General features: G+C 60.8%; 51 protein-coding genes and 4 tRNA genes (1 of these 55 only partly in view). 12 read left to right on the top strand and 43 right to left on the bottom strand.

Annotated elements, in window-relative coordinates; genetic code table 11:
- The 3 genes from I2H19_RS03225 to serS form a co-directional block, all read right to left on the bottom strand.
- A tRNA-Arg gene (locus I2H19_RS03225) sits at window positions 1–36 on the bottom strand (it extends 41 nt beyond the left edge of the window).
- 78 nt (window positions 37–114) lie between these two features.
- Window positions 115–492 (bottom strand): hypothetical protein, encoded by a 378-nt coding sequence (locus I2H19_RS03220; RefSeq protein ID WP_195621213.1) that lies wholly within the window; start codon window positions 490–492, stop codon window positions 115–117.
- Between the two features lie 174 nt (window positions 493–666).
- Complete coding sequence (serS, locus tag I2H19_RS03215) at window positions 667–1950, bottom strand: serine--tRNA ligase (protein WP_040359108.1); 1284 nt, start codon at window positions 1948–1950, stop codon at window positions 667–669.
- A 111-nt stretch (window positions 1951–2061) separates the two neighbouring features.
- On the opposite strand from serS, the gene I2H19_RS03210 reads away from it, so the two are divergent.
- A complete protein-coding gene (locus I2H19_RS03210) occupies window positions 2062–2235 on the top strand; it encodes a DUF6724 family protein (protein ID WP_195621211.1) in 174 nt (57 codons plus the stop codon).
- Window positions 2236–2392: 157 nt separating this feature from the next.
- Here the strand turns inward: I2H19_RS03210 and proC are convergent, their stop codons facing one another.
- From proC to I2H19_RS03075, 27 genes are all read right to left on the bottom strand, one after another.
- On the bottom strand, window positions 2393–3163 hold the full coding sequence (proC, locus tag I2H19_RS03205; RefSeq protein ID WP_195621210.1) for a pyrroline-5-carboxylate reductase: 771 nt from the start codon (window positions 3161–3163) through the stop codon (window positions 2393–2395).
- 73 nt (window positions 3164–3236) lie between these two features.
- Entirely contained in the window at window positions 3237–3707 is a 471-nt protein-coding gene (gene rlmH / locus I2H19_RS03200; RefSeq protein WP_035136824.1) for a 23S rRNA (pseudouridine(1915)-N(3))-methyltransferase RlmH, read from the bottom strand.
- Window positions 3708–3713: 6 nt separating this feature from the next.
- Complete coding sequence (locus I2H19_RS03195; RefSeq protein ID WP_195621209.1) at window positions 3714–4652, bottom strand: SPFH domain-containing protein; 939 nt, start codon at window positions 4650–4652, stop codon at window positions 3714–3716.
- Window positions 4653–4940: 288 nt separating this feature from the next.
- Window positions 4941–5027, bottom strand: a tRNA-Leu gene (locus I2H19_RS03190).
- Window positions 5028–5070: 43 nt separating this feature from the next.
- The gene (locus I2H19_RS03185) at window positions 5071–5988 is read right to left on the bottom strand and encodes a TatD family hydrolase (RefSeq protein WP_195621208.1); all 918 of its coding nucleotides are present in this window, start codon (window positions 5986–5988) and stop codon (window positions 5071–5073) included.
- A complete protein-coding gene (rsmA, locus tag I2H19_RS03180) occupies window positions 5978–6838 on the bottom strand; it encodes a 16S rRNA (adenine(1518)-N(6)/adenine(1519)-N(6))-dimethyltransferase RsmA (RefSeq protein ID WP_195621207.1) in 861 nt (286 codons plus the stop codon). Before rsmA ends, I2H19_RS03185 begins: the two co-directional genes overlap by 11 nt.
- Before the next feature lie 110 nt (window positions 6839–6948).
- Window positions 6949–8550 carry a methionine--tRNA ligase gene (gene metG / locus I2H19_RS03175; protein ID WP_195621204.1) on the bottom strand — a complete coding sequence of 534 codons (1602 nt, stop codon included), beginning with the start codon at window positions 8548–8550 and terminating at the stop codon, window positions 6949–6951.
- A 69-nt stretch (window positions 8551–8619) separates the two neighbouring features.
- Complete coding sequence (gene rsmI / locus I2H19_RS03170; RefSeq protein ID WP_195621202.1) at window positions 8620–9498, bottom strand: 16S rRNA (cytidine(1402)-2'-O)-methyltransferase; 879 nt, start codon at window positions 9496–9498, stop codon at window positions 8620–8622.
- Window positions 9499–9504: 6 nt separating this feature from the next.
- Window positions 9505–10566, bottom strand: coding sequence for a glycoside hydrolase family 5 protein (locus I2H19_RS03165; RefSeq protein WP_161115712.1), 1062 nt, complete (start codon window positions 10564–10566; stop codon window positions 9505–9507).
- Between the two features lie 415 nt (window positions 10567–10981).
- Window positions 10982–11054, bottom strand: a tRNA-Phe gene (locus I2H19_RS03160).
- A gap of 123 nt (window positions 11055–11177) precedes the next feature.
- Window positions 11178–11462, bottom strand: a complete 285-nt coding sequence (locus I2H19_RS03155) for an ATP-binding protein (protein ID WP_035137167.1) — start codon at window positions 11460–11462, stop codon at window positions 11178–11180.
- Window positions 11462–11728 carry a hypothetical protein gene (locus I2H19_RS03150; protein WP_035136816.1) on the bottom strand — a complete coding sequence of 89 codons (267 nt, stop codon included), beginning with the start codon at window positions 11726–11728 and terminating at the stop codon, window positions 11462–11464. Before I2H19_RS03150 ends, I2H19_RS03155 begins: the two co-directional genes overlap by 1 nt.
- A gap of 59 nt (window positions 11729–11787) precedes the next feature.
- Complete coding sequence (locus I2H19_RS03145; RefSeq protein ID WP_271745484.1) at window positions 11788–12147, bottom strand: DUF192 domain-containing protein; 360 nt, start codon at window positions 12145–12147, stop codon at window positions 11788–11790.
- Window positions 12144–12620 carry a TadE/TadG family type IV pilus assembly protein gene (locus I2H19_RS03140; RefSeq protein WP_195363289.1) on the bottom strand — a complete coding sequence of 159 codons (477 nt, stop codon included), beginning with the start codon at window positions 12618–12620 and terminating at the stop codon, window positions 12144–12146. Before I2H19_RS03140 ends, I2H19_RS03145 begins: the two co-directional genes overlap by 4 nt.
- The gene (locus I2H19_RS03135) at window positions 12620–14680 is read right to left on the bottom strand and encodes a hypothetical protein (protein WP_195621256.1); all 2061 of its coding nucleotides are present in this window, start codon (window positions 14678–14680) and stop codon (window positions 12620–12622) included. Before I2H19_RS03135 ends, I2H19_RS03140 begins: the two co-directional genes overlap by 1 nt.
- A gap of 64 nt (window positions 14681–14744) precedes the next feature.
- Window positions 14745–15275, bottom strand: a complete 531-nt coding sequence (locus I2H19_RS03130) for a TadE/TadG family type IV pilus assembly protein (protein ID WP_267489793.1) — start codon at window positions 15273–15275, stop codon at window positions 14745–14747.
- A complete protein-coding gene (locus I2H19_RS03125) occupies window positions 15217–15435 on the bottom strand; it encodes a hypothetical protein (RefSeq protein WP_195621201.1) in 219 nt (72 codons plus the stop codon). Before I2H19_RS03125 ends, I2H19_RS03130 begins: the two co-directional genes overlap by 59 nt.
- Window position 15436: 1 nt before the next feature.
- On the bottom strand, window positions 15437–16000 hold the full coding sequence (locus tag I2H19_RS03120) for a hypothetical protein (RefSeq protein ID WP_195621200.1): 564 nt from the start codon (window positions 15998–16000) through the stop codon (window positions 15437–15439).
- Complete coding sequence (locus I2H19_RS03115) at window positions 15964–16197, bottom strand: Flp family type IVb pilin (protein WP_118288839.1); 234 nt, start codon at window positions 16195–16197, stop codon at window positions 15964–15966. The genes I2H19_RS03120 and I2H19_RS03115 overlap by 37 nt, the downstream gene beginning before the upstream one ends.
- 10 nt (window positions 16198–16207) lie before the next feature.
- Entirely contained in the window at window positions 16208–16849 is a 642-nt protein-coding gene (locus I2H19_RS03110) for a type II secretion system F family protein (RefSeq protein ID WP_195621199.1), read from the bottom strand.
- A complete protein-coding gene (locus tag I2H19_RS03105) occupies window positions 16846–17772 on the bottom strand; it encodes a type II secretion system F family protein (RefSeq protein ID WP_195621198.1) in 927 nt (308 codons plus the stop codon). The genes I2H19_RS03110 and I2H19_RS03105 overlap by 4 nt, the downstream gene beginning before the upstream one ends.
- The gene (locus I2H19_RS03100) at window positions 17745–19073 is read right to left on the bottom strand and encodes a CpaF family protein (RefSeq protein ID WP_195621196.1); all 1329 of its coding nucleotides are present in this window, start codon (window positions 19071–19073) and stop codon (window positions 17745–17747) included. The genes I2H19_RS03105 and I2H19_RS03100 overlap by 28 nt, the downstream gene beginning before the upstream one ends.
- On the bottom strand, window positions 19070–20719 hold the full coding sequence (locus tag I2H19_RS03095) for a nucleotide-binding protein (RefSeq protein WP_195621194.1): 1650 nt from the start codon (window positions 20717–20719) through the stop codon (window positions 19070–19072). The genes I2H19_RS03100 and I2H19_RS03095 overlap by 4 nt, the downstream gene beginning before the upstream one ends.
- Complete coding sequence (gene cpaB, locus I2H19_RS03090) at window positions 20719–21378, bottom strand: Flp pilus assembly protein CpaB (protein WP_271745477.1); 660 nt, start codon at window positions 21376–21378, stop codon at window positions 20719–20721. Before cpaB ends, I2H19_RS03095 begins: the two co-directional genes overlap by 1 nt.
- Before the next feature lie 252 nt (window positions 21379–21630).
- Complete coding sequence (gene rsgA / locus I2H19_RS03085) at window positions 21631–22584, bottom strand: ribosome small subunit-dependent GTPase A (protein ID WP_195621251.1); 954 nt, start codon at window positions 22582–22584, stop codon at window positions 21631–21633.
- Window positions 22585–22856: 272 nt separating this feature from the next.
- A complete protein-coding gene (locus I2H19_RS03080) occupies window positions 22857–23108 on the bottom strand; it encodes a helix-turn-helix domain-containing protein (protein ID WP_118266160.1) in 252 nt (83 codons plus the stop codon).
- 11 nt (window positions 23109–23119) lie between these two features.
- Window positions 23120–23608: a hypothetical protein gene (locus I2H19_RS03075; protein WP_195621190.1), complete on the bottom strand. Its 489-nt coding sequence runs from the start codon at window positions 23606–23608 to the stop codon at window positions 23120–23122.
- Between the two features lie 161 nt (window positions 23609–23769).
- On the opposite strand from I2H19_RS03075, the gene I2H19_RS03070 reads away from it, so the two are divergent.
- Window positions 23770–24204 (top strand): hypothetical protein, encoded by a 435-nt coding sequence (locus I2H19_RS03070; protein WP_195621189.1) that lies wholly within the window; start codon window positions 23770–23772, stop codon window positions 24202–24204.
- 17 nt (window positions 24205–24221) lie between these two features.
- Window positions 24222–24719, top strand: coding sequence for a hypothetical protein (locus tag I2H19_RS03065; protein WP_195621188.1), 498 nt, complete (start codon window positions 24222–24224; stop codon window positions 24717–24719).
- A 595-nt stretch (window positions 24720–25314) separates the two neighbouring features.
- Here the strand turns inward: I2H19_RS03065 and I2H19_RS03060 are convergent.
- Complete coding sequence (locus tag I2H19_RS03060; protein ID WP_195621187.1) at window positions 25315–27996, bottom strand: cation-translocating P-type ATPase; 2682 nt, start codon at window positions 27994–27996, stop codon at window positions 25315–25317.
- 442 nt (window positions 27997–28438) lie between these two features.
- On the opposite strand from I2H19_RS03060, the gene pyk reads away from it, so the two are divergent.
- Entirely contained in the window at window positions 28439–29899 is a 1461-nt protein-coding gene (gene pyk, locus I2H19_RS03050; RefSeq protein ID WP_195621173.1) for a pyruvate kinase, read from the top strand.
- A 423-nt stretch (window positions 29900–30322) separates the two neighbouring features.
- A complete protein-coding gene (locus tag I2H19_RS03045; RefSeq protein ID WP_195621171.1) occupies window positions 30323–31396 on the top strand; it encodes a PDDEXK family nuclease in 1074 nt (357 codons plus the stop codon).
- Here the strand turns inward: I2H19_RS03045 and I2H19_RS03040 are convergent.
- From I2H19_RS03040 to pheS, 6 genes are all read right to left on the bottom strand, one after another.
- Window positions 31393–32241, bottom strand: coding sequence for a hypothetical protein (locus I2H19_RS03040; protein WP_229089752.1), 849 nt, complete (start codon window positions 32239–32241; stop codon window positions 31393–31395). The two genes, I2H19_RS03045 and I2H19_RS03040, sit on opposite strands and share 4 nt — an antisense overlap.
- 80 nt (window positions 32242–32321) lie before the next feature.
- Window positions 32322–33089: an energy-coupling factor ABC transporter ATP-binding protein gene (locus I2H19_RS03035; protein WP_195621169.1), complete on the bottom strand. Its 768-nt coding sequence runs from the start codon at window positions 33087–33089 to the stop codon at window positions 32322–32324.
- Window positions 33090–33133: 44 nt separating this feature from the next.
- Entirely contained in the window at window positions 33134–33970 is an 837-nt protein-coding gene (locus I2H19_RS03030; protein ID WP_195621168.1) for an energy-coupling factor transporter transmembrane component T family protein, read from the bottom strand.
- A complete protein-coding gene (gene cbiM / locus I2H19_RS03025; protein ID WP_195621167.1) occupies window positions 33948–35033 on the bottom strand; it encodes a cobalt transporter CbiM in 1086 nt (361 codons plus the stop codon). Before cbiM ends, I2H19_RS03030 begins: the two co-directional genes overlap by 23 nt.
- 246 nt (window positions 35034–35279) lie before the next feature.
- On the bottom strand, window positions 35280–37733 hold the full coding sequence (gene pheT / locus I2H19_RS03020) for a phenylalanine--tRNA ligase subunit beta (RefSeq protein ID WP_195621166.1): 2454 nt from the start codon (window positions 37731–37733) through the stop codon (window positions 35280–35282).
- A 63-nt stretch (window positions 37734–37796) separates the two neighbouring features.
- The gene (gene pheS, locus I2H19_RS03015; RefSeq protein WP_117770495.1) at window positions 37797–38873 is read right to left on the bottom strand and encodes a phenylalanine--tRNA ligase subunit alpha; all 1077 of its coding nucleotides are present in this window, start codon (window positions 38871–38873) and stop codon (window positions 37797–37799) included.
- Between the two features lie 505 nt (window positions 38874–39378).
- Between pheS and I2H19_RS03010 the strand changes: the two genes are divergently transcribed.
- Window positions 39379–40953 (top strand): carboxypeptidase M32, encoded by a 1575-nt coding sequence (locus I2H19_RS03010; protein WP_195621165.1) that lies wholly within the window; start codon window positions 39379–39381, stop codon window positions 40951–40953.
- A 205-nt stretch (window positions 40954–41158) separates the two neighbouring features.
- On the opposite strand, the gene glmM is transcribed toward I2H19_RS03010, so the two are convergent.
- The 3 genes from glmM to I2H19_RS02995 form a co-directional block, all read right to left on the bottom strand.
- The gene (gene glmM, locus I2H19_RS03005; protein ID WP_195621164.1) at window positions 41159–42490 is read right to left on the bottom strand and encodes a phosphoglucosamine mutase; all 1332 of its coding nucleotides are present in this window, start codon (window positions 42488–42490) and stop codon (window positions 41159–41161) included.
- 83 nt (window positions 42491–42573) lie between these two features.
- Entirely contained in the window at window positions 42574–44886 is a 2313-nt protein-coding gene (locus I2H19_RS03000) for a DUF4012 domain-containing protein (protein WP_195621155.1), read from the bottom strand.
- Between the two features lie 149 nt (window positions 44887–45035).
- Entirely contained in the window at window positions 45036–46058 is a 1023-nt protein-coding gene (locus tag I2H19_RS02995; RefSeq protein WP_195621154.1) for a DMT family transporter, read from the bottom strand.
- A gap of 289 nt (window positions 46059–46347) precedes the next feature.
- Between I2H19_RS02995 and I2H19_RS02990 the strand changes: the two genes are divergently transcribed.
- Together I2H19_RS02990 and I2H19_RS02985 are read left to right on the top strand one after the other, a co-directional pair.
- Window positions 46348–46422: transfer RNA gene (locus I2H19_RS02990), tRNA-Val, on the top strand.
- Window positions 46423–46648: 226 nt separating this feature from the next.
- On the top strand, window positions 46649–47335 hold the full coding sequence (locus I2H19_RS02985; RefSeq protein WP_195621153.1) for a DUF5710 domain-containing protein: 687 nt from the start codon (window positions 46649–46651) through the stop codon (window positions 47333–47335).
- A gap of 445 nt (window positions 47336–47780) precedes the next feature.
- Here I2H19_RS02985 and I2H19_RS02980 read toward each other — a convergent pair whose 3' ends face one another.
- Window positions 47781–48863 (bottom strand): HNH endonuclease, encoded by a 1083-nt coding sequence (locus I2H19_RS02980; protein WP_195621152.1) that lies wholly within the window; start codon window positions 48861–48863, stop codon window positions 47781–47783.
- A gap of 215 nt (window positions 48864–49078) precedes the next feature.
- On the opposite strand from I2H19_RS02980, the gene I2H19_RS02975 reads away from it, so the two are divergent.
- Complete coding sequence (locus tag I2H19_RS02975; RefSeq protein ID WP_195621151.1) at window positions 49079–49570, top strand: hypothetical protein; 492 nt, start codon at window positions 49079–49081, stop codon at window positions 49568–49570.
- A 100-nt stretch (window positions 49571–49670) separates the two neighbouring features.
- On the opposite strand, the gene I2H19_RS02970 is transcribed toward I2H19_RS02975, so the two are convergent.
- Complete coding sequence (locus I2H19_RS02970) at window positions 49671–51137, bottom strand: ATP-binding protein (RefSeq protein ID WP_195621149.1); 1467 nt, start codon at window positions 51135–51137, stop codon at window positions 49671–49673.
- 569 nt (window positions 51138–51706) lie between these two features.
- Between I2H19_RS02970 and I2H19_RS02965 the strand changes: the two genes are divergently transcribed.
- Together I2H19_RS02965 and I2H19_RS02960 are read left to right on the top strand one after the other, a co-directional pair.
- The gene (locus tag I2H19_RS02965) at window positions 51707–54751 is read left to right on the top strand and encodes an insulinase family protein (RefSeq protein ID WP_195621147.1); all 3045 of its coding nucleotides are present in this window, start codon (window positions 51707–51709) and stop codon (window positions 54749–54751) included.
- Window positions 54752–54820: 69 nt separating this feature from the next.
- Window positions 54821–55417, top strand: coding sequence for a 5-formyltetrahydrofolate cyclo-ligase (locus tag I2H19_RS02960; protein WP_195621145.1), 597 nt, complete (start codon window positions 54821–54823; stop codon window positions 55415–55417).
- A 23-nt stretch (window positions 55418–55440) separates the two neighbouring features.
- On the opposite strand, the gene metA is transcribed toward I2H19_RS02960, so the two are convergent.
- Complete coding sequence (gene metA / locus I2H19_RS02955) at window positions 55441–56367, bottom strand: homoserine O-acetyltransferase MetA (protein ID WP_195621143.1); 927 nt, start codon at window positions 56365–56367, stop codon at window positions 55441–55443.
- Between the two features lie 210 nt (window positions 56368–56577).
- Here metA and I2H19_RS02950 point away from each other — a divergent pair, with 210 nt between their 5' ends.
- Window positions 56578–57555: an L-lactate dehydrogenase gene (locus I2H19_RS02950; RefSeq protein WP_117563734.1), complete on the top strand. Its 978-nt coding sequence runs from the start codon at window positions 56578–56580 to the stop codon at window positions 57553–57555.
- Window positions 57556–57671: the final 116 nt, after the last annotated feature.

Below are 57671 nucleotides of genomic sequence, written 5' to 3'. Positions count from 1 at the left end.
GTAGTCAGACCCTCTATCCAGCTGAGGTAACGCCGCAGCGCAAGACATATAAAACCACTTTAGTTCATTAGAGTCAAGCACAATCTCAAACTTTTTTCTCCAGGCAGATATTTGTCACGCTGCGCCGCGGGCACCAACGCTTCCCGTACGATCGATTGGCTTTTCAATCACATCGAACCCGGCGCCAAGCTCCCCCAAGAGCGACCGCACCCGCTGGGCACAATCGTAGTCGGCAAACGAGATGCTCAACATTCGAGCCACCTGGTTAGAAGTTCCAACGCCATAGAAGTGCTCAAGGGCAACAAGCCCCTCATACGCTACAAACGTCTCGACCACATGCGGCGACTCCTCATAGCACCATTGAGTCAATGGTCCCTCGCTCGTCTGCCGAACCACCAGGCCACCCATACCAGACGGCTCGCACGTTACCAGCAGGTACTCACCGCCTTCATCGCTCTCGAACATAACTACCCGCTCATCGAACAACTCCATTGCATCCCCTTTCTCTCGCTCTTATCTAGCAAAAGCATAGCAGGTAGATAGCTGTATACAGAACGTTTGTTCGTGTATTTTCTATTGAGCTGTCCGCACGACATGGTATGGGCCTGCGCACAAAATAGGGCGCCCCAGACAGGAGCGCCCCATCAAATCGCTTATGTAGCTTGCCTACGCGACCGGCTCGATCTTCTCGAGGCCGCCCATGTAGGGACGCAGAACCTCGGGGATCGTGATGGTGCCGTCGGCGTTCTGGTAGTTCTCCAGAATGGCGGCCATCGTGCGGCCAGCCGGCAGACCGGAGCCGTTGAGGGTATGCAGGTAGCGCGAACCCTTGAAGTTCTCGGGGTCGCGATACTTGATATTGGCGCGGCGAGCCTGGAAGTCGCCGCAGTTGGAGCAGGAGCTGATCTCCTTGTAGGCGTTGTAGCTCGGCAGCCAAACCTCGACGTCGTAGGTCTGACGGGCAGAGAAGCCCAGATCGCCGGTGCACAGGCTAATCACGCGATACGGAAGGCCCAGCTGCTGCAGCAGGTACTCGGCCTCGGCGGTCATGCTCTCGAGCTCCTCGTCGGACTCCTCCGGCTTGGCGAACTTGACCATCTCGACCTTGTCGAACTCGTGCTGGCGGATGATGCCGCGGGTGTCGCGACCAGCGGAACCGGCTTCCTCACGGAAGCAAGGAGTGAAGGCGGTGTAGCGGCGCGGCAGGGTGTCGGCGTCCAGAACCTCACCGGCATGCAGGTTGGTGAGCACGACCTCGGCGGTGGGGATCAGGAAGTTGTCGCCCGAGACGTGATAGGCGTCGTCCTCGAACTTGGGGAGCTGACCCGTGCCAAACATGGTCTGACGCTTGACGACGATGGGCGGCCACCACTCCTTAAAGCCACGGCTGGTGTGCGTGTCCAGGAAGAAGTTGATGAGGGCGCGCTCCAGGCGAGCGCCGGCGCCACCGAGAACGGTGAAGCGGCTGCCGGAGAGCTTGTTGCCGCGCTCGAAATCGAGGATGTCGAGGTCGGTACCCAGATCCCAGTGCGGCTTAAAGTCGAAGTCGAACTCGCGCGGGGTGCCCCAGCGGCGACGCTCGATGTTCTCGTCCTCGTCCTTGCCGTACGGCGTGGCCTCGCAAGGGATGTTGGGCAGGTGAGCCATAAAGTCGTACTGCTCCTGCTCGAGAGCAGTGCGGCGCTCGGCCAGACCGTCAATCTTCTCGTTGACGGCGCGCACGGCCTCCTTGGCGGCCTCGGCCTCGTCCTTCTTGCCCTCCTTCATCAGGGCGCCGATCTTCTTGGACTCGGCGTTGCGCGTGGCCTGGAGCTCCTCGACCTCGGTGATGACGGCACGACGCTCGTCGTCGAGCTCAAAGAACTTCTCGCGATCCCAAGATGTCTGGCGGTTAGCCATGGCGACATCGATGGCATCGGGGTTCTCGCGAACAAACTTGATATCAAGCATTAGATCCTCCGGCGATATACATTCCATTTAGGTTGCAACCTTGTACATGTATGGGCAAGTATATACTTATGAGCGTTTACGACCCAACTCAACTACGCAAGAAGGCACCCAATGGACGCAGTTTTTTCCTTTTTGTTTGGCACCCGCACCGGTTTTGCCATCCTTTTCGCCGGCGGCATCCTGCTGTTTGCGATTCTTGCCTTTGTAATGGAGAAGCGCACCCATAAGATGTATGTCGACCGCGGCCCCAAGTCCGAGGACGAAGAAAACAGCTTCTGGGACTAACTCGCCAAAAAGGGACAGGTTTATTTTGGTCGGTTTTATCTGGGCAAACGCAAACGCCCCGCAACTGGAATTGAACCAGTTGCGGGGCGCTTTTCGCTAAAAGGAAAAAACAGCAGGAAAAACCTGCCAAAATAAACCTGTCCCTAAATAGCAGGTTTTACTGGAGGGTTGCGTCGATTGCCTTGACCAGGGCGCTGCGCATGCCGGCGTCCTCGAGCGCGACGACGCCCTTGATGGTGGCACCGCCGGGCGAGCACACGGCATCCTTCATCGCTGCGGGATGCTGACCGGTTGCGAGCTGCAGCTTTGCCGTACCCAGCACCATCTGGCTCACAATGCGATAGGCATCGGCGCGCGGGATACCGTGCTTGACGGCCGCATCACCCAGGGCCTCGATAGCCATGGCGACAAATGCCGGGGCGCAACCGCCCACGGTGCCGCCCACAAACAGCAGACTCGAATCGAGCTCGACCACCGTGCCGAGCTTTCCGAGCAGGCCGAGTACCGTGTCGCGCTGTTCATCGCTAAGCGTAGAAGCCTTCTCGCAGGCAATGACGCCCTCGCCCACCGATACCGGCGTGTTGGGTACCGTAGAGATGTGAGCGATGCCCGGCAGGACCTGCTCCCACTTGGCGCTATCCCAGGTCCAAGCGACTGAAAGTACGACCTTGTCGGCAAGCACGTCCTTCAGCGGAGCGAAAACCTTCTCGATCATGTACGGCTTGACAGCAGCAACCACGATATCGGATGCGGCGACAACCTCTGCCGCATCATGGCAGGCGGCCATCCCACGCGCCTCGCAGCGCTCAACCAGCGCGTCGTAGCGACCCGCACAGGCGCACATATCGCTCGCAGCTACACCGGCAGCGATCCAGCCATCAGCCATCGCGCTCGCCATATTGCCAAAGCCGACAAATCCAATCTTCATATCACATAGTCCTTTCAGACACATTCTTCAAAACGAAAGGTATTGTCCCACGCCATTGTTTCGTATTGCCAACCTATTTGTGATACGGCTCGCCACGACTGATCTTGCAGGCACGGTAAATCTGCTCTAGCAGCACCACACGCGCCAGGTTATGCGGCAAGGTAATGCGTCCAAAGCTGAGCATCTCGTCGGCGCGGGCGCGCACCTCATCACTCACGCCGTCCGAACCGCCGATTACAAAGGCAATGTCGCTACTGCCTCGCAGCATAAGATCGTCGAGCCTCGCCGAGAGCTCCTCACTCGAACGCTCCTTGCCCTCAATGGCCAGCAAGATCACATGCGCTCGAGACGGCAAGGCAGCAAGAATCGCCGCCCCCTCCTTGTCACGCGCAGCATCCACGCCGCCCGCCTTAGCCGGGTCGATATCGGCCACCTCGCGGATATCAACCTTGGCATAGGCACCCAGGCGCTTGGTGTACTCAGCGCACGCGTCCTTCCAAAAGCGCTCCTTGAGCTTACCAACACAAACGACGGTGTATTTCACGCGCGCCTACTCCTTCGAATCGTTTTGAACTTTGCCGGCGGCCAGCATCTGCTCGAACATCGAGGCCGACTGCGAAAAGTCGCTCGGCAGCACGACCGTCGAGTTTTTGCCCGTACGTGCGAACTCCGTCATCATCTCGGACCACTGCGTAAACATAAACAGCTGGTTGGCCTCGTCGTTACCGACGCCCGTCTCCTGGATAATCTCGAGCGAATCCTTGATGCCCAGCGCGATGGCCTTGCGCTGGTTGGCGATGCCTTCGCCTGCCTTTTCCATCGCCTCGGCCTCGGCGGTCGCCTCGGTGACGCGCTTGATGCGGTCGGCCTCGGCGAGCTCCTGCGCGGCAGCGCGCTTGCGCTGGGCGGCGTTGATGTCGTTCATGGAGTTCTCAACCTCGGTCGGCAGTGCGATTTTGGTGATGAGCGTCGACACGAGGGTGAAGCCGTAGGCGGCCATCTGCTCGGAAACGGTAGCGTTGACATCCTTGGCGATGTCATCCTTCTTGGCAAAGACCTCATCGAGTGTGTAGACGGGGATGGAGGAGCGCAGAGCATCGGTGATGAAGTCGCGCATCTGGTCGACGGGCTCCTGCAGCATGTAGTAGCTCTTGTAGATGCCCGAATCTGCCGGGCCGGCGCCCATGTCGTAGCTCACGTGGTACTGAGCGGAGACCTCAAGACCGATGGTCACGTTATCCTGGGTCTTAACGTCGATGCCAAAACCGTTTTTCATGGTGCGCAGGCTCACCGTGGCAGCCTTGCGGTCGATTACGGGCACCTTCAGGTGGAAACCCGCGTTGACGATACGGTTGAACTTGCCCAGGCGCTCGATAATCACGGCATGTTGCTGCTCGACGACATAGCAGGCGTTGGGAAGCAGCAGCAACAGAATGATGATGGGGATCAAAAGACTGGTAAGGGCGGCGATGATACCGGAAAACAGCATGGTTTCTCCTCTGATAGGCACACGTTGGCATTAGGATACCCGTCCGAGGCAACCGCGCATAACAAAAAAGCTCCCATTGCTGGGAGCTCTTTCATTTAATGGTGCGGGCGAAAGGACGTCCGCGCATCCGCTTCGCGGATCCGCACCGGCTTCGGCCGCCTGCCGGCGTCCTCGCCAGCTCGCTAAAAACGCTCCGCGTTTTCTTTACGCTCGCTCCTTCGCAGGTTCAAGTCCCTGCGATGGGCCCATAACAAAAAAGCTCCCATTGCTGGGAGCTCTTTCATTTAATGGTGCGGGCGAAAGGACTTGAACCTTCATGGGGTTGCCCCCATACGGACCTGAACCGTACGCGTCTGCCAATTCCGCCACGCCCGCGTGCAGGAATTAGAATAACGGAGCGCCACCGCGAACGCAAGGACTATTTTTGAAAAAGTTTGCAGGCATTTTCCCAAGCGGCTTGCGCGATTGCTTCGGCATCCTCGCCGGTGCGGTCGACACGGTCGTTGGCCAGCGAGTTTGCCGTAATAGAAATCATCGCGGGCTCGCACTCAAGACCGCGGATCGGTTCCGGCGCCATATAAGGGCAATCCGTCTCGAACAAAATTCGATCGAGCGGGGTTGCCGCGAATGCCTCGCGCACGTCGTCGTTGCGCTTAAAGGTCGCCGCGCCGCCATAGGCAATGTAGCAACCCAAGTCCACGAAGCGCTCCATCGTGGCGCGGTCCTCACCAAAGCAATGCAACACACAGCCCGCCTGAGGCACGCCCACCTCGCGCAGCACGTTGTACGCATCCATGTGCGAGGTACGTTCGCGGTCCGTGTCCTCGTGACGCAAATGCAGCTCCACCGGCACGTTGCGATGCACCGCGACCTCGAGTTGGCGCGCCATGCAGTCAATCTGCACGCCGTGGGGCGCCGGCGCGACATCGTCGTCGTAATCCATGTGGTAGTCCAGGCCGATCTCACCGATACCGACGCATAAGGGGTCATCAAGTGCGGCCACAATCTGGGCATGAATATCCTCGGTATAGTCCGGCGCACCGTACGGATGCACGCCGGCAAGATACTCGATCTGCGGAATATCCTGCATTGGCAAAATCTCGCGCGTCAGCCAGTCGCTATAGTCCGCCACGCTGCGCTTGTCGGCAATGGGATCGAAGACCGTCACCAACAGGTCAATGCCCGCGGCCTTGGCACGCACGAGCGTCTGGGGCACCTCCTTGCCCCAAAATGAAAGCAGGTGCGCATGTGTATCGGCAAGTGGCGCCAGCGGTATCGGGCAAGCAACCGTTTTCTTTTTCTTGGTAAACGTCACGCGTTCGGCATTAGGCGTCATGGGAAAGCTCCTGGGCCAGACGGACAAAGTCGGTGACGTCAAGCGTCTCGGCGCGCGTGGTGGGTGCGATACCGCAAGCCTCAAAGGCAGCATCGAGTACGTCCTTGGCAAAACCGTTGGCACCCATGGAATTGCGGATGGTTTTGCGGCGCTGGGCAAATGCAGCATCGATCACACGGGCCACAAACTCGCGATCGAGGCCCTCGGGCACCACGCCGTCGACACGATCGATACGCACGACGGCCGAGTCCACATGCGGCGCTGGCATAAAGCAGCGCGGCGGCACCTCAAAGCGACCCGTCACCTGCGCATACAGGCCGAGCTTTGCCGTGTAGCCACCATAGGTCTTGTTGCCGGGAGTCGCGGCAATACGGTCGGCGACTTCTTTTTGCACCATAACCACGGCGCGTTTGAGCGCGGGCATCGTCTGGAAGAACTGCAGAATGATCGTCGCCGCAACGTTATAGGGCAGATTCGCGACAAACACCGTAGGCTCGCCACCGGCAGCCTGCTCAATCTGCTCCGGCGTCACCTTGAGCGCATCGCCCATGATAAAGCGGAAGTTGGCATAGTCGGCAGCGTGGGCATCGAGCACCGGCTCGAGCTCGGGATCAGCCTCGATCGACGTGACGCACGCAGCCTCCTGCAGCAGGGCCAGCGTCAGCGTGCCGCAACCCGGGCCGACCTCGAGCACGCGCTCATCGCCTGCAAGCTCAGCGAGTTCGCAAATGCGCTCAATCACATGGTTGTCGATCAAGAAGTTCTGGCCCAGGCGATGCTTGGTCGCAAGGCCAAACTCTTCCAGCAGCTCCCTGGTTGCCGTGGGGCTTGCCAAAGGCGAAGTTGTCATGGTTGCCTCCTTAACATGGTGGCTGCATCGTAAAGCAAAAGGGCATGGACCGTTGCGGCCATGCCCTTACCGTGAAATAGCAAATTGCCGATATGGCACTCGCGCGATCTTTACGCCAGGCGCGGGAACAGCGGATCGCCCTTCTCGACGGGCTGACCACCAGCGAGCAGGCCCCAAGCACAGATACCCTTAAGGTCGTCGCTCGTGGCCTCGTCCTCGCAGGACAGGCGGCGCAGGGCCTCGGCAGAAGTCTGAGGCATGAGCGGCATCAGCAGGTGGGCGGCAATGCGGATAGCCTCGAGCAGGTTGTAGATCACAAATGCCAGCTCGTCAGCCTTGGTCTCGTCCTTGGCAAGCGCCCAGGGCTCGGAATCCTCGATGTAGTGGTTGGCGGCGTGGATGAGCTCCATGACCTCATCCTTGGCTCCACCGTAATCGAGCACGTCCATCTTGGCCATGTAGCGCTCGACCAGGCCGTCGGCGATCTTTGCCAGCGGGTTGTCGAACGCATCGAACGATGCGGGCTTGGCGGGCGCGCAACCGTCAAAATACTTGCCGCTCATGTTGAGCGAACGCGAGATGAGGTTGCCCCAGCTGTTGGCCAGGTCGGCGTTGTAGACCTGCTCCATGCGGTCGAAGCTGATGGCACCGTCGGTGCCGGGGACGACGTCGGTCATAAAGTAGTAGCGATAGCCCTCGACGCCCAGCATGTCGATAACGTCCTGCGGAGCGATGGCGTTGCCGCGGCTCTTGGACATCTTCTCGGCCTTGCCGGTCTCGGCATTGCGCACGGTCAGGAAGCCGTGGGCAAAGACGTGCTCGGGCAGGGCCTCGCCGATGGCCATGAGCATGGCGGGCCAAATGACGCAGTGGAAGCGGATGATGTCCTTACCCACGATGTGGAACTGCGCGGGCCAGCGATAGGCCAGCTCGGCACGCGCCTCGTCGGTGTCGACACCGTAGCCGACGGCCGTCATATAGTTGAGCAGCGCATCGAACCACACGTAGGTCACGTGACCCTCGTCAAACGGGACCTGAATGCCCCAGTCAAAGCTCGTACGGCTCACGGAAAGGTCGTTAAGGCCGCCCTCGACAAAGCTGCGAACCTCGTTCATGCGGAACGCAGGCTCGACAAAGTCGGGATGCTCGTCATAGAGCTTAAGCAGCTTGTCCTGGAAGGCGGAAAGCTTAAAGAAGTAGGACTCCTCCTGCACGCGCTCAAGCGGACGGTGGCAGTCGGGGCACAGGTGCTGGCCGACGCTGCCGTACTCCTCGTCGCCCTTCTGGACCTGCGTATCGGTGAAGTAGGTCTCGTCAGGCACGCAATACCAGCCGTCGTAGCTACCCTTATACAGGTAGCCGGACTCCTTCATGCGCTCCCACAGGTACTGCACGGCATGATGCTGGCGCGGCTCGGTGGTGCGAATGAAATCATCATTGGAAATCTCGAGCTTGCTCCAAAGCTCCTTGAAGTGCGGAGCCTGGCTATCGGTCCACTCCTGCGGCGTCATGTTGTGCTTGGCTGCGGCCTCGGCGACCTTCTCGCCGTGCTCGTCCATGCCGGTCAGGAATTTGACGTTATAGCCGGCGGAACGGCGATAGCGAGCCTGAACGTCGGCGATGATGGTGGAATAAGCCGTGCCCAGGTGCGGATCGGCGTTGACGTAGTAGATGGGCGTCGTGATAAAGAACGAAGGCTTGCTTTGATCCATGGGGTTTGTCCTCCAGAAAAACGTTGCATACAGAGGATGATTCTAGCGCAAGGGCTGGATATCCTCCATCTATTGCATATCGAGCACCATGGCATAGACATCGCGCTTGCGGCGCGAATACTTCTGAGACAGGCGCTTGGCCACCGCAGAGGCGGGCTCCCCCTCCTCGAGCGCGGCGCGGATATCCGCGCGCAGGGCCTCGTCGGGATCCGCTGCCGCGGCGCCAACCGGCACGATACCGGCCTCCTCACCCTCGCTCGGCGGCGCGATGACCAGCGCAATCTCGCCCTTTACCTCGCCGCGAGCACGCAGCTCCTCGGCAAGCTGGGCAGCGGGCCCGCGCAAGACCTCCTCGTGCAGCTTGGTGAGTTCGCGGCAGACGGCAACCTCACGTTGGGGAAAGACCTCCGCCACGGCCTCGAGCGTCGCCACAATGCGATGTGGAGACTCGTAGAAGATGAGCGCGCCGGGCACCACGGCAAGGCGCTGCAAACGGCGCGCGCGGTCGCCGTGCTTTCGACCCAAAAAGCCCTCGAAGAAAAAATGCTCGCAGGGAATGCCGGACGAAACGAGCGCCGTGACGCAAGCAGAGGGCCCGGGAATAACTTCGACGGGCACATCGGCCTCACGCGCCGCCTCGACCAGCGCCTGGCCGGGATCGGACACGCTCGGCATGCCGGCGTCCGAGGCAAAGGCGAGGGTCTCCCCCGCCAGCAGACGGTCGACCAGGCCGGCGGCGCGGCTGGCGATCACATTCTCGTCGCAACGGACAAGCGGCTTGGAAATGCCCAGGTGCATCAGCAGCTTTGACGTCACACGCGTGTCTTCGCAGCAGATGACATCGGCAGCGGCAAAGGCCTCGCCAACGCGCGGGGACAGGTCGCCCAGGTTGCCGATGGGCGTGCCGACCACATAGAGTTTGCCCGTATGGGCGCTGTTCTGCGTCATATCAACCTATTCAATCATGCCGCGCTCGAGCGTACCGAGCGCCGCGCGGGCGTCCCATGCTGCAATGCGCTTCTCGGTCTTCCACGTTTGGAAGAACCAACCGGCAGCCGGTGCAAACGAAGCCAGCTGATTGGCGATAAACACGCGCTCGTAGGCATTGCGGCCCTCGGGCGTAACCGACGAGTTGGCAAAGATCGCCGCGCCCGACCATTCGCCCACCAGCACGGGGAACCCAGTCGAAATCGCTTCTTTGAGCTCGCGCTTGTTGCGCGAAATCGCCGTCGTCAGCCCGCGGGGGCTCGTGATATCGAGCGCATACTCGTCACGGTAATGGTACAGGTGAAGGTCCATGTAGACGTTCTTGTACTTAGCGCCGCGCATAAAATGCTTCCACTCGCTGGGATGCCCCGAAGACGAGAAGACGACGATCTTATCCTCGGGCATATACGAACGGACGAGCTCGTAGGCATCGCGGTAGAAATTGCGCAGGTAGTGAGCAGGAATGCCATCCGTCATGGTGAAGAGGCTCTTGCGGACGCTCATCTGCGGCGTGTCCAGCAGCTCAATGCCCAGCAGGCTCTCGGCCTCGCCGTAGCGATCGGCCAGGCGCTCGAGCACGTCGAGCGCGACATGACGGCCGTTGGTGGACGAATGCCACTCGGCGACAGCCTCCGGCGTGGCGGGCGAATCGTTGGAATCGCCCTGGCCACCGGGCACAGTTGCCAGATCAAGCAGCACGCGGATGTCGTACTTGGCAGCCCACTCAATTGCACGGTCGATGTAGTCGACAACCGAGATGTAGGACGCATCGGACTCCTGCGAACCAAAGGCATACCAGGGCACCGGCAGACGCACGGCATTGAGACCGATCTGCGCCATGCGGCGAAAATCGTCCTCGCTCACAAACGTCTCGTAATGACGGCGCATGCGCTCGTTATAGGCGGCGGTGCCCATGGCCTCCTGCAGCTCGGCCGCGTTGGATGCACCGGTCGCCGCGTATAGCGACGGGGTCACCCAAGGCTCGGGAATAAACCAGCCAGAGAGATTAACGCCGAGTATCCTCTCCATCACTGCCCCCTTCGGATCGTGCAGGTCGAACCTGCATCGTATTGCATAGGAAAAGTATCGTTTTGAGTATACCCGCGCGTGCGGACAGACGACCGAACGGTCTGTAAAGTGGCGCAAAAGCGGAAGGAATGTCTGGGCGGGCCCGAGATGGCGCGCCGAGATTTGCACGCACGTCGGAAGTACGCGCCGGAAAGCGCATCCCGTTCTGAGCGCGGGATCTGGGACGCAGTTTCCGCCAAAGACCGCAAAAGGAAAGCACATCCCATTCTGACGCCGGATTCCGGGTCGCGCTTTCCCAAGCGGCCTCAAAGCGGAAAACGCATCCCACTCTGAAGCCAAATTCCGAGACGCAATTTCCGCAGAGCCCTCGATAAAAGAAAAGGACCCCTTTGCAGAGGTCCTAGTCAATTCAAGGTGGCGGGGAAGGGAATCGAACCCCTGACACGAGGATTTTCAGTCCTCTGCTCTACCAACTGAGCTACCCAGCCATTTGAGGTGTGCCTTGTTTCAAGGCTTGATTAGTATAACCAAGGACGCGTTCCGGTCAACCGAGAATTTTAAAAAAGTTTTTGGGCACAGCCTCGGTTCTATAAATCGGCACGTCAGAGGCATCAGCCGGCAGCAAGAAGTTTTTCACTCAGAGCCGCACGGGCAAACTCACTTGGCGTCATCCCCTCGGCAGCCGCCCGTCGACGAATGGCCTCCTTCATTCCCAGAGGAATCTTGACCGACAGCGTTGCCGTCCCCTCACCTGAGAGCGGGGGCCGTCCATGCACGATTCCACCAACGGTGTGTTCGCCATCCGGAAACTCTCCGCGCTCGTACGACTCGCACCACGCGTCAATCATTTCATCCGTTACAACCTGACCATTAGCGGCCGTATACGTCTTGCCCATCATCGACCCCTCTGCCGAGCTCGCTCAATCTCTTGCCAGAATTTCTTCTGAACCGGAGACAGGGCATGAATAATGAGCCATCCACGAATTAGTTCGACCGCAACAAGTTCCACACTTCGACCATCTGGAAGCCATCCAATGGCAAGCCATCTCGGCGGCTCGTCCTCCGACTCGCGGCGAATGCACTCAGTAACCGCGAACCAGGCACCTAGTACCTGCTTTTCCGTCAGGTGCTTTTTAGCGTTGGGATGGATCTCAACATCCATGCATCTTCTCCTCCATCTTACCCAATTTCGTATGACGAAAGTCCGCTGTCGCCAATCTCTTACGCCGGCACTTGTTGGAGGGCGGGAGGTGTAGCGAGGATTGAAGGGCGTTCCAATACCGCCCAGGCGCCGGGGCAGGAGCACATACACCAGGGACATACGTTTTCGTAGCGCGCGAGGATATTGCCGCGTGCATCGATGAAGGCGATGTCGATGGGATAGGCCATAAAACACGTATGGACCGAAGAGCAGCGTGGAAACGCCATGACGAGCGGCAGGCCGTTGGCGGCAACCGGACGCCGTCCCAGCATGCCGCGCAGGCGCACGGCAAACGACTCCGCCACCACAAACTCGGCCGGCGTCCAACCCAGCCTGTTGAGTGCCCGCGCGTAAGCGATGTAGGACGAGACCGCGGTCACATGACCACCCCCGGACGCCACGGATCGACCGTCACCGCGCGCTCGTGCGACAACGTTGTCGGCGCCCCCAGCGGAACGCCAGCGATGCTGAGAGAAGTCGGCCACGGCTCATAGTGCATGGTGCAGGTGTAGGTCCTAAACGTACCGGATAGGGAGAGCAGGCCACCATCCGATGCCTCCGCGCCTTGCTCGCTCGACACTTCGATCTGCAAGTCATAGCCTTCCATGGCATTCAGAATTTGAGTCTGAACCGTCGCCGAGGCATCGGCAGAGCTCTCGTCACCCTCCCCGCCCGGCGCCACAGCGTGCGCCAGCACGATGTCGGGCACCACGCGGTCGAAGCGCGCGACAGCGCTGGCAAAGATCATGACGTTGTACACGATGAGTGCCAGCACCAGCAAAACGGGCGTAACCACTGCCATCTCAACCGTCGCTTGGGCGCGCTCCTCGCGCAGACGCATGCGGATACTCATTACGACCCACCGCCCAGAGCGCCAACCAGCGTGGCGACATCGACGGTGAGCGGGATGGAGCCACCGCCGGGCAGAGGAATCTCCGCAAGTGTGAACACCGTACCGCTAATGGTGCGTTCGACTTGATATTCCAACGCCTCGCAAAGCGCCTTGGGATCGGTCACGCCCAACGGAATACTTCGCAGTTTGTCTTGCGTTTGAGAGAGACCCGCAATGTCAGACCCCGGACTCTTAATGACGTTGGCGGAATCGGTCAGCACCGGCTTTCGCAGGCGCAAGTCGCACGGTTCCAAACCTAGCGCCGCCACGGACGCCGAAACGGTATCGCCGAGCCACGATGCAATGGAGCCCAACGCACCGCCGCCCCCTCCTAGGTCTTTAATCATCTCGTCCATAAGTTCGTCGGCCGAACCTTGGATGTCTCCGTATCCCACGAGTAGCCGTCCCCAAACATCCATGACGCCGTCGAGCACGCCGGCAACGCCGCCCGAGCGTTCCTTCAATGTCGAGAAAAATCGCGAAAGCACGTTGTTTTGCGCCGTCGCCTCATCGGGGGCCAGCACCGCGGCAGAGATAGCACCGCGATCGCCAAGCCTGACTGCCGCGTTAAACGAGGAGTTAAGTTGATCGGGGCTGGTAATGTCACCCGAAACTGCAAAGGCGACCACGCCGTTACGGCCAGGTGGGGCGATACGCGGGCGCTCGCCGGAAAGCGCTTTAATGGCCTGGTCAAACGCATTGCCCGCACGGTCGGCCTCATCCTCGGTCTGACGCTCAAGTTCGAGTTCTTTGTTGCGGCATTCGACGTAGTCTTCCAGAGCCTCTTTGAATCGATCAAAGTGGTACTCAAAGCCGTTTTCGATAGAAGTCGAAGGAGCCGCAACGGCACCGAGCGACGAAACACCAAAATGGCATCTATTGCATTTGTCCTGCCCGTCATAAGCAGCAACCGAGGCCAGCCCGCATGGCGCCCCCTTCTTATAGTTGGGGCAACTCGTTCCGTAATGCAGATACGTCTTGCCATCGATGGCACTGGTTGGCCACACCGTATCGGTATAGAGTTCCGTCGCTCGCACCTCGTCAGTGTTGCGCGGCAACAGCGGGATATAGGAAGCGACTTCATCTCCGTCCTCGGTTACATATGCACGATTGACCTCTGTACTCGCATAGGTGTAAAACGCCTTGCGCGCCGCCGACTCCGCCTTCGTCTCGACGCTTGAACCATGCGGTTTTTCGTCTGCCAGGCGTTGACGGTAGTAGGTCTTCGCGCGGTCGAGCGCCACCTGTGGCTCCCACGAAATGCTCGAGGCATAATGCGGGTTCTGCTCACCCGAGAGCTTTGCCAAACTCCTCGCACGTTCCCACATGCATGAACAGCTACCGACCGAAGCCGGAACCGATCCACCACAATCCGCCAGCCAAGCGCGCTCTTTAGCCTTCGCCGTGTCCTCAGAAGCCTTCCGCAGCTCCTCGGCCGCACGCTCTAAATCATCTGATGTGTCTTTAATGGTATCGGTCGAGATCTCTGACCCTTTGAGCGCAGCGAAGTCCGATTCGGATGTCCTGGGCACGGCAAGCGCCGTACCGGTATAGGCCACACTATCGGTATCCTGCGCCGACACCGCCTGCGTGGCACGCGCGGCGATCAGATATGGCAGAGCCGTCTCGATTTTCTGTAAGCCTTCCGATGCGCTTTTGGCAAACTTGTTGCGCGTTTTAATGATCTCAATCCCGGTGTCGACCATATTGCCGGCAACTGGTTCGGCACCTGGGATGAGGATGGCGACCAGGCCCGTCCCGATTGTGGCAAACCCCGCCAGCCCCAGACTCAAGATGCTCGCATCAACCACCGTGGCAGCCGTGTGATAGGACGACACTACGTTGGCACCCGCCAGCGCGCCGCTATCGGCCGCCACCTGGGTATCCCCGGCACGCGACATGCTCCATATCGCCGCGGTCGACGAAAACAACAACGTGAGCACCACTAGGATGACCACGGCAGAAGAAAGCGTGGTGTAGGCACCGTCTTCGATAAACAGATCGACACCGGCGCGGCCCATAAAGCCGCCTCGTTTGCGATGGCAGCTCGGACGGCGCGTCAAAACGCATCTAGACCAGAAACGCTTAATCCCATGCAGCAATCCACGAATCATAATCTCCCTCCAGCCATTCGGGACGCGATTGATACGAGACATCGACCTTGAGCTCAACGTAGCCGCCCTCGGCGGTACCACCCATAGCCTGCGCAAACGCACCGATCACAGGCAACGGCTTGACCTCGCCGGAAACGGACACGGACGAGACGCCACCCGCACCGGCCCGGCCAAGCTCGATATCCCACGACAACGGCCCGCCGGCATGAAAGATCGAAACGTTGGGCACTGCGGCAAGCCGGCGGCGGGTGAACTCCTTAAGATCGTCGTCCTCCGCCGTCGTCGTGGTCATGAGCCGCGCGGTCTCGGCGGCGGCAGACTCCATGACCGCGCGCGTATAAAGCAGGCACACCGGTTGCAGTGCGAGAAGGATGAGCGTCAGAAACGTCGGCAGCAAAAAAGCGGCCTCGACCGTAGACTGCGCCCGGTCCTCGCGCGCGGCATCAATACAACGCGATGTCCTTAGCGGCCGCAGCGGCGTCGATAACCGACGTCGAGGCAACGCTATGGGATGCCGCCCGCTCAACCAGCGCCGCCAAGCGCCCATCGGTGCCGGCACGCCAAAGTCCCGCGATCGCCAGCACGATCGATAACAGCGCCACCGTGACAATGGCGTATTCGACCGTCGCCTGGGCAGATTCCTCACGCAGGACATCATGCATTTCACGATCCCTCCTTTGAGCTCATTGTTTGCGGGGCCAGACGCACGGCGCGCAGACGACACGAAGCATCGCCAGCATCCGCGGCAACCGTCACCATATCGACCCAGCCGCGCCCATCGCGCACGATGGCGCCCCATACGTTGCCCTTAATATCGAGATAGCCGCTCAGGGCGAGCTGGGCCGTTGGCACCTCGCGGTAGGCGCGTAACATATCCGCCGCTGCCTCGGTCATCGGTCGGTCCTCGGACCATGCAAGCCGGACCGCAATCGCGTTGTCCTCAGGCGAATCCGTCGCAGTGCCAGACCGCTTGTCGAGCGTCCGCAGAAAGGTTTGCGCCGTGACAGCGACATCCGAATCGTCCGCATCTCGCATCTCATCTTTTTGGGACGCCACCGCCGAATCTGAGCCCGAATCGAAGGCGGCCCCAGGACGCTGCTGCCGCGCGGCGTTAAGCCCCCAAAGCACCGCCGCTATCGCCACGGTCAGGCAAGCAAACACCAGCAGCACCCCGATGGGGCGCTCGCCCTCTACAGGCTGTTGATGCCCTCGCTGATAGCGTTCCATAGATCTTGGACCTTGCCTTTAAATGCAACGATGGCAATAATCGCGATCACCACAAGCACGCCCACCAAAATGGCGTACTCGGTGGTACCCTGCGCGCTCTCCTCCCGCAACAGCTCCTTGGCATGCTGGCGAGCGCGGATCGCCCGGCAAAAAGCCCAGTTCCAAGCCTTGTCAGCAACTTCGACCATCGTGTTCATGTATTCCTCCCTACATCATCCCGCCTGCTCCCAGCAGCGGGCCCAATATGGACAGAAGCAACGCCGGCAAGATGAGCGTGCCGGTGGGAATCAGCAGCTTGACGGGCGCACGCTCAATCTCGCGCTCGACCGCGGCGCGATGAGCCGCACGGATCTCGCGACTTTGAGCGGCCAGTGTCTCGGCAAGTGGGGCACCCAGGGCGAGCGCCTGCCCCACCGTGATGGCAAAGGTCTCGAGCGCTCGCACGTCCAGGTCGCGCGCGGCGGCCAATAACTCGTCCTCACGCGTGCCCACGCCCACCTGCCACGCCATGCAGGCCCGCTCAAGGCGAAGAGCCAACACTGACCGGCGGTTGGCGCAGAAAATCTCAAGCGCCGCATCAAACGAAAGGCCGGCCGAAAGACCCAAGCGCACAACATCGATCATCTCGGACACTTCGCCGAGCGACACTCGCGCCGGGCCGCCCGCTCCAACCGCGCCCTTCATTCGCGCGGTCAGAGCATCGACCACCGAGCGACCCGCGGCAGCGACCAGCACCGCCTCGCGCTTGCAGGCCTCTGCGATCTTGCGTGCATCCGCCCGATCCAAACCCGTCGCGACAAATACACTCAGAGCGCACAGGCAAGCCGCAACTGCAACCGGGGCGCTCATAGCTCCACCCGCATAATGCGCCGGATAACCACCAGGGCAACGGCGTTGAGGGCAAGACCCAGCACCACAGTGCCCGCGCCGGCAGGCGTCGCAAGACCGCGACGAAAATCTGCCGAAAGCAGCGCCAACACCGCGCACATGCCCGTCGGCATCGCCGCGACCATATGCGCAGACATGCGGGCCTGCGACGTCTTAACATCTAGGCGGCGCTTGAGCTCAATGCGCTCCCCCACCATGCTCGACGCCTCGGACAGTAAGTCGGCAAGCGGAGCGCCGGTACGCTGAGACACCTTAAGCGCCAAAGTCACAAGCGAAAGACCGGGGGCGTCGATGCGCACGAGCAGGTCATCGAGCGCGTCGGTCGCCGAGATGCCGCAATCGATCGCCGCCGCCACCCGCAAAAACTCGGTATGCACCGGCTCTTGCGCATGAGCGCCCACAAAGCGCATGCCCTGGGCCAGCGAATGTCCCGAGGCAAGCGACATGGAAAGTGCGGTAAACGCCTCGGGCATGGCCTCTTCTGTATCGTGTTGCTCGCGCCGGCTCTCAAAGCCATCCCGAGCGGCGCCAACGGCAATCGGAGCAACAAGTCCCAAGGCAAATCCGAGGGGCGATAACGACACCATCGTTAGTAAAACGCAGCAGACACCGCTCGATAGCAGCAGAAACGCCAAACGCCCCGAAGCATCTTCAATCACGAGGCCAAAGCGATGCGCCGGAGCCAGCGATGCCCACGAACGGGCGATCTTTTTCAGCAGATCGTTTTCCACCAGCTCACGCGGCAGCTTCTCTGCCACCGTCTCGAGCGCCTGACGCGCCAGCTCCGCCGGCGGCACCTGCGGCACACGAGGTTCCGCCCCGCACGCCGTCGCAACAGAAAACCCTGCCAAACCCCCTACGACGAGGGGCACAGCGACCTCCATTCGTCCACCTCCTCTTGTGTGAGCGTCCCCGACCGCAGGCCTTCTGCGATAAACGGCGGCTCGCGGTCAAGCGTCCAGGTGCGCTCGGCGGCATCGAAAGTCACATAGCGCTCGAGTTCTACGCCGCCCGACGCGGCGCGACGCACCCCCGAATACGAGGAGACGAAACGCCTGCCATCGGCGTGGCGCTCGGACATCACGATGCCGTCGAGCGCCATGGCAATCTGCTCCTCGATGAGCTCGCTCGGCAGATCGATGCCATAACGTGCAAGCAACGTCAGACGCACCACGGTCTCCTGTTCTGAACCCGCATGAAGTGTGGTGAGCGACCCATCGTGGCCCGTGTTCATGGCCTGCAACATGTCGCAGCACTCGGCACCGCGCACCTCGCCCACCACGATGCGGTCGGGGCGCATGCGCAGGGCATTGGTCACCAGGTCGCGGATCGTCACCGCGCCCTCGCCCTCAATTGAAGCCTCGCGCGCCTCTAGGCGCACCACGTGCGGATGATGCGCAAACTTGAGCTCGGCAGAGTCCTCGATCGTCACGATGCGCTCGCCGGTGGAAATCTCGCATGACAACGCGTTGAGCAGGGTGGTCTTACCAGATCCCGTGCCTCCCGCAACCGCCAGGTCCTGTCGCAGCGACACCGCGCACGACAGCAGCTGCGCATACCAAAGCGGCAGCGACCCCAGCCCCACAAGCTCGTCCAGCGAGCAGATACGGTCCGAGAACTTTCGGATGGTGAGAATCGGTCCGTCAATCGCCACAGGCGGAATCACCGCGTTGACGCGATAGCCCGTTTTGAGGCGGGCGTTGACGATGGGGCTGCGCTCGTCGATACGGCGGCCAAGTGGCGAGATGATGCGGTCGATAAGCACACGGATCTGTTCATCATCCTCAAACGCATGCTCGATGGGGTGCAAGACGCCGCCGCGTTCAAAGAAAGCCGAGCGGCAGCCGTTGATCATGATCTCGGTAACGGTGTCGTCCTCGATGAGCGGCTGCAACGGCCCCAGGCCCACCACGTCATCCAAAATCTCGTCGATGATGGTCTCGCGCTCGGTCGTCGCGAGATCGGTCGGTTCCTCAACATTGAGCGCCGCCTCCACCGCGGGACGCAATTCCGAGCGGGCAAGTGCCGGGTCGATATAGGCGCTGATACGCGCCACTTCGTCGTAACCCATGCGGTCCATCACGGCGCGCTTGGTGCGTCGTTTCACCGCGCGGCGACGCCCCGCATCTACAGGCGCTGCCCCCGCTGCAGCGCCGGCAGCCTTAATCCTCGTTTGCAGGCTCATCGCTGATCACCCTCGCGCGACCAGGGAAGGCGGATACGCGGGCGTTCGGTGCGCGTTGCACGGTCGGCGACCATATCGCTCCAAGGGCCGACGGTGCACCCCAGTTCCACGAGCATCTCGCGCGTGGCCTCGCGCACGCTGGTCGCAAAAGCGCTGGTCTGCCCCACTGCCTCATCAGCGCGCCCAAACGCCATGAGCGCGGCGAGATCCTGCCCGCCATCGGCGATACGAATCTTGGAGCTCAACGCACAGGCAATCTCAAAGCGCATGGCGACGTCCTCGTCTGCCCCGCGCGCACCGAACCGGTTGAACACGGCGCTCATGCGCGTGCGCGGCACACCTACTCGACTTGCCAGTTCAATGACGCGCGACGCCGATGTCGCGGACGACACCGCAGCATCGCCAACGACCAGGCAACGGTCGCTCGCCGCCACCGCAGCCGCCACGGCGTCGCCCCAAAAGACCGAGGTATCGATAAAGACCACGTCGGATTCGCGACGCAAAACATCAAGCAGTAGCTCCACCGGACGTGCCATGAGCTCGGCTTGCTCGGGCGCCGCAACGGGACCCCAGAGCGTAACGCCTGGCGCCACGCGCATCGATGTGGCTACGATATCCGGCTCGGTGAGCGCGCCCGCCGCCGCCGGCTCGATAAGTGCCGCCATATCGCGCGGAGCATCGACGCCTAACAAGTCGTAAAGGTTTCCAAACATCAGGTCCAGGTCGAGCACGGCGGCACGCAAGCCCAACAGCGACGATGTGTGTGCCATGGTGGCAACGATCGTCGACTTGCCGCAACCGCCCGAACCCGAAATGGCGCAGATGACCGGAGCTCGATGCTGCGGAGCGGCAGCGTCTGCCGGCGGCATCGGAGGCGGCGGGGCGGGCGTCGGCGACAGCGTCCCCGTCTCCCCCGCCGCAACCATACGCTGCGTCCAAGCCGGCATGGCAGCTTGTTCGGTCTGCGAGGCAGGCTCGTTCTGTGCAATCTGCTCATGCTGCATCAGCGACAACTCGCCGCACCCGGCAAAGCCCTCAACTTCGTCGAGTTCATCCGCCAGATTCACGCCGTGCACGTATCCCATATCTACAGCCGGGGAGTCGCCAGCATGCTGCGCCGGCTCTCCAGCGTCATCGTATACAAGGGGGTTCCGGGGGCGCCGACCATGCTCGGCTTCCGCTTTTCCATAATCATCAACACGCGGGCCTCTTGTAGCGCGAGGCGCCCCGGGTTCCCTATCAACAAAAGCATCGGGCTCAATCGTCATGCACCGATCGGAATCAACCGCTCCCTCGCCCGCGCGCCCGTTGCCGCATATACTGTGCGCAGCGATGACCTCGGTCGCCCCTGCGCGAAACAGCCCCTCGATATCCGATGGATCGAGTGCTTCTATCAACACGACCACGCGACTCACGCGGCCTTCGGCCGTCAGGCGCGCAACAGTCTTGCGCACATCTTCGGTATCAAACAGAGACGCCGCGATGATGGCAGCCCCGCGGCGCGACGGAAACGCCCGCGCCATGGAAACCAGCCCGTCCAGGTCACCCACGCGAAGCACCTGTGCACCCGTATCACGGCCCTCGACTTCCCGCTGCAACAGCCCGTAATCGCCGCACGCGCAGCACGCAAGCCAGATCGCCTTCATCACTCGTCGCCTCCGCTCTTTTTGCCGCGCGCCGTGGAGGGAATCGTCAAGCTGACCGTTCCCTTGCCCGATGCCCCCAGCAGTTCCTTGACGTCTTCGGGGTCAGCCGCCAGCGTCACCCATTCGATCTTGTCCTCGCGCGTGGCACCGGAATCTTCACTGGTATCGATCACGTACGCGCCGCACAACCGATCGGTTACGCCGTCTTTTTGCACATACACATCCACGTAGCTGCCCACGCCCGTAGCACCGCCGACCGAGTGCTCGGCATCGACCGCCACCGAAACGGCGACCTTGCCCTTAGGCACCTCGAGCTTGTGACTCTCGGCCTTGGTGTAGACATTGCAGATCACGGCGTTTTTGGGAATACGCGAAGTCGTCACGTCGCCGCGTACCTGGCGCAGCTCGGTCACCGCGTCACGTGGCAGCAGGCTCGTCAGCCATTCCTGGGTTATGACATTAGTCTCATCGAGGGTCTCGCCCACATCGATATCGCGCGCCGCGACGCATACCTCGACGCGATCGCCACCGTACTTGGCCAAGGTCTCAGCCTGGACCTGTTCGGCTTGCGAGCGGATCGACGAGCCGTAAACCATGCAGAGCAGAGCAGCGAGCACGCCCGCGACCAGACTGATGGCGATGCGCTTGCTCTTGTTCACGGCCGCTCCTCTCATGGCAGTGCCGGGCGAATGCCCGTACCACCATTGTCTGAGCGGTCAGAGTGCAAAGCGGCGCAATCGCGATCTTGGTTTTCGATGTCAAACCAATCGCTGACCAAAAGCTGACCAGCCCGTCAATCTCGTGGCAAGGTTTTGGTCAGCACGTCAGCAAACTGCATGTTTCGAGACTTTTCCGCAGCAAAAAAGCCGTCTCCCGAACAGTTGGGAGACGGCTGTCATAGGAAAAATCAATTACAGATGGACATCGGGATCGAGCATTTGAGCGCTCACGCGCATGGATGACGCCAGGTTTTGGAACGTTTCCAGACGCAGGCTGTCAATCTGCCCGGCGTCCTCGGCCTCGCGAACGGCGCAACCCGGCTCATGGGTATGTGTACAATCGCCAAACCGGCACGCGCGCGATGCCTCGACAATCTCGGGGAAGGCGCGCGCCAGACCCCGCTCGTGACCCACGAGCGGTAGGCTGCGCAGGCCCGGGGCATCGGCGATCACGCCGGCGTCGCCCGGCAGCGCCACCATCACGCGCGCGACGGTAGTGTGACGGCCCTGGTCGTCGCGTTCGCGCACACCGCCGGTCGCCAACGTATCGTGGCCCAGCAGTGCATTGAGCAGCGTCGACTTGCCGGCACCCGACTCGCCCAGAATCATGGCGCAGCTCCCGGCGGGCACGCAGGCACGGACCTCGTCCAGGCCGCGGCCCTCGGCAGAGGACGTCACGATCACGCGCACGTCCGGACCCACCAGGCGGCGCACGCGGTCCAGATCGCGCTCGAGCTCCTCGGCATCGCAGCGGTCAGCTTTGGTAAGCACCACCACCGGCTCGGCATCGCAGTCGAGCGCCAACACCAGCGAGCGCGCCACGCGGTCGAGCAGCACCTCACCGGCACCGAGCGCCTGCACGATTAGCACGCTATCCACGTTGGAGCAGAGCACCTGGCGCTCTCCACGGGCACGGCCGCGCCAACGCTCAAAGCTCGTACGGCGCGGCAGCACGCACTCAATCACGCCCATATCGTGCCCGGGAGCGCGGCGCACCGCCACACGGTCGCCCACGGCAGGCAGCAGGACCTCGTCCTCGCCGCGCGACTTGGCAAACCCCACGGCATGCTCGGCGCGAAAGGTGTCGTCGGCAGTGGCCACCAGCGGAAACCCGCGATCCAGGCGAATAACGGCACCCAGCTGCATCTGCTCGGGCTCCTCGGCATGTGCGCAGAAATCATCAAAGGCAGTCTGCTGGGCTTCATCGACCGGCAGGTCATCAAACGCCGGAACATCCTGCAGCGCATCGAGCCCCGGCACGCTTGCCAGCAGCTCCTCGGCAGACGCGGGAGCTTCGGTCGCAAGCTTCCGACGACGATCGCGCTTAGCCCGCGCCCCCGTCGTCTTTTTCTTCGCCTTAGCCTTAGCCTTGCCCACAAACGCCTCCCAGCACAAAACCACACAACTGAGCAGGTATTTTAACGCATTGTTCCGTCCGACTTACCAAATGCTGCGGCGTACTCGTCATCATCCATCCAATCGATGATGTCGCCGGGCTTGCAATGAAGCGCCTCGCACATTGCTTGAAGTGTAGAAAAGCGGATCCCCTTGAGTCTTCCCGTTTTAATTCGAGACAGATTAACAGGCGATATTCCAATGATTTCGGCAAGTTCCTGCGACGAGATTTTACGGTCCGCCATCACGCGGTCAAGACGCATAACAATCGGCACCGTGCCACCCCCTAGAGAATCTCGTCTGCATCTTCCTGCAATACCCTACCGTATTCAAAGACCCCCGCCAACGCAAAGAAAACGAGTCCGTAAGAAAGCGATTGAAAATCAAACTCGGGAAACACGGGCTCAGCCGTTCCAAGAACATTGCTGTATGGTAATTGAATCGTCGGCCATATGATGCTGATGACGGCTTTTACCGACATCAGGAGGCCAGCCGCGACCAAAATCCTGGTCTGCCACTTACCAAAAGGACGACCCTCATGCCTGACTTTCGCCGTCAGAATCGTAAACAGGAGAAACGTTGCAGCGTCGCAAAGCGTGCTAACCATAAACAAGAGCAGAAATCCGCCGCTCACCGCAGAGATACCGTCGATGAGCAACAGGTTCGCAAGATGAACGAACAACACCACGCAACATAGCGCTTGAACCGCCAGGGCGATACAGAAGATTGTCAGAAAACTCGTCGTCAACCGCAGATGTATATCGCGATCTTTCATTTCTCCTCCTTTTTTCCTTATTTCCCTGCGTTCATTGTACTTTTCAATCCAACCGCTCTCGCTCAAAACCATTTACCAGCAAATCAATACCGTTCATTTTTAAAACTCTTTATTTAATGTTTTATATAAAGTAATTTACCTTTATAGAGTTTGGAGGACCCATGAGAAAGCAAGCCGTCCTTATCCTTATCTTATCGCTGTCCCTTTTCGCCCTCTTCTCGTCAGTACGAACCAATTCCGATCCAATCAATATCTCATTGCCCGAATTTCGATCGAAATTAAGCAGAGGCGAATCTTTTATCGTGCAAATTGAGCTGGAGGGCTGCCCGGCCTGTGAAGAGCTCCGTGCGGCAGAACGCTCGCTTTCGCCGAGTCTCAAGAACGACATCGAGATCCTCGTTGTCCCTAAGAGCCAAAAGGAGGTTGATAGGGAAACACTTAAGGCGCTTCTGCCGTCATTCGAGTTTTATCCTTCAATTTTTGCCATCTCTGAAGGAAAGATAGCGTCCGAGTTCGACCTTTCCACGCTTGATTCGTTTGAAATGCGTTTCACGGATTGGAGGCTGAATCTGAACAACACAGCAATGTCAAGCTAAATGTCAGGAGGATACACATGCTACGCAACGTTCCCGTAAGCCGTAAGTCATTCATCGCAAGCGCAGTTGCGCTTTGCTCAATTGCCATTTCACCAAAGCAATCTAAGGCGCAACCTCTTGAAGTAGAGTTCCCTTCTGCCGAAGAGTACATTGAAGCTGTCAATGAGTCCGGCACAGGATGGACGACATACGCACTAGATGAAAACGGAGATGTCCAAATTATCGAGCGATTCCAGACCCTGTCTTTGGATGATTTAGCAGCTGCCACACGCGGCGCTAAAGAATGGATCGTCAAAATTGCCATTTTTATTGGAAAAGAACTCATCGGCTATGTAACGGGGCTTGTAATCGACGGACTGATTAAGAAGATCATAAGCAAAACCGGAGGTTATTGGCCTGAGTATGCAGCAAAGCAACTCCTTGGACACCCCGTACCCGCAGGCAACGCGTACCGTCTACCTTGCAGCGTCTATCCCCCCAACTCCGGAGAATACATTCGTTGTATAAATAGTTAGGATACGGCTATGTTGCCAGTCATCATTGCCCCCGTAATTGGTGTATGGGGCATCCAGTATTTCCTCAACAAGAAGTGGCTCTGGGGCATTGGGTGCATAGCGATAACATTAATATGCTATTTCCTTAGCCTCATTGTCAAAGCATGCTGGCCGAGTGCCATCTCTTTTGGAATTGCTCTTCTCAGCTCGGTCCAGCTATATGGAAGCAAAAAGGGTTTGTCCTTCTTTAGTGCCCTGATATCGGCTCCGCTACCTCTGCAAATCTACTGGGGAATTATGGCCGTCATCGTTCTCTTTATGCCTCAAATCCCCTTCAGCGACGTTCCCGGCTTCTCCTAACGCGTCGCCGATTCAACCCCATACAATCCAGTTCACAAAAAGAGTCGGTCGAGCAAATGCTCTAAAAAAGAGCTGGCCGGGCAAAGCCCGACCAGCTCACATACTTTCCCTCAGCCCTTTTCATCCGCACGGGAGAAAAGCCAGCAAGGATAGCGCAGGGCCCGCCCCGGAAGCCCTTTCTCCCGAACGATCCCGCAGCGCGAAGCGCGAGGACCAGTGAGGGAGAAAGGGCGTGGGGCGGGCCCGGACGAGAGCGTTACTCCTTCTCGACCGCGCGCATGATCGCCTTGTAGATCTCCATCAGCGGGATGATCAGGAAGGCCAAGCCCAGCGCGGCGATAACGCCCTTGAGCTCAAGCGTCACAGGGCCAAAGAACATCTCGGCAAGCGTCGGCTGCACGGTCACGATAACCGTCAACACCAGCGCCAGCGCAGCCGAAGCCCAAAGCCACTTGTTCTGCTTCTTCATGCTAAACAGCGACGCACGACGGCTGCGCATATTGAAGCAGTGGAAGATCTCGACCATGTTGAGCGTGATGAACGCCATCATCACGCCTTCCTCGTCGGCATTGCCGGCGATCATATCGGCGATGTGAATGTAGCCCATGTCAAAGTACACGCCCACAAAGAAGCTCGCCAGCACCAGCACGGTGATGATCAGGCCCTGGACCACGCAGTCCAGGCCCATGTGACCGGCAAAGACGCCGTCCTTGGCGTTGCGCGGCCTGCGCTTCATGATGTCACCCTCGGCGTCCTCCATGCCCAGCGCGAGCGCGGGGAAGCAGTCGGTGACCAGGTTCACCCACAGCAGCTGCACCGGCTGGAAGATGGTAAAGCCGATGAGCGTGGCGATAAACACCGAGAAGACCTCGGCAAGGTTAGCCGAAAGCAGGAACTGGATGACCTTGCGGATGTTGTCGTAGATGCGACGGCCCTCTTCGCAGGCACCGATGATGGTGGCGAAGTTATCGTCGGCAAGTACCATGTCGGCGACGTTCTTGGTGACGTCGGTGCCGGTGATGCCCATACCGACGCCGATGTCGGCGCGCTTGATGGACGGGGCGTCGTTAACGCCGTCGCCCGTCATGGCGACGATCTGGTCGCGCGACTTCCAAGCCTCGACGATGCGGGTCTTGTGCTCGGGCTGAACACGGGCGTACACGCCGTAATCCTCGATGTGCGCATCGAGCTCCTCGCCGCTCATGCGGTCGAGGTCGGCGCCGGTGATAGCCTGGCTGCGATCGGCGACGATGCCCAGCTGCTTGGCGATGGCCACGGCGGTGTCGATGTGGTCGCCCGTAATCATGACGGTGCGGATACCGGCGTCGTGGGCCTCGCGGATGGCGTCGGCCACCTCGGGACGGACCGGGTCGATCATGCCGGACAGACCGCAGAAGACCAGGTCATGCTCGAGCGCAGCGGGGCTGCAGTCGGCGGGAACCTCGGTGTAGGTGCGGCTCGCCAGCGCCAGCACGCGCAGGGCCTCGTCGGCCATAGCCTTGTTGGCTGCCACGAGCTCGGCGCGACGCTCCTCGGTCAGGGGGACGACCTTATCGCCCTCGTAGATATGGGTGCACAGGCCGATCACCACGTCGGGCGCGCCCTTGGTGTACTGCTCGTACTCGCCGTCCAGGGTCTCGACGACCACGGACATCATCTTACGACCCGAGTCGAACGGGGCCTCGCCCACGCGCGGGTGCTCGGCAGTCAGGCCAGTAAGACCAGCCTTGCCGGCGTCGTTGACGAGCGCACACTCGGTCGGCTCGCCCACGGCCTCGCCCAGCTCCTCGTCCCACTGGGCATCGGAGCACAGCGCCATGCCGGCCAGGAACTTTTCCTTGGGCGCGGCGAGCTCGTGCTTGACGACGGTCATCTTGTTCTGAGTAAGCGTGCCAGTCTTGTCCGAGCAGATGGTCTGCGTGCAGCCGAGTGTCTCGACAGCAGAAAGCTTGCGGATGATTGCCTGACGCTTGGCCATCTTGGTCACGCCGAGCGAAAGGACGATGGTCACGACGGCGACCAGGCCCTCGGGGATGGCGGCGACGGCGAGCGAGACGGCAACCATAAAGGTGTCGAGCAGGGCAGTCGGGTCGGTAAGGACGTTGCCCACGCCGTGACGGATGATGTCGACGCCAAAGATGACGACGCAGATGACAATCACCATGATGGTGAGGATGCGGCTGAGCTCGGCAAGCTTCACCTGCAGCGGCGTGAGCTCTTCCTTGGCCTCGGCCAGGGCGCCGGCGATCTTGCCCATCTCGGTGTTCATGCCGGTGCCGACCACGACGGCGCGACCGCGGCCGTACACCACGGTGGAGCCCATGTAGCACATGTTCTTGCGGTCGCCGAGCGGCACGTCATCGGTGCCCGCGGCAAGCTCGATCACGTTGGCGTGCTTCTCTACGGGCACGGACTCGCCGGTGAGTGCGGCCTCTTCGATCTTCATCGTGGCGCTCTCGAGGACGCGGCAGTCGGCCGGGACCGAGTCGCCCGCCTCGAGCATGATCACGTCACCGGGCACGAGCTCGGCGCTCGGCAGATGCACGAGCTTGCCGTCGCGCAGCACCTTGGACTGCGCCGCGCTCATCTCCTGCAGGGCCTCGAGGGCCTCCTCGCTTTTAGCCTCCTGGACCACGCCCAGCACCGAGTTGACGATAACGACGAACATGATGATGGCGACATCGGCAAAGTCCGCCTCGCCCTTGACCATGCCCGTGAGTGCACTGATGACGGCGGCAACGATCAGCATGATGACCATGGGATCGGCCATCTGCTCAAAGAAGCGCTTCCACAACGGCGTCTTCTCGGCTTCCTCGAGCTTGTTAGGGCCTGTCTTGGCGAGGCGCGACGACGCCTCGTCGTTGCTCAGGCCGAGGTTCTCATCGACACCTTGGTCGCTGAGTACCTCCGCCGCGGCGGACAGGTATTCCTTTTGCATATAGAGTCCCCTCCTGGGATTCGGGCCACTCAGCAGATTGATGCCCGATCATAATTCCCAGGAGAAGGGCAAGGGCTCATCAAGGCTGCCGTGCTGAGCGGCAGTTGATAGTGGAGCTATGGTACCCCAAAGCGGCGCGTCTAGCCAAAACATTCCAATTGGAAGCACGGCTCGAGTGCAACGATGCAGACCGTGTGATGCTCAACATTGATAAAACGTTTTTTCTTCGGCGCATCGTCAAACTGAAATATCGCCCAGATAGCAGCGGTCAGAGCGGTTGGTAAAGATTTTTCATATACCGTTTTTACCGCAAAAAATGAACTTCTAATTCGGCATACGGTCGATTTTTTGGGGTATTCGGTCGGCATTTCGTTATAATCATCTCAGTTTTATTTCTTATGGTTTATCTATCAGCGCAAGACGATGTCAGATGGAGGTCTGAATGTACAAGCGCACCAAGATTGTATGCACCATGGGTCCCGCCTGCGATAGCGACGAGACCATCCGTGAGATGATCAAGGCGGGCATGAACGTCGCCCGTTTTAACTTCTCGCACGGATCCTACGACGAGCACCACGGTCGCATCGAGCGCGTCCGTCGTATTTCCAAGGAGCTCGGTCTGCCCGTCGGCATCCTGCTCGACACCAAGGGCCCCGAGGTCCGCACCGGCCTTCTGGTCGATGGCAAGAAGGTTGCCGTCAAGACCGGCGATAAGATCGTCGTCACCGCTCAGCCCACGTCCGAGGATTTCCACGGCACCTCTGAGCACATCTCCCTCGACTACCTGGCTCTGCCCTCCGAGGTCGAGAAGGGCTCCCTTATCCTGATCGATGACGGTCTGGTTGCCCTCGAGGTCGAGTCCGTCGACGGCCAGGACATGACCTGCGTCGTTAAGAACGACGGCCTGATCGGCGAGCGCAAGGGCGTCAACATGCCCAACGTCAACATCTCGCTGCCCGCCATCACCGAGCGCGATCGTCAGGACATCCTCTTTGGCCTGACCGAGAACATCGACTACATCGCCGCTTCCTTCATCCGTGACGGCGAGTCCGTCCGCGGCATCCGCGAGCTTTGCCGCGAGAACGGTGGCGAGCACGTGACGATCTTCCCGAAGATCGAGTGCGCCCTGGGCGTCGAGAACTTCGACGAGATCCTCGAGGCTTCCGACGGCATCATGGTCGCCCGTGGCGACCTGGGCATCGAGATCAAGCCCGAGCTCGTTCCGCACATCCAGAAGGAGATCATCGCCAAGTGCAACGCGGCCTACAAGCCCGTTATCACCGCTACGCAGATGCTCGACTCCATGCAGCAGAACCCGCGCCCGACGCGCGCCGAGGTTGCCGACGTTGCTAACGCCATCTACGACGGCACCGACGCCGTTATGCTCTCTGGCGAGTCCGCTGCCGGTAAGTACCCGGTCGAGGCCGTTAAGATGCAGGCCAGCATTGCTCTCGAGACCGAGAAGTACCTCCCGGCTCACGCTCCGCTCGAGGTTCCGGCTGACGCTCACGGCACCCGCGTCGTCAACAACGTTGTGGGTATGTCCGCTGTGAACATGGCCACCACCGTTGGCGCCAAGTGCATCACCGTGCCGACGACCACCGGTCGTACCGCTCGCCTGATCTCGCACTTCCGTCCCAACATGCCGATCTGCGCGTTCTCCCGCCACGAGTGGGCCGTCCAGCAGATGATTATGTACTGGGGCGTTATCCCGCACCAGGCCGAGATTACCCAGGGCACCGTCAACGGCACGATCGTCAAGGCGATCGAGACCGCTAAGGAGCTCGGCTACGTCAAGGCCGGCGATCTGACCGTCGCTACCGCTGGCGATCCCCGCATGAGCGTCCAGCTCGAGGATAAGGTCTCCTCGACCAACGTCGCTTACGTCGCTCAGGTGCGCTAAAACGCGCTTGCAAGCATACTTGCATTGCAAAGGGCCCGGAAGGCTTCGCCTTCCGGGCCCTTTTTCTGTGCCAATGCCGCCGCATGGCAAAACACGCACTCATTTCTTTACCAAAAGCGCGAAATCCACCCTTCGAGGCCCAAAAAATAAAGCCCCAAGCGCTAAAAGTGTTCGCCCGGTGGCAAACCCACACCTCACACAGGGCTGATAAATCGTTTTAGCAAGAACCAAATCGACCTGGTTTTCGGAAGTATGCGGCAAATTCTGGAACCTCCGTGCACACCCTGTTTTTTCGCAACAAAATGCCTGATAAACTAGCCTCAAAAGCCAGGTCCGCTCATAGGGTTCAGATTTTGCCGCATACTTCCGGATTGACGCTGGCATCACTCGCTTCAAAGAGATGATTTCGGCCAGGAGGGCATTATGGACCTGACGCTTTGTGGGCAATCCGCCTTTAACTACTACCGCATCCCGCCGCAGGTATTAGGCCTTTACCCCGCCATTAGCCTTGGCAATATGGATCGCAGATGTTGTGGCCTCGGAAGTCATGCAGTTGTAAAAGACCTGCTTCACGCACCACTTCACAGGCTTGTATTCACTCGGGCACAATCCGGGTCGCGAAGCCTGTTTAAATCGCACCTCCTGACCCAAGAGCCACCTCCGGGGTCGTTTAGGCAGACTGAACATGGATTTGATGTCACTTCACCGGAGTTCACGCTGCTCAGCCTTGCCACGCAGGTCTCACGCAACCAGTTACTCATGGCGTGCTACGAGATGTGCGGCTCCTTTGCAGTGTTTAAGCCCTGCGAGCGAACGCAACAACAACTCGATGAAGCTATTTCGCTTAAGTTCATTCCACCCAACTGCGGCTGGGAGCGAGTTAACGACACCAAGGGCAATGACACCAACTTGTGGAAGCGCACGCCGCTTCTTACCGCAACGGATATCGCCGCGTTCGCCAAGCAAGCCGCAGGCCTGCGCGGCGTCAAACAACTGCGCTGGGCGGCCGAGCACATGACGGGGCAGGCCGCCTCGCCCTTCGAAGTACAAACCTCCATGCTTATCTCGCTCCCCCGCGACGAGGGCGGCCAGGGCATCGAGATCGCCAACAACGCGCGCATCCCGCTCAGTGAAGCCGCACGTTCGCTGTATGACAAAACCTGCTGCTACGCCGATATCCTCATCGAAAGCGCCACCGACAGCATGGGCGTCATTCTGGAATGCCAAGGCCGCTCTGCCCACGACAGCGAAGCCGCGAGCCTCTCCGATGCCGAGCGCGCCACCGCACTCACAAGCATGGGCTACGACGTCATCCAAATTACCTATGACCAGATCAAGGAGAAGAAGAGCTTCGATCACATAGCCGAGCTCATCCATAAAAAGGCCGGGCTTCCCCACATCCCAAAGACCAAACAGGAGCGCATTGCCGAAGATACCTTACGGCAAGAGCTACTTGTCGATTGGGTTGAGCTATTCACTGCCGGGCCGGCCAGCTAGCAGCTAGCAATCAGGGGCAGCGCAGGCACATCGGGCGATTCGACACGGGCGGCAAAACCCGCCTCGGTCAGCTCGATGACCTCGGTAAACGTTGCGTCGAAGAATTTCTCGGTCAGCAGGCGGTATGGCGGATGGTCGGGCTCGCCGGGGTTTTCGCGCACGATCTCGTGCATAACGCCGATGGTCTTGAGCACATACTCCTTATGGATGGGATACTGCCCAAAACGCGTCGCCGCAGTATACAGGCGATCGGTCGCGCGCGGAATCGAAACAATGCCGAGCGTCTTGCCGAACCAGTCAAAGTCGCCTTGCTTTTTAATGCGGAACTCCTCGCACGGCTTGCCGCCGTGCGCCTCCAGGTACTGATTCACGCGCGTATTCCATACGGTATCGGCCACCAGATGCGACCAGACACCCAGTGTCAAATCGAGCAACGACTGCGCCACATCTTCGGACGCAAGCGAGAACTCACGAGCGCCGGGACCGACAACCGGCTCAGCATCCCTGTAGCGCTGGGGATAGTGCACGCGGTTCAGTCGCTCGCGTTCCTCGATAATCGAGGTCGCCGCGGCTGGCGCACCGATGGGCGAACTTTTAAGCAACGGTGCCACATAGGTATCCCAGAACTCATGCTCACGAGGCTTTGGGATGGGCTCAGGCTTGGCAAAGTGCGTAATGCGGTACGGGATGGGATCGGCGATGCCAGGGACCATATAGCCCACGAAGATATCCGGAACCACGCAGCCAAACAAAAAGGCATTGCGGTCGCGCACGCTATCGGCAAGCACACCAGCACGCGCCAGCATGCGCTCCGTTTGAGCGATATGAATGTTCCAACTTGGCATAGCCACCCCCATAAAAAACCTGGATAACTATACCATCACGGCAAAGCCGCGCGGGCGGCTACGCACGCTCTACGCAGCAACTAGTCCGTAGCACCGCTTTCGGTTCCATACGACGGCGAAGGTGCCTCGACCACATGGTGATATCGATCGATATAGATTGCACGGGCACCCAGGCGTCGCACCAAATCCTGGTGATGCGTGCTCATCAAGACCGTCTTACCCGCCGCGACGTAGGCCAGCAAGAAGTTGACCACGATGTCGCATGAATCCTCGTCGAGCCCATTGGTAGGCTCGTCAAGGACCAAGATATCCGGGTTCATCGACACCACCGCAGCCAGCGCAACACGCTTCTTTTGCCCGCCCGAAAGCTGATAGGGAGAGGCATCGACCAGGTCGGCAACCTGGAACAGCCCCATGGCATCGCGCACGCGGCGCTCGAGCTCGTCTGCCGGCAGCCCCATCTGCGCGGGACCAAAAGCAACTTCCTCGCCCACCGTGGCGCAGAACAGCTGGGCATCGGCGTTTTGGAATACGAAGCCCACGCGCTGGTGGAACTTCTGAGCAGCAGAATCCTTCAGATACGCCGCATCGACCACGCGTCCGTCAAACAGGTATGCGCCGGCATCCGCGAGCTCAAGGCCGTTGATAAGGCGCATGATCGTCGTCTTGCCACAACCGTTAGGACCAAGCAGGGCAACGAGCTCTCCACGGTCCACCTGCAGCGAAACGCCGTCGACCACCGCATGGCCCGCATAGGAAAACACCACGTCGCGAAACTCGATGAGCGGCGTGGTCTCAGCGCCGGCAGCACCGCTCGCACCCATCGCGTTATTCGTATCGTTTGCCAAAACGTCGCCCTTCCCTACTTACATCGACGGTTCGACTGTCCGCGCTACAACACCGCGCACAACACGGCGAGCAACGCCACAACGGCCGCGTATACCGCATCGCGCCAGCCAAACCTGGCGCGCGCGGGAGCCGGATACGCACCGGCAAAGCCGCGGCAAAGCATAGCCTCGTCCATCGCGCGGCTGCATTTCATCGCCTTGATAAAGGTCATGCCCATGATACCCGCGATCGAATCGGTACGCGAAAATCCCTCGGGCGCACGGCCAACGCTGCGCAGCATGACCGATTCGCACAGATCGTGCGCCGTACGACCCAGCACCTCGATGTGCTTGAGCGCCATATCAAACGTAAAGATAACTTCGTCGGGTAGATGCAGCATCTTGAGCGCCGCCGACATGCGGCTCCACGTGAGGGTCCACGAAGCGCCCAGCACCAGCGACACATTAATGAAGGTCTTGAGCGCAATCTTGAGCATGGCGCCCGTAGCGGAAGCACCCAGCAGCAGGGCAGGCAGCGCCAAAACCACTGCGAGCCCCGCGGCGCCAAGCGCCGGCACAAAGGTCGCGCGCAGCCCGCGTATGGGACGCACGGCAACGAGCACCAGCGCAATGGCCGCCATCAACATGAGGTACAGCGGGCTTTGTGTCAGGCACACGCACAGGACGCAAACGAATATCCCCACCAGGCGCACCGGAGCCGAAACGCAAGAAAGGGCGCGGTCGACCATCGACCCGCCCTCGTGCGCGCCTCCACCCAGGCGAACCCGCTCAAGCAGGCTCGCCAGGTGCAGGACGTTCTTTTGCATCACGCGATGACGAGCGCCCGTGGGCTCGTATCGCTCCTCGACCGCAAGCCAGCTAGGCAGCTCGACCATCGCCATGGGCTCCGCTTTCCTTGACCGTCAGCGAGATCAGACGGAATGCGATGGTGAGCACCGCCACGCCAATCACGCCGGACAAGATATACATGGCAGCCTGACCGGCAAAGCCGAGACCCTGCTCCTCGGAATAGGCCTGCAGGTAATCACCCGTAGGCAGAGCGTCGGCAAAGGTCGGGGTGTCGAGACCGACCGAAGCCTGCAGGCTGTCGTCGCCAGCCTCCTGAACGGCGGTCGCGGCGCCCTCGGCGTCCCACTCACCCCAGGCGTCACCCGTGGCCAGCAGGCCCAGCGGCGTGGCCACGACAAGCACGGCAACCAAGATGAGCGTGGGGACCAGCGAGGTCTTCTTTGCAGCAGCGCCCTCGGCAGCAAGCTGTCCATCGGCGGCTTCGGGGCCGACGATAACGCTCGGCGCCGTCTTCTTGATAAAGCCGTAGATCGCGGCAGTCGCCACGCCCTCGACCACGCCGGCTACCAACATATGCGGGATCATCATGGCCGGAATGGCAATGGACAGCGGGAAGGGGCAGTACAGCGGAGCGCCCGAAGCATTCGTGAAAAGCATCGGCTGAATACCAAACTCGATTGCTGCGCACAGGGCCGCCAGGCACAGGCCGACCCAGCCGCTTACGATGGCCGAAACCGAGGTGCCCCAGCTCTTGTCGTGCAAACGGCTGTTAAGCGCGCGGAACACGATGGCTGCGGCAAACGGCAACACGAAGGCCATGTTAAAGCAGTTAGCGCCAAAGGACAGGATGCCGCCGTCGCCAAACAGCAGCGCTTGCAGCGCCAGCGCGACCGAAACCGCGATAGCCGCGGCCTCGGGGCCCAGCAGCAGCGCGATGAGTGCGCCACCAACGGCGTGGCCTGTGGTGCCGCCAGGCAGCGGCACGTTGAACATCATGAGCAGGAAGGAGAACGCGGCGCAGATGCCCAGGAACGCCATGTGCTCGCGATCGAGCGTGGCGCGCACCTTCTTGATGCAGTGGATCCAAACGGGCACCATCGCCACCGCCATAACGGCATCGGTCTGCGGGGACAGATAATTATCTGGAATGTGCATGTACGCCTCCCGGTTATCGGCGCACGGAATTGCAACGCCGCTTGAATCACCTTTCCAGTGTTACGTAATGTCAGATTCGTAACACGCCGCGGGCTATCATAGCAAAACGGCGCACTGCCGACAAAGCAGCACGCCGTTATGTAATGCGCGTGTCATATATGCAGGCTCAACGGTGCCTTATACCGGGCACAGCAGTCACGTAGGACTCGGCGGCAGCCACCGCTGACCCATACCCCAGCGCAGGACCTAGCCGCGGACCTCGCCGTTTACGCCCTTGCACACCTTGGTGACGATCTTCTGGTGCGCTTTTTCGACCTCTTCGCTGGTGAGCGTGTGGTCGTCGGAGCGATACGTAAGCGCAAAGGCCATGGACTTCTTGCCCGCACCGATGCGGATGGGATCGCGGTAGACGTCGAACAGGCGCACGCCCTCGAGCAGCTTGCCACCGGCGCTGGTAATGCGGCGCTCAAGATCCTCGCAGGTCACGGAGTTATCGACCACGATAGCCAGGTCGTGCTCGACAGCCGGATACTGCGAGAACTCGCGGTAGTTCTCCTGGTTGCGAGCGCCCTTGATCAGCTTGTCCAGATCGAGCTCAAAGGCAACGACGACCTCATCGATGCCCATGGCTTCGCGCGCCTCGGGGTGGATCTCGCCAACCCAGCCCAACACGGTGCCGCCGGACAGAACCTCGGCCGCACGACCCGGCTGCAAGAAAGCGTAGCCCTCGCCCTCGACGGGACGAAAGCGAACCTTCTCGATGCGCAGCTGGGCGAGCAGCTCCTCAACGATGCCCTTACCAAAGAAGAAGCGCAGCTTGCGGTACTTCATGTTCCAGGACCGCTCGCTCCACTGGCCCGAGAGCACACCCGCCACGGACTTGGTCTCCTTGGGCAGGCTGGCGTTCTCGCGACCGTGGAACAAGCTGCCGACCTCGTACAGATGCACGTTGGGCGTGCCGTGGGCCTCGTTGTAGGCCACAGACTGCAGCAGACCCGGCAGCAGCGAGCGACGCATCTCGGTCTGCTCGGCCACCAGCGGGTTCATGAGCACCACGGGGCAGCCGCGGCCCTCGGTGGACATGCCGATCTTCTCCAGGTCGCCCGGGGCGGCAAAGCCAAAGGTCGTGGTCTCGTTGAGACCGCAGGCGCGCAGGATCTCGCCGACCTTGCGAGTGAGCTTCTGCTCGCGGGTCAGGCCGCCAATGTGGTTCTTGGCAGCCGGGATGGTCGCCGTCACGCGGCCCATGCCCCATAGGCGCAGGACCTCTTCGATCAGGTCGATCTCACGCGGCAGGTCGGGACGGAAGCTCGGCGGGGTAACCATGAAGTCCTCGCCGTCGCGCTCGACGGTGCAGCCCAGGCGGGTGAGCGAACGCTCGATAAAGTCGGGCTCGATGTCGGCACCGCAGATGGCGTGCACGCGGGCCAGGCGCAGCTTGATGCTGTCGATGGTCTTGGGCGCGGGGAACACGTCGACATAGCCGGGAGCGACCTCGCCGCCGGCGATCTCCTCAATCAGCGCGCAGGTGACGTTGGCGACGTCCACGCAGCCGGTCTCGTCAACCTGGCGCTCAAAGCGAATGGAGGCGTCGGAGATCAGCGAAAGGTCGCGGCTGGTGTGCGAGGTGCGGCCGGCGTTGAAGCAGGCGCTCTCGACCATCACATCGACGGTATCGTCCTCGATCTCGGAATCCATACCGCCCATGACACCGGCCAGCGCCACGGGACGCTCGCCGTCGGTGATGAGGCCCATACCGGCGTCGAGCACGCGCTCCTCGCCGTCGAGCGTCGTGAACTTCTCGTCCTGCTGGGCGGCGCGAACCACCACGCGACGGTGGCCATCGCGCTCGGCAAAGGTGTCGAGGTCAAAGGCGTGCAGCGGCTGGCCGGTGAGCATCATCACGTAGTTGGTGATATCGACGATGTTGTTGTGCGGGCGCACGCCCAGGGCGTTGAGGCGCTTGACCATCCAGTCGGGCGAGGGACCGACCTTCACGTTGCGCACGATGCGGGCGACGTAGCGGTCGCACAGGCCCTCGTCGGCAATCTCGACCGAAAGCTCGTCGTCGGTCGCGCGGCCGGTCTCGACCTTGATGGCGGGCAGCTCAACGTGGAAATCGCGGTCGAAGATGGCACCGGTTTCGCGGGCCATGCCGATCATGGACAGGCAGTCGGGGCGGTTGGGCGTGATCTCGCAGTCGAGCACGGTGTCGCTCGAGCCCACGTACTCGGCAAACGGCATGCCGCAGGGCGTATCCTCGGGCAGGATCATGATGCCGGAGTGGTCGCCGCCCAGGCCGAGCTCGCGCGCGGAGCAGTTCATGCCCATGGACACGACGCCGCGAAGCTTGCTCTTCTTGATCTTGACGTCGCCGGGCAGGACAGCGCCGATCATGGCCGTGACGATGTGGTCACCAGCCTCGAAGTTCTGCGCGCCGCAGACGATCTGCAGCGGGGCGGGGTTGCCATCGGCGTCGAGGTTCTTGTCGCCCACGTCGACCGAGCACACATACATGTGGTCGCTATCGGGGTGCGGGGTCTTGGTGAGCACCTTGGCGGTCACCACGTGGTCGAAGGACTCGCCCACGGTGTCGATCGCCTCGACCTCGGTACCGGTACGGATATATTCGTCCGAAAGGGTCTTGGGATCCTCCGGAATATCGATCATGGTCTTGAGCCAGTCGTAAGAAACGCGCATCTAACTGGTCTCCTTTCATAAATGCGGCTTTGAGCCGGAAACTGCAACTAAGAAGAAAACGTTCTAGAACTGGTTCAAGAACCTCATGTCACCAGTCATCAACGTGCGCAGGTCGGGCAGGTCGTAGCGCAGTGCCGCGACGCGCTCGGCGCCAATACCAAAGGCGAAGCCGGTGTACTTCTCGGGGTCGATGCCGCAGTTGATCAGGACGTTGGGGTCGACCATACCGCAGCCCAGGATCTCGATCCAGCCGCTGTGCTTGCAGAAGTTGCAGCCCTTGCCGCCGCACACGTGGCAGCTCACGTCCACCTCGCAGCTGGGCTCGGTGAAGGGGAAGAAGTGCGGGCGGTAACGCGTCTTGCGATCCTCGCCAAACATGCACTTAACAAAGTAGTCGAGCGTGCCCTTAAGATCGCCAAAGGTGATGCCCTCGTCGACGACCAGGCCCTCAATCTGGTTGAACTGCGGCAGGTGGCAGGCGTCGGCCGTGTCGGGACGGTAGACGGTGCCCGGGCAGATCATGTAGATGGGCGGCTTCTGCGACTCCATGGTGTGGATCTGCACGCCCGAGGTCTGGGTGCGCAGCAGCACGTCGGACTCACCGTGAGCGTGAGCCTCGGGATGCGCGACGCTGCCGGGGTTGTTGTCGACCACATAGAACGTGTCGCGAGCCGAGCGGCTCGGGTGATCCATGGGCGCGTTGAGCGCGGTGAAGTTGTAGTAGGAAGTATCGACCATGGGGCCGGACTCGACGGTGTAGCCGATGCCGCAGAAGATGTCCTCGGCCTCCTCGATGATCTGCTTGATCAGGTGCTGGTGACCGATCTGCGGACGGATGCCCGGCAGCGTGATGTCGACGGCCTCGTGCTCGAGTGCGTGCTTGAGGGCGGCGGCCTTCATCTCGGTGGTGCGCTCGTCGAGCATGCCCTCGATCAGCTGGCGCATCTCGTTGGCGCGTTTGCCCATCATGGGACGATCCTCGGGAGCGAGCTTGCCCATCATGCGCATCAGGCCGGTGATACGGCCCTTGCGGCCGAGCAGCTCAACGCGCGCGGCCTCGAGCTTGGCGGCGTCGTCAGCGCTAGTGACGAGCTCCTTGGCCTCTTCCTCGAGTTTGACCAGATCATCAATCAGACTCATGTCTTCCCTTTCGTCTCTCGCACATCCGCGCTCCGGGACGGCTGACGCCGCCCGATGTTGCGGATGCGCGGCCCGGTTCGGTAACAAAAAAAACCGCCCTCGGGCATGTACATTGCCCAAGGACGGTTGAATTCCGCGGTACCACCTTGTTTGACCCGGCGGATGTCTGGCCCGCCGCGCCCACTCTGTGCCTCTTGTCGCGAGGCTCACGGCTTCCCTACTGGGACTTTGCTGCCACTGGCCGCGTGCCCGTTGAGGTCGCTGCTCGGGAGTGAACGCTTGGCCCTTGCCACCGCAGGAAGGCTTGCAGCCCATGACCTTCCCTCTCTTGCCGGCGACACGGCGGGCAAAACCCTCTCCGTCAACGCATTGGGCTATAGGATAACACATTTCGCGAGCGCATCGCCGCGTTCCGTTTTGTTCGCGCTGGGTACAAGGCAGGTAGCTGTGCAAACTGGCCGCGCACCCGTCTGCGGCGCTCGGCCTGCGAGATTAAGGATACGGTATGGGAAAGAAGCACGATAAGAAAGCCAAGCCCGCAGCGGGCAAGACGCCCAACGGCATCAAGGTCGATAAGGCCGTCAAAAAATTCCGCAAGCTCGAAGGCAAACTGTGGACCCGCGAGTACCTGCTCAAAATTGCCGAGTTCGATGGCGCGACGATTGCCCCCGCCAACGGCGCCGCGGCCCGCGCCGATGCTATGGGCACCCTTGCCGGCGAGCATCACAAACTCTTGACCAGCGAGAAGTCCGTTGAGCTTGTGCGCTCTCTCGCGCGTGAGACGGTCGCCGGAGGCAAGATCGACGACCCGCAGCTGCTTGACGAGATCCGCGTGCTCGGCCGCGACCAGCGCGAGGCAAGCGTCATCCCCACCGAGGAGGCCGAGGCCTGGACCAGGCTCACCTGCGAGGCCGACGCCGTGTGGCACAAGGCCAAGACGGCCAACGACTGGGCGAGCTTTGAGCCCTATGTGGATAGAATCGTCGCCCAGCTTAAGCATCAGGCAGAGCTCATGGACCCCAAGCGCGACCCATACGACGTTTGGCTCGACCAGTATGAGCGCGGCCTTTCTGCCAAGAGCTTCGACGCGTTTTGCGATGAGGTCAAGGCGACGGTCGTGCCGCTCGTGCACGCCATCGGCGAGCGCGGCCAGCAGCCCGATGCCGACTTTTTGCACGCCCACGTACCCGAGGCTGCCCAGCGCGCCATGAGCTTCGACCTGATGAGGCTCGTCGGCCTGGACCTGGACGACACCACGCTTGCCTTTACCGAGCACCCGTTTAGCGAGGGTTTTGCCGTGGGCGACGCGCGCATCGCGACACACATCTACGAGGACGATTGTATCTCCAACGTCTACAGCATCATCCACGAGGCGGGACACGCCATGTACGAGCTGGGCGTCAATCCCGCCTATGCGCGCACCTGTCTTGAGGGCGGCACCTCCATGGGCATCCACGAGAGCCAGAGCCGCTTCTTTGAGAACACCGTGGGTCGCAGCCGCGCCTTTATGGGACCGCTGCTCGAGGTGCTGCGCCGCCACGCGCCCGAGGTCTACGGCAACGTGGACGAGGACACGCTCTACCACGCCGTGAACATCGCTCAGCCGTCGTTGATCCGCACCGAGGCCGACGAGCTCACCTATCCGCTGCACGTTATGGTGCGCTACGAGATCGAGCGCATGCTGTTTGCCGGCGAGGCCACGGCCAGGGACATCCCCGCGCTTTGGAACCGCTTTATGGACGAGTACCTTGGCATTCCCGTTCCCGACGACACGCACGGCTGCCTGCAGGATACGCACTGGAGCGGTGGCTCGTTTGGCTACTTCCCCACCTATGCGCTGGGCAGCGCCTACGACGCCATGTTTGTGCCGGCCATGTGCCGCGACGGTGTCGACCTCAACGGCGCCTGTGCGAGCGGCGACCTGACACCCGTCCGCGCCTGGCTGGGCGAGCACATTTGGCAGTGGGGCCGCGCCAAGGACGCGCCGGAGCTCATCAAGGGCGCGTGCGGCATGGCGTTCGATGCCCGCTACTACTGCAGCTACCTGCAGGACAAGTTCACCACGCTGTACGAGCTGTAAGGATTGACCAGCACGCCATCGCCAACGCCAACCATGTTGACGCCAATGTCTTGGCAACGTCAGCGAAAACGACCCTAAGCGAGCAAGGTGACGTGAAATGAAAGGGCGCTGACCTTCTGGTCGCGCCCTTGAAATTGAACGTCAGATTGCCGCTTAGGGTCGCTTGCAGCGTCGAGCAGCTACGCGGTTTGGTAAAACCGCGTAGCTATAAAGCCTCGAGTGCGTTGGCGATGCGCTTCATGGCGGCGTCGGCGGCGGCTTGGTCGGGGGCTTCGGCCAAAACGCGAATCACCGACTCGGTTCCGCTCTTGCGCACGAGCACGCGGCCCTCGCCTGCCAGCGCAGCCTCGGCCTCGGCGATGGCGTTCTGCACGCTCATGTTCTCGAGCGCGGCGTCCTTGTCCGCCACGTGCACGGTCACCTGCGCCTGCGGCAGCAGCTTGCACGGAGCCGTGAGCTGCGAGAGCGTCTCGCGCTCGGCACGAATCACTTCCATCACGCGCAGCGAGGTCATAATGCCGTCGCCCGTGCGCTCGATATCGCCAAAGATCGTATGGCCCGTCTGCTCACCGCCCAGGCTGTAGCCGCCCTCGCGCATCTTGGCATACACGTGACGGTCGCCCACGCCGCTGGTCACGGCGCTCAGACCGGCAAGCTCCAACGACTTGATCAGGCCAAAGTTGCTGGCAATCGTCGGCACCACGGTACCGCCCGAAAGGCGACCGTGCTTGTTCAGATACACGCCGCACACGTACAGGATCTGGTCGCCGTCTACCACGCGACCGCGCTCATCCACGGCCAGGCAGCGGTCGGCATCGCCATCGTAGGCAAAACCCACGTCCAGGCCCTGCTCCACCACATGGCGCTGCAGACGCTCCATATGCGTGGAGCCGCAGTCGACGTTGATGTTAAAACCATCGGGCGCGGCATTGATCACGCGCACGTCGGCACCGAGCGCGTCAAACACCGGCTTGGCCACCGAGGAAGCCGAGCCGTTGGCGCAGTCGATACCGATCTTGACGCCCTGCAGCGAAAAGTTCGCACTTGCAATGAGCGAAGCAATGTAGCGGTTGCGGCCCTGCATGTAGTCCACCGTGGCACCGATGTGGTTGCCCGTGGCCAGCGGCACCTCGCTCTTGCCATCGATGTAGTCCTCGATGAGCTCCAGCACGTCCTCGTCCATCTTAAAGCCGTCGCTGTTGACGAGCTTAATGCCGTTATCGCAAAACGGGTTGTGGCTCGCGCTGATCATGATGCCGCAATCGAAGCAGCCTTCCACAGTCTGATGCGCTACGCCTGGCGTGGGGATCACGTGCAGCATATAGGCGTCCGCACCGCTCGCGACCAGGCCGCTCACCAGCGCCGCCTCAAACATATAACTCGAGCGACGTGTGTCCTTGCCCACGATGACGCGCGCCTTGCGCTCGCGGTTGGCGCCGTAATACCAGCCCACAAAACGGCCAATCTTATAAGCGTGCTCTACCGTCAGCCCAACGTTGGCCTCACCGCGAAAGCCGTCGGTGCCAAAGTACTTCATGCGCTCTCCTTACAAAATAGGGGCGAACAGATTGCCTGTCCGCCCCAAAATGGTACTCGATTATCTGCGCTACCAGAAAAACCCTACGCCGACGCGCTGTCGCGAGCCGCCTGGCATGTAGGAGTCTGACGCAGCGTAAGCGGCTTGTCCCCCGCCTCGGCCGACGTGGTCAGCGTATACGTGATCGTCGTCGTCTCGCCAGCATGCAGGTCAACGGTGCCCGAATAGAAGGGGATTCCATGCCACGTAGCGGCGCCAAGACCAAACTGGGTGCCCTCGACGGTCAGATCAGTAATGTTGCCGCCCGTCGGGGCAAACAACGAGACATTCAGACGCTCGTCGTCACGCGCGGCATCGGGTGCGCTCGCCGCAACGTAGTCGGGCAGCTTGCCAGCCTCCTCCTGCGTCATGATGTTCGTCAGGGTAACGGTGATGCGATAGGAGCACGTGCCGTCGCCGTTCTTCACGCCCTGACCAATCTGAGTGTCGGCGTTCAGATACCAGTCGAGCTTGGAGAAGCTCAGGTTGTTAAAGTAAACGCCGGCAACGGGATCGGCACTCGGGTCATCCGGATTGGGCAGCGAAGCGTCAATGCCCGTCTCTTTGATGGCATTCTGCTCATCATCGTTTCTCATCCACGCGATCAGGCGGCCCTCTTCGGCACCGCGCTCAACGGCGCTGACAAGCTTCGCAACATCGACATCGCCGATACCGCCAAGAATCTTGTCGAAGGCAGCGCTGGCGACGGATGCAAAGATGCCGTCAGACTCCTCGACCGGATAGTTCCAGTACACATCGTGCATGAGGACCTTTGCGGCGTTGGTGCCGTCGACAACCGTTCCGTCGGGCAGTGACACGTTACCGACCAGGCCCAGCAGATACTGCAGGAACACCGGGTCGATACCGATGACGCCATCAACGTCCTGTCCATACTGGGACTTCCACAGCGCGGCGACACGCTGCGAGTTGCGGGGCCAATCAGGCGAATAGGTATTGCCCGAGTTGTACAGGTTGCTGTGGTTGCCGAACAGCGCCTCATCCTCTTCGTCGACGCTCTCGACCGCCTCATCCTCGCTGAGTCCAATGCGGGGAACAAACTCGCCAATCGACATCTGACCGTCGGTGACCGAAATCAGGCCCTGCGAACCGCCAAAGCCGCCGCAGGCACGAATCTCGACGTTGTTCATGGCGTACATAAGGTAGTTGCGCGTCTGGCCGTTGGCGCCGAGCATCTGGGGAAGGACGGGGGCGACCTTCTCCGCCGCGTCAACCGCGCCGTTGAGGGTGGCAAAGCCGTCCTTGGCCTTATCGACCAGCTCGGTCACCTGGGAAATATGAGTATCGCCAATGCCCTGGACCTTCTCGTTGGCGCTCTTGAACACCTTCGAGCTGCTGGAAAGCGAATCGGCGACCGCCTGCAGCGCGGACACGTTAATCATGCCGTCCTGGAACAGCTTGCCGGGCGTAGCCTGCGAAAGGTTATCGGCCATGGGAACCAGCGCATTGCTCGAGACATCGGACAGGGCGTCAATCATGGTGCGGGCCGCATTGATATCGCTGCCATACACCGGGATAAACGAAGCCGCCGTCCACAGCGGGCTCGAGGTCTCCGCCTTCATGCTGTTACAGAGCTCATCGATCTTCTTCGCGTCGTCAGGCAGCGTCGAAAAATCGCCCGACGTGACCTTGTCCTTAAGGCCACCGACGATCTCGACAGCCTCCTTCGCTTCGCTCTTTACGGTCTTTGCCGAGTTAAGCAGCATAAAGCCGCTTGCGCCAAGCGCAACGAGAAGCACCGCGACTACAGCGGCAATAATGGCGCCGTTGTGACGCTTTTTGCGCTCGCCCTTGCGATGGCGATGACGGACCAGACCGTCAGAGGTCGAACTCGACGAAGCATCGCTACCGTAGTTCAAGCCAAAATCGTAATAATCTTCCTTGGAACCCGAGCCCGCAAACTCGGTACCGCTATCATCCAGGCGGGCGAACGTGCCTGTCTCGGAGGCGCCGGTGTAAATCGTGCCGAGGTTACCCGTAAGCCCCGCGCCACCGGCAGAGGGAGTATTGTTGGCGGCCTTGCCGGCATTGACGTTGCCGGCGCCATTCGCGGCGTTGGCAGCACCTGCGTTGTTCGCAGGTACCGAAGGAGCCCCGCTCGGCTGCGACGCAGAGGTTGCACCGCCCGCAAAGACATTTCCTCTTGCACGGCCGGTCTTTTTTGCCTTTTGAGACTGCTCGTACAGAGCGGTAAACATCGCCGTCTCGCCCGGGGACACGCGCTTACCGGAGCCGCCCTGTCCAGCGTCGCCTGGCGTGCCGGCCTTACCAGCCCCGTTCGGACGCGGCGGAACTGCAGGACGGCCGCTATCGCTGCCCTTAAAGTGATTACCAGCCATAAAGAAATCCTCGCAATTGAGTCGCAATGAAAAAGTCCATAACGTTACTAGTTTATGGCATTTTGAGCATCGACAGCTAAACTCCAGACACGGACATCAATTGGCGAAAATGCGGCACAACACCTTTTCTGTCTTGGCGGCGGCGTCAACTACACCGTAAGGAACATCATCACGATGATCATGGCAAAGCCGATAAGGTCGGTCGGCAAAAACACCGTGCCCAGCATAACGGCGCTGGTGATGGTCGCCGAAACCGGCTCCACAGTTCCGATGAGGCTCGCACGCACCGAGCCGATATCCTTAACGCCCTGCATATAGAGCATGTAAGCAAAAAACGAGCCGATAACCACGAACACCGCGAGCGCCTCGATACCGGCGGCATCGAGCGCCGGCATATGCGCCCAGGGCTGCACGAAGACACATGAGACCACGCCCGCCGTGAGCATTGCCGAGCCCGTGACGATGGGGCTACCGTATTCGGGCAGGATCTTGGCGGGAATCACCGCCATACACGCGGCGCTAACCGCACACATAAGACCTGCTGCCAGGCCAAGCGGCGAGATATTCAGGCTGGTAGGGTCGCCGCCGGTGGCAATTAAAAAGGTTCCACCCAGAGCCAGGCCAATGCCGATGACTTCGCGAGTACGCGGCATGCGGCGATCGGTCACGCAGGCGTAGCCCATGATGATAACGAGCTGCAGGCACTGGAGCACCGTCGCGGTTCCGGCGTTCGTCAGGCGCACGGCCGAAAGATAGCAAAACTGGTTAAAGAGCAGGCCAAAAGCGGTAAAGAGCAGCAGCTGCTTGCGATCAGCGGGCGTCGTCCAAAGCTTGACCAGGCGTGCGCGGTCGCGCGTGACAACCACGACCATAAAGAGCAGACCGGCGAGAATCTGTCGTATGCTCATAAGCCACAGGGTATCAACGTGATAAGTGTCGAACAGAAAGCTCGCGCTGGTGCCCGAGAAGCCCCAAAACGAACCGCCCACCAGCGTAGCCAAGACGCCCAATGCCATCTTGCGCGACGACGCATCGTTGAGGCGATCGCGCCATGCACGGCGGGTGCTGCGACTGAGCTCGTCGGTGCCCTCGGGCACATCAATGTTCGATATATCGGTCATCGGCACCGAAGCCCCTGCGCCTTCGACCTGCTCGACACACTCTTTGCTCATTCCACTCCCCCGAAACAGTCTGGAAGCAATTCGGCTTACCTTACCACGGCGAAGGCACCAGCTGGAGGCTTGTCCGCTTATCGGTAGGACAATTCCGCAGGTGTCTTTCCATAGCTCGATACCGCAATGGCCTTGCATTATGCGACAGCCAAATCGCGGCAGCAGGCTCTTTTGAAATGGCTATGACGAAGCCCCCGAATTCCACAATGTAAGCGATTTTTAAAAATGTTCTTGCCACCAAGTTCAGGCTCCGTTATATTATCCCTTGCGCGCTTGCGCACCCTTGATCGGGCGTTTAGCTCAGGGGGAGAGCGCTTCCCTGACACGGAAGAGGTCAGAAGTTCAAATCTTCTAACGCCCACCAAATGTTCGCAGCTCAGAGGCTATGTCCTCTGGGCTGTTTTGTTTTATGTCGCCAAATTAGCTGGCAGCTCCAACCGCCCAACTAGCCAAAAGCCGACCATCTACTTGCCGATCTATCCATCGGCATAACCAATCAGTCCGCACCGCAACTTCTCAGCAAAACGCCGCGATGTCTGCGCCCTGCGGTATCCTTGAGCCACTTGCACCTGCAGCACCAAGGAGCCGCCATGCGCACCGAGCTCGATGTCCCCTTTTCGCACAAAGAAGAAGCCAAGGCGCTGGGCGCCAAATGGGACCGGACCAAAAAAATCTGGTATGTACCCAGCGGCGTCAACCCCGAGCCCTTTGCCGAGTGGCTGCCCGGTGTTGACCGATCCGACCCCTCAGCACCGTATATATATCTAGTACTGGGCAAGCGCGAGTGCTGGAAGTGTCACAAAGAGACCTCGGTCGCGGCCTTCGGCATTCCCTATCGAGCCGATAACGACGAGAGCATCGCCATCGCGCACGCGCCCAACAAGGCCGGGCACATTGCCATCGACACGGCCAACGCCAACGCACTCGCCATCGTGCCCGCTCTTGGCTGCGTGCCGGGCGAGATCCGCGACTACCTTCATAAGCGCTGCGGCTACAAGCCCGTAGGCGCGCGAGCCTCCAAAGCCCCGTCGCTCGGCAACACGTGCACCAGTTGTGACGCGTTGCAAGGCAGCCGCTATCTGTTCGAAGAGCCCTCGTCCCCGTTTGCCCTCACTGCCATCAACAAGCTGCCGGCACTGGAGTTTGTGCGCGTCGAAGTTGCCGGCGTCTTTGGCGTCCCGGCCACGCGCACCGACTTTGACCAGGCGCTCTTTACCTGGGCACGCGACCATCACGCCGAGTTCCACAGGCAACTCGGCGAGGGGATTTATTTGTAGAGACGGAGAAGCCTTCACAGCCAGCTCCTCCGCATCACCTATCCCTCGTCGCCGGCGTCATACACGATATCGAGGCCACAAACAGGGCATTTCTCCGGATACACCGGCATATGAACGCCTGTCCGTTTTCTCACTTCGTCGCTGAGTCTGTCGCGCGCATCGATGAACCGAATGTCGAGACACGGTATTTGCGAGCCGCAGCAAGGGCAGGTGACGACAAACGACCCGCAATCAACCTCTACGCTCGGAAACATATTGTTGTCTATAAGGGCACACGGCAGTTTTCCGTACTTCCCCATCGCAATATCGCCTCGCCAGCTCATACACGCTCCCCTCTCGCTATACAAAACAGGAAGAGCATGCACCGGCGGGCGGGCGCGAGATTGCATCGCCACGCGATCCGATCAAACAACACGATCGTCAAAGAATGCCAAAGCCAAATACGCTAATACGGCAGAAGCCCCGCCTTTTCACGCTTCTTTTCCGAGCGATCGAACTCAATGCGATGGGCCTCAAGAAACACCGTATTGGGTCGCCACTGACGCTCATTCGGCTGCCTTAGCGTCGCACCCGCAAAGGAAGCGTAGCCGGTCTTATCCAGCAGGTACGATCCGCACAGCCGATATTCGCCGCAAACAGGCTCAAACGAAATCAGGTGAGCATCAAATAGGGAATGAAGATCGCGCCGAAGTAGAATGCCATTGCTGGCAACCTGCGATTTGGGTCCCGAGTAATTCTCGATATGTGCAGCCTCCAGAGCTTCGCTGACGCCGCAGTCCGACACCGCGCAACGTCCGTCATAGGCGGCAACGAGCTGCTTGCGGAACCATTGCTGCCCCAATCGCTCGCGCCTTAACGCATAGCGGACCTTTTCGTCGTCGGTCGCACCCTGTCCGGCAAACTCAATATCGACGGGCATGTGCTTCAGATAACTCATGTCGGGTGCAAAACGAGGGTCCGGTCCGCCTTTATGAACAGGACCGTGCAGAACAAACCATCCGTTTTCGGGCTCGAACCGCTCAACAAACGCAAGGCCGAGCACCTTATAGCCCACCTCGGTTGCAAATATGACTCCGACCGGAACGCCACATTCCATGCAGTTGAGCATTTTACGGTTGTAATTCTGGTCTCGAAAACCAACGGTACCCGGCGCTTGAACCGAGTACTTAATGACCCACGTACCATCGTCCAAATAGAGCGGAGGCACATCGGTGTAGAAGCTCTTTTTAGAGTTATGGACCGAAAGCGCAAAGATCTTATTGGGATCTTGCTTCACCCGATCCTGGCCCGGCCAGAAGATCCCTGAATCCCGCGTTACGGGAAAGAAGTCCGAGCCAATTCTCAAACGATACTGATACTGAGGGCTATCTTCCTTGGTGTGGTGCGGAAGGCTGGTCCAAACGCCGCCGCGCTGTTCCTCATCCAGAAACCACTCCCATGCCTCAACGTATTCGGAAGGCACGAGACTGCAGGCGCGGTCATAGCTTGGTCCATCCATCAACGGAACAGCAAGGTCAATGTCGTTCATCGCCAGCACCTACAACCATACGAACGCGAGTCATGCCCCTCAATAATATGGCCGAGAGTCAATTATTACGAGATCTCATTCCGCGATCGGCACATCGTTGATGCTCTCGGTTTGCCGCTGGCGCGTTTGTACCCCGCTGCCCCACTTTCCTGTATACTGATGTAGCACGTGTTTCATCCGGGCTTGTTGGGCCGGGTCGTTCATGGGAGGGTCTTATGGCTGCCTCGAATCCGCCTAAGGGGAGCGTTTCTTCTTCGTCCATCAAGCCGGTTACGCGCAAGGCCGTGCGTTGCCAGCGCGAGGTCGCTTGGCTTGTCACGCAGGCGGCGGGCAGGCTTGTGGCGACCACTCAGGACGTCAATGCGCCTACGCCGAGCTTTGTGCTGGCAGTGGCGCTGGATCGAGTACGCCAGCTGGAACTCGCCGCACAAGAAGACGGCAACCATCTTGGCTACCAGGACGCTATGGCGCCCGACCTGCAAACGTTCTGCCACATGGCCAAGTTGCCCGCCGCGCCCAATGCGCTTTCGGACGCAGGCTACATGTTTACGCTTTCGGGCGCGGACCTTATCCGCGACATCTATGCATACTGCAGCGAGCTCGCCGAGCGCCACGTCTTTGGCACGGCCGAAGTCAAACCGGGAAATGCCATCAAGCTGGTTCTTAGGCTGTTCTTGATAGACGGGTTCGGGGCCATGCCGGCGTAAGCCGAGTCTTTAGCATCACCGTCGACTGGACAACAACCGCTTTACCTTAATGGACGCCAATCGAGGGTCGATTATTGGGTCGCCTCGTCCACTAACGCATCTATCCCACGCGCTCCGACAGTCGATACTTGCGGTTGCGGCTCGTCGCCGGCGCCGTGGGCTCAAGCTCGCCTTGAGCAATGAGCGCGTTGACGCGCGACCTAACCTGGGAAATTGTGAGCCCTGTGTGCTCTGCCAGCTCGCGCGTCCCCAGCTCGCCGTAGTGTTTGAGTGCCGTCACAATTAAGCCCCCGCCATGATCGACCGGCTCGATCTTTGAACGGTAAAGTACGACCTTGAACCGATCGAATCCCAGGCAGAACAGGGGCTCGGCCAGACCATGCGCGCGCATGGCATCGATCATCATCGGGATGCCCGAGCCATTGCCCTCAGCCGGCGAACCTGCGCCATCCGGCAGCGGAACAATCGACATGAGCTTCACAAGCGTCGCGTTACGGCATCGGGAGCTGCCGTCAAACAAGTTCTCGCGAGTCTTTCCCCCGTAAAGGCCGCCAGGATTCGTCACCTCGACACGATCGTCAAAGACGTCGACGGCAATCGATTGTCCACAGAACCGATCCCCGTATTCTCGATGGATTACGGCGTTGGCGATTGCCTCGCGCAGAACCTCCTCGGGAATCTCAAGCGAGTCGACACGCGAGACGCCTTGGACGGTCGAGGTTCGCCGCAAATTCTTGGCGACGGCTGCGACGGCATCCGAGATCATCTCGCCCAACGTGCCCTCACAGATTGTGCGGTCCATGAACCTTAGTGGCCCCGCAGTGCCCTTCTGAGTTCCCGCATGGACAGCCACGTCAATGAAGAGCTTGGGATAGAACTGCTGAGGGTAAACGCCCGCCGCTAGGAGTCCGGCCTTGGTAACATTGCCCTGGGAATCAAGGAAATTTAGGCGCTCCAGCTTCGTTTGTTTGTCCGGCGCGCCGCGCATTGCCCGAGGCGTCAACGAGAAAGCCCGATCTATCGTACGGTCGACCAGCGCCTCGTCGAGATCGTCCGCGCCCGCGCCCGCCACCGCGTCGCGATCGCTCGGAGTCGTTCGACCGTATGACGCCAATGCGAGCACCTCGGTCGACGAAAGCGGGACATCTTTGTCATCGATGCGTTTGTAGCTGCCACCTTGAGCGCCCCGCTCTATGACATAGCAAGGCTTGCTCGACGGGTCGAGCTCCTCAATCGTGATGACCAGAACCACGGTGCCCTGGAGCTCCACGCGCTCAATGGTGTATTTGGGCGGATTGGCCAGCTTTCCGCGACCGCCGGCATCGCCCATGCCCGCCACGAATTGGTTGAGCACTTTCTCGGTCTCAAAGTTTGCAACTGGGACAAAACCCGCGCGCTCGCTCACTCCGAGTACGATGATGCCGCCGGCGGTGTTTGCGAAAGCGCTGACCGTTTCCCATACGTCGCGGGAAAGCGTTGTGGCGCTCTCCTTGACCTCGACGTTAAGATCGTCCGAGCCCATGCGCCTTAAAGACTCGAACAGACCGGTCAGTTCGTTTTCGTTCATCTGCACGTCCTTTCGCTCGGTCCCGCGGAAAATGCCGCGGATAGATTTCCCTCGTCTCTCAGTTATCTCTCGTAATTATCTCTCATCTTTCTGTTATCTCTCATATTAGAGATGAGTGAGAGATAAAAGATAAGATGTCTGCCATCTGTTTCATATAAACATGTTTTTGCTGGTAGAACAATCGGTATTGAGATAATACCATGATTGCCTGTCTCTTTGCTGCTCAGTTATCTCTCATATTTATCTCTCGTCTTTCTGTTATCTCTCGTATTAGAGATGAGTGAGAGATGAGAGATGTGCGGGCGGCGGATGAGCGTGGATTTTGGACGGTCGGGAAATGAGGGTGGATATTTGGACGGTTTTTGGGCGTTTTGAGGCTGATTCCGTCCGAAAATCCACTCTCATTCGATAGGCGTCCAAGTTTCCACGCTCGCGCGGCGGTCACGCGGGGCCTTTACCCATTCCGTTGGCATCGTCTTCAGTTCGCCGCAGTGCCGCGGCTCCATATGGGTATACTCTCGAGGATTCGACTCGATTCGCCCCCGCTGGGACGTCAAAGGAGACTGCATATGCCCACCACCTCAACCGACCCGCGCGCCGCAGCCGCCGCGCTGCTGGTGCCCGGCACCACCTGCCATGGCTTTACCGTCGAGCGCTGCGAGACCGTGCCCGAGCTCGACTCGGACGCTTACGTGCTGCGCCACACTGCCTCGGGCGCTCGCCTGCTGTACCTGGCGTGCGACGACGAAAACAAGGCCTTTGCCATTGGCTTTAAGACGCCTCCGGCCGATTCCACCGGCGTGTTCCATATTCTTGAGCACTCGGTGCTGTGCGGATCGGCCAAGTTTCCCGTCAAGGAGCCGTTTGTCGACCTGATCAAGAGCTCCATGCAGACGTTCCTCAACGCCATGACCTACCCCGACAAGACCATCTACCCCGTTGCCACCACCAACGAGCAGGATCTGTACAACCTGATGGACGTGTATCTGGACGCGGTGTTCAACCCGGCCATCTATACCAAGCCCACCATTTTTGAGCAGGAGGGCTGGCACTACGAGCTGGACCTGCCGGAGAGCGTCGAGGGCGAGGGCGACGGCGGCTCCGCGAGCCTGCGCGAGGGCACGCTGCGCTATAACGGCGTGGTGTTCAACGAGATGAAGGGTGCGCTGTCCGACCCCATGAGTGTGCTGGACGACGCCGTCAACGCCGCGCTCTACCCCGACACCGCCTATGCACACGAGAGCGGTGGCGACCCGCGCGCGATTCCCGCGCTCACCTACGAGCAGTTCCTGGACACGCACGCGCGCCACTACAATCCTTCCAACTCTTATATAACGCTCTACGGCGACCTGGACGTGGACCGCGCCCTGGCCTTTTTGGACGAGCGCTATCTGTCGCAGCCGAGTGCCGCGAGCCGCCGCATGGACGCCGCCGTCGCCGCCGGCGAGGACCCGTCCACGATGGCGCCCAATCCGCTGGGCGTGCAGGCGCCCGTGACCTGCGAGTACAAGCGCGTCGAGATGGCCACCACACCCGAGAACGCCCTGGTGGGCCTGGGCCTGGTGCTGGGCAACGCGCTCGACCGCAAACGCACGATCGCGGCGGATATCCTGTTTGAAGCACTGCTGGGCTCCAACGAAGCGCCGGTTAAGAAGGCCATTCTGTCCGCCGGCCTGGGCGGCAACGTGGTGAGCTACACGGCGGCCGAGAGCCTGCAGCCCTACGAGCTCATCATGCTGCAAAACGCGCAGCCCGGCGTGGCGCGCGAGCTGCGCCGCGTGTTCCAGGACGCCTGCCGCGACTTATGCGAACATGGCGTTCCGCGCGAGCGCCTGGAAGCCATCATCAGCAGCAACGAATACGACCTGCGCCAGCGCGACTACGGTATCGCCGACGGCGTGGCCATTGCGTGCGACGCGCTGAGCACGTGGCTCTACGATGACGACGCCGCGACGCTGGCGCTCAAGTACGGCCCAGTGTACGAGGAGCTGCGTAGCGAGCTGGACGGCAGCTATTTTGAGGATCTGCTGCGCGAGCTGGTGCTGCAGAACGATCACATGGCACTGGTCGAGCTGGTGCCGGTGGACGCCACCGAGGGTTCGGAGGGTGCCGAGGCCGCCGAGCTGGCAGCCAAGCGCGATGCCATGACCGATGCCGAGCTGGCCGACGTGGTCGAGCGCACGGCCGCGCTGCGTGCCGCGCAGGAGGCCGAAGACACGCCCGAGGCCAAGGCCACGCTGCCGCGCCTGCGCGTGTCCGACATTGGCGAGGCGCGCCCCGAGCCGCCGCTGGTCGTAGACACGACCACGCCCATCCCCTGCCTGCGCCACGGCATCCCCACCAACCGCCTGGCCTACGCCATGCAGTATTTCGACCTGAGCTGCGTCGCGTTTGAAGACCTGCCCTATGTGACGCTGCTCTGCCGCCTGCTCAAACAGCTGCCCACGAGCGAGCACTCGGCCGAGGAACTCGACAACTTGCTCGCCGGCAAGCTGGGCTTTTTGAGCTTTACGACCGAGGTCATGACGCAGCCCGACGTGGACGGCGTGCGCCCCTACCTGCTGGTGAGCGCCGGCGCCCTGTCCGAAAAGATCGATGCGCTGGCGAGCCTGCCGCGCGAGGTGTGGTCGAGCACGCTTTTGCTCGATGCCGACGCCGACCGCGTGCGCGATGTGCTCACGCAGATTCGCATTGGGCTTGAGCAGGGCTTTATCAACAACGGCCACTCGGCGGCGCTCGGCCGCGCGATGAGCTACAGCTCGCCTTCGGCCGTGGTGCGCGAACAGCTTTCGGGCGTGGATTTCTACCTGTTCCTGCGCGATCTGCTCGAGCACTTTGACGAGCGACTGGACGACCTGCGTGCCAAGCTTGCCGAGCTGGCGGAGCGCATCTTTGTGGCCGACGGCTGCCTGGCAAGCTTTACCGGCAGCGATGAGGACTTTAACGCATACTGGGCCGCCGCGGGCGACCTGGGACTGGGCGCTGGCGGCGGCGCCGATGCCGGCCGCAACGCGCTCGTGGTGCCGTCGCCGTGCGACCGCCACGAGGCCTTTGTCATCCCCAGCGACATCTGCTTTGCGGCAAGCGCGTGCGACCCGCGTCGCCTGGGCATCGACGTGACGGGCGCCTGGGCGGTTGCCGCCAACGCGCTCTCCTACGACTATCTGTGGAACGAGATCCGCGTTAAGGGCGGTGCGTACGGCTGCGGATTCCGCGCGGCCGGTGAGCGTCAGACGGCGTTCTACACCTACCGCGACCCGGCAATCGACCCCTCGATTGAGCGCGTGGCGCGCGCAGGCGAATGGCTCGGCAGCTTTGAGCCCGACGAGGCCGCCTTTGAGGGCTTTATCGTGAGCTGCGTGAGCGGCATGGACGCGCCGGTGAAGCCGTACGCGCTCACCAAGCGCCGCAACACGACCTACCTGGCCGGGCTCGATCCGCACGCACGCGAGGAGCGCCGCGCCCAGATGCTCGCCGCTACGCCCGGTGAGCTGCGCTCGCTCGGCGCCGATGTGACGCGCATCGCAGCCGAGTCGCCCACCTGCGTCTTTGGCAGCCGCGAAGTCATCGCCAAGAGCAACGCCGACTTTACCGTAATCGACCTGCTGGCCTAACCGCACCAAGCAAAAACCACCACAAAGGGGACAGACACCTTTGTGGTGGTCTGTGGGGGGGGGATTGGAATGGATAAGGCTGAGTTGCGGCGGGTGGTGATTGCTCGGCGCGATGCGATTGAGCTGAATGTGCGGGCATCAAAGTCTGCCGCCATTTGCGCACGGCTTGTTGAGCTGCTGGGGCACTCGGACCCCGCGACTCCGCACACCGTTGCCGTCTATGCCGCCATGGGCTCCGAGGTTGATCCCGCCGCCTTTGCCACCGAGGCAGCCGGGCGCGGCTGGCAGGTGCCCTATCCATGCATGCTCTCGGCAAGCGACGCCGCAGCCTGCGGCCAGCGCATATGCATGCGAGCGGTTGCTGTCGGCGATGTCGACGCGGCTCCGTTTATTGCTCATCCAACGCGGGCCTTCACGGCGGCGGATGTCGACAGCACCCGCTTCCCCATCGTGGCTGCCGACACACTCAACATGATTATCGTGCCGCTTGCGGCCTTCGATCGTGCCGGCGCACGCCTAGGTTACGGTGGCGGCTGCTACGACCGTTACCTGCCCACGGTCTCGGCATCGTGCCAAATCATCGGCATCGCCTTTGACGAGCAACGCGTCGACCACGTCCCCGCCGACGCCCACGACCTGCCGTTACCCAACATCATCAACGCCTAAGGGTTAGTGCACCTCTCGGCCGTCTAGCGCTCCTCGCCGGCGCGGGCCAGGTCGTAGGGCGTGGTCTGGTAGACGTAGTAGTTGAGCCAGTTGGTGTAGAACAGCTGAGCTTGGCTGCGCCAGACGTTGCGCGGCTCGGCGGAGGGGTCGTCGCCCGGGAAGTAATGCGCCGGCACCTCCGGGTTGAGCCCGCGCTTCACATCGCGCTCGTACTCCAGGCGCAGCGTATCGGTGTCGTACTCGGGATGGCCAAAGACAAAGAAGCGACGGCTGTCGGTCGACTTGACGATGTACAGGCCCACCTCGTCGGACACGGCCACGACCTCAAGCTGCGGCTCGGCCTCCACGTCCTCGCGGCGCACGTCGGTGTTGCGCGAATGTACGGCATAGAAGCGGTCGTCAAAGCCGCGGACCAGCGGGCTTTGCGGCTTCACCAGATAATGCTCGAACACGCCGCTCGCCTTTGCCGGCAGGTCGTACTTCTGGATGCCGTAATGATGGTACAGGCCGGCCTGCGCGCCCCAACAAATGTGCAGCGTAGAGTGCACGTGCGTGGTGGACCAATCCATGATCTGGCAGAGCTCGGGCCAGTAGTCGACCTCCTCGAACGGCATCTGTTCCACCGGCGCGCCCGTGATGATCAGGCCGTCGTAGTGGATGTCGCGGATGTCGTCGAACGTGCGGTAGAACGTCTCCAGGTGGCCGGCGCTCACGTGCGTGGCCTCGTGCGTCTTGGTGCGCAGCAGGTCCACTTCCACCTGCAGCGGCGTGTTGGAGAGTTTGCGCATGATCTGCGTCTCGGTGGCAATCTTGGTGGGCATGAGGTTGAGGATGAGCACGCGCAGCGGACGGATGTCCTGGTGCAGCGCGCGGTACTCGGTCATGACAAAGATGTTCTCGCTCTCGAGCTGCGCGGCGGCAGGGAGGGCGTCGGGGATGCGAATGGGCATGAATGCTCCTTACGAGTCAGTTGCAGTTATGGTACAACGACCGGCCCCATCCGCGCGAGTACATCGCCCGGCGATGCCGTCAGCGGCCCAAATCACTCCAAAAGTAGAGATTAAGGCATGCCCAAAAATCTATGGCGCTTTAGCCTAGCAAAGTGGCAGCAGGACGCTACAATGGTTCGACGCGAAAAACTCGGCCGAAAGGATACATATATGTACCAGACGCGTAAGATCGGTGTGGTCGGCCAGGGCCACGTAGGAGCACATGTTGCCAACAGTCTGCTCATGCAGGGCATTGCCGATGAGCTGTACCTGTGCGATATCAACGAGGCCAAGGTGACGTCCGAGGTCCAGGACCTGCGCGACTCCCTTTCGTTTGTCCCGTACAACACCAAGATCGTCAACTGCTACGACCACTACGAGGAACTTGCCTGCTGCGACGTCATCGTCAACGCCGCCGGCAAGGTCGCGCTGGCCGCCGGCAACCGCGACGGCGAGCTGTTCTTTACCACCGACGCCGCCCGCACCTTTGCCAAGCGCATCGTCGACGCCGGCTTTGACGGCATCTTCGTGAGCATCTCCAACCCCTGCGACGTCGTGTGCACCGAGCTGTGGCACCTGACCGGCTACGACCCCAAGAAGATCATCGGCTCGGGCTGCGGCCTGGACTCCGCCCGCCTGCGCACCGAGATCTCCAAGAAGGTCGGCGTGAGCCCCAAGTCCATCGACGCCTACATGATCGGCGAGCACGGCTTTAGCCAGTTGGCCGCCTTTAAGGCCGCAACCATCGCCGGCAAGAGCCTTAACGAGCTTCAGGCCGAGAACCCCGACAAGTACGCCTTTGACCACATGGAGGTCGAGGAGCTCGCGCGCAAGGGCGGCTATGTAACCTACCAGGGCAAGCAGTGCACCGAGTACGCCGTCGCCAACTCCGCCGCGCGCGTCTGCGCCGCCGTGCTGCACAACGAGCACGCCGTGCTTTCGGCCTCTACGCTTATGACCGGACAGTATGGCGAGGAGGGCATCTTCACCTCCCTGCCGTGCGTGATCGGTGCCGAGGGCGTCGAGGAGGTCTACACGCTGGACCTGTCCGAGCACGAGCTCGAGGGCTTCCACAAGAGCTGCCAGCACATCCGCGACAACATCGCCCAACTCGACTGGTGGGATGCCGAGGCCTACGACGCGAAGTAGGCCGCCGGCTGCCGCAACCTTGCGAATCTATGCGCGATACTAAGCGGGCCGCGCCGGAAACCCACCGGCGCGGCCCGCTTTTTTGACTCACGCAGTGCCCCTGCGAATCGAAGGTG

It is taken from the genome of Collinsella aerofaciens (assembly GCF_015560135.1).
Taxonomy (GTDB): Bacteria; Actinomycetota; Coriobacteriia; order Coriobacteriales; family Coriobacteriaceae; genus Collinsella; species Collinsella aerofaciens_AN.
Note: the sequence above shows the minus strand (reverse complement) of the source record. Positions and strands in the feature narration are given on the sequence as shown.

Bases quoted from the DNA above. Each gene is read 5' to 3' on its own strand.
- I2H19_RS03220 (WP_195621213.1), bottom strand. From the start codon at position 492: ATGGAGTTGTTCGATGAGCGGGTAGTTATGTTCGAGAGCGATGAAGGC.
- serS (WP_040359108.1), bottom strand. From the start codon at position 1,950: ATGCTTGATATCAAGTTTGTTCGCGAGAACCCCGATGCCATCGATGTC.
- I2H19_RS03210 (WP_195621211.1), top strand. From the start codon at position 2,062: ATGGACGCAGTTTTTTCCTTTTTGTTTGGCACCCGCACCGGTTTTGCC.
- proC (WP_195621210.1), bottom strand. From the start codon at position 3,163: ATGAAGATTGGATTTGTCGGCTTTGGCAATATGGCGAGCGCGATGGCT.
- I2H19_RS03195 (WP_195621209.1), bottom strand. From the start codon at position 4,652: ATGCTGTTTTCCGGTATCATCGCCGCCCTTACCAGTCTTTTGATCCCC.
- I2H19_RS03185 (WP_195621208.1), bottom strand. From the start codon at position 5,988: ATGACGCCTAATGCCGAACGCGTGACGTTTACCAAGAAAAAGAAAACG.
- rsmA (WP_195621207.1), bottom strand. From the start codon at position 6,838: ATGACAACTTCGCCTTTGGCAAGCCCCACGGCAACCAGGGAGCTGCTG.
- metG (WP_195621204.1), bottom strand. From the start codon at position 8,550: ATGGATCAAAGCAAGCCTTCGTTCTTTATCACGACGCCCATCTACTAC.
- rsmI (WP_195621202.1), bottom strand. From the start codon at position 9,498: ATGACGCAGAACAGCGCCCATACGGGCAAACTCTATGTGGTCGGCACG.
- I2H19_RS03165 (WP_161115712.1), bottom strand. From the start codon at position 10,566: ATGGAGAGGATACTCGGCGTTAATCTCTCTGGCTGGTTTATTCCCGAG.
- I2H19_RS03155 (WP_035137167.1), bottom strand. From the start codon at position 11,462: ATGGGCAAGACGTATACGGCCGCTAATGGTCAGGTTGTAACGGATGAA.
- I2H19_RS03150 (WP_035136816.1), bottom strand. From the start codon at position 11,728: ATGGATGTTGAGATCCATCCCAACGCTAAAAAGCACCTGACGGAAAAG.
- I2H19_RS03140 (WP_195363289.1), bottom strand. From the start codon at position 12,620: ATGAGTATCCGCATGCGTCTGCGCGAGGAGCGCGCCCAAGCGACGGTT.
- I2H19_RS03135 (WP_195621256.1), bottom strand. From the start codon at position 14,680: ATGGGCCGCGCCGGTGTCGATCTGTTTATCGAAGACGGTGCCTACACC.
- I2H19_RS03125 (WP_195621201.1), bottom strand. From the start codon at position 15,435: ATGCATGATGTCCTGCGTGAGGAATCTGCCCAGGCGACGGTCGAATAC.
- I2H19_RS03120 (WP_195621200.1), bottom strand. From the start codon at position 16,000: ATGGAACGCTATCAGCGAGGGCATCAACAGCCTGTAGAGGGCGAGCGC.
- I2H19_RS03115 (WP_118288839.1), bottom strand. From the start codon at position 16,197: ATGAACACGATGGTCGAAGTTGCTGACAAGGCTTGGAACTGGGCTTTT.
- I2H19_RS03110 (WP_195621199.1), bottom strand. From the start codon at position 16,849: ATGAGCGCCCCGGTTGCAGTTGCGGCTTGCCTGTGCGCTCTGAGTGTA.
- I2H19_RS03105 (WP_195621198.1), bottom strand. From the start codon at position 17,772: ATGGAGGTCGCTGTGCCCCTCGTCGTAGGGGGTTTGGCAGGGTTTTCT.
- I2H19_RS03100 (WP_195621196.1), bottom strand. From the start codon at position 19,073: ATGAGCCTGCAAACGAGGATTAAGGCTGCCGGCGCTGCAGCGGGGGCA.
- I2H19_RS03095 (WP_195621194.1), bottom strand. From the start codon at position 20,719: ATGAAGGCGATCTGGCTTGCGTGCTGCGCGTGCGGCGATTACGGGCTG.
- rsgA (WP_195621251.1), bottom strand. From the start codon at position 22,584: ATGCAGCTGGGTGCCGTTATTCGCCTGGATCGCGGGTTTCCGCTGGTG.
- I2H19_RS03075 (WP_195621190.1), bottom strand. From the start codon at position 23,608: ATGAAAGATCGCGATATACATCTGCGGTTGACGACGAGTTTTCTGACA.
- I2H19_RS03070 (WP_195621189.1), top strand. From the start codon at position 23,770: ATGAGAAAGCAAGCCGTCCTTATCCTTATCTTATCGCTGTCCCTTTTC.
- I2H19_RS03065 (WP_195621188.1), top strand. From the start codon at position 24,222: ATGCTACGCAACGTTCCCGTAAGCCGTAAGTCATTCATCGCAAGCGCA.
- I2H19_RS03060 (WP_195621187.1), bottom strand. From the start codon at position 27,996: ATGCAAAAGGAATACCTGTCCGCCGCGGCGGAGGTACTCAGCGACCAA.
- pyk (WP_195621173.1), top strand. From the start codon at position 28,439: ATGTACAAGCGCACCAAGATTGTATGCACCATGGGTCCCGCCTGCGAT.
- I2H19_RS03045 (WP_195621171.1), top strand. From the start codon at position 30,323: ATGGACCTGACGCTTTGTGGGCAATCCGCCTTTAACTACTACCGCATC.
- I2H19_RS03040 (WP_229089752.1), bottom strand. From the start codon at position 32,241: ATGCCAAGTTGGAACATTCATATCGCTCAAACGGAGCGCATGCTGGCG.
- I2H19_RS03030 (WP_195621168.1), bottom strand. From the start codon at position 33,970: ATGGCGATGGTCGAGCTGCCTAGCTGGCTTGCGGTCGAGGAGCGATAC.
- cbiM (WP_195621167.1), bottom strand. From the start codon at position 35,033: ATGCACATTCCAGATAATTATCTGTCCCCGCAGACCGATGCCGTTATG.
- pheT (WP_195621166.1), bottom strand. From the start codon at position 37,733: ATGCGCGTTTCTTACGACTGGCTCAAGACCATGATCGATATTCCGGAG.
- pheS (WP_117770495.1), bottom strand. From the start codon at position 38,873: ATGAGTCTGATTGATGATCTGGTCAAACTCGAGGAAGAGGCCAAGGAG.
- I2H19_RS03010 (WP_195621165.1), top strand. From the start codon at position 39,379: ATGGGAAAGAAGCACGATAAGAAAGCCAAGCCCGCAGCGGGCAAGACG.
- glmM (WP_195621164.1), bottom strand. From the start codon at position 42,490: ATGAAGTACTTTGGCACCGACGGCTTTCGCGGTGAGGCCAACGTTGGG.
- I2H19_RS03000 (WP_195621155.1), bottom strand. From the start codon at position 44,886: ATGGCTGGTAATCACTTTAAGGGCAGCGATAGCGGCCGTCCTGCAGTT.
- I2H19_RS02995 (WP_195621154.1), bottom strand. From the start codon at position 46,058: ATGAGCAAAGAGTGTGTCGAGCAGGTCGAAGGCGCAGGGGCTTCGGTG.
- I2H19_RS02985 (WP_195621153.1), top strand. From the start codon at position 46,649: ATGCGCACCGAGCTCGATGTCCCCTTTTCGCACAAAGAAGAAGCCAAG.
- I2H19_RS02980 (WP_195621152.1), bottom strand. From the start codon at position 48,863: ATGAACGACATTGACCTTGCTGTTCCGTTGATGGATGGACCAAGCTAT.
- I2H19_RS02975 (WP_195621151.1), top strand. From the start codon at position 49,079: ATGGCTGCCTCGAATCCGCCTAAGGGGAGCGTTTCTTCTTCGTCCATC.
- I2H19_RS02970 (WP_195621149.1), bottom strand. From the start codon at position 51,137: ATGAACGAAAACGAACTGACCGGTCTGTTCGAGTCTTTAAGGCGCATG.
- I2H19_RS02965 (WP_195621147.1), top strand. From the start codon at position 51,707: ATGCCCACCACCTCAACCGACCCGCGCGCCGCAGCCGCCGCGCTGCTG.
- I2H19_RS02960 (WP_195621145.1), top strand. From the start codon at position 54,821: ATGGATAAGGCTGAGTTGCGGCGGGTGGTGATTGCTCGGCGCGATGCG.
- metA (WP_195621143.1), bottom strand. From the start codon at position 56,367: ATGCCCATTCGCATCCCCGACGCCCTCCCTGCCGCCGCGCAGCTCGAG.
- I2H19_RS02950 (WP_117563734.1), top strand. From the start codon at position 56,578: ATGTACCAGACGCGTAAGATCGGTGTGGTCGGCCAGGGCCACGTAGGA.